At 62.2% G+C, this 57,671-nt stretch carries 41 protein-coding genes (2 of these 41 only partly in view); 10 read left to right on the forward strand and 31 right to left on the reverse strand.

The genetic code is table 11. The features are described 5' to 3' along the window. On the reverse strand, positions 1–269 hold the 5' end (the start) of the coding sequence (locus GTP23_RS03705) for an esterase/lipase family protein (RefSeq protein WP_161033908.1). Its footprint begins 1,462 nt before the window's first position; 269 of the gene's 1,731 nt are visible here — the first part of the coding sequence; it begins with the start codon at positions 267–269; the stop codon falls past the left edge of the window. 167 nt (positions 270–436) lie between these two features. Next, complete coding sequence (locus GTP23_RS03710) at positions 437–2,962, reverse strand: TonB-dependent receptor (protein WP_161033909.1); 2,526 nt, start codon at positions 2,960–2,962, stop codon at positions 437–439. Positions 2,963–3,125: 163 nt separating this feature from the next. Between GTP23_RS03710 and GTP23_RS03715 the strand changes: the two genes are divergently transcribed. Further along, on the forward strand, positions 3,126–4,436 hold the full coding sequence (locus GTP23_RS03715) for a sensor histidine kinase (protein ID WP_161033910.1): 1,311 nt from the start codon (positions 3,126–3,128) through the stop codon (positions 4,434–4,436). Further along, positions 4,433–5,071: a response regulator gene (locus GTP23_RS03720; RefSeq protein ID WP_161033911.1), complete on the forward strand. Its 639-nt coding sequence runs from the start codon at positions 4,433–4,435 to the stop codon at positions 5,069–5,071. Before GTP23_RS03715 ends, GTP23_RS03720 begins: the two co-directional genes overlap by 4 nt. On the opposite strand, the gene GTP23_RS03725 is transcribed toward GTP23_RS03720, so the two are convergent. The 4 genes from GTP23_RS03725 to GTP23_RS03740 form a co-directional block, all read right to left on the reverse strand. Next, positions 5,061–6,068: a hypothetical protein gene (locus GTP23_RS03725; protein ID WP_161033912.1), complete on the reverse strand. Its 1,008-nt coding sequence runs from the start codon at positions 6,066–6,068 to the stop codon at positions 5,061–5,063. The genes GTP23_RS03720 and GTP23_RS03725 overlap by 11 nt on opposite strands. Positions 6,069–6,229: 161 nt before the next feature. Further along, positions 6,230–7,135 (reverse strand): DNA-3-methyladenine glycosylase family protein, encoded by a 906-nt coding sequence (locus GTP23_RS03730; RefSeq protein ID WP_161033913.1) that lies wholly within the window; start codon positions 7,133–7,135, stop codon positions 6,230–6,232. After that, positions 7,132–8,022, reverse strand: a complete 891-nt coding sequence (locus GTP23_RS03735) for a DMT family transporter (RefSeq protein WP_161033914.1) — start codon at positions 8,020–8,022, stop codon at positions 7,132–7,134. Before GTP23_RS03735 ends, GTP23_RS03730 begins: the two co-directional genes overlap by 4 nt. A gap of 164 nt (positions 8,023–8,186) precedes the next feature. Beyond that, the gene (locus tag GTP23_RS03740; protein WP_161033915.1) at positions 8,187–9,209 is read right to left on the reverse strand and encodes an XdhC family protein; all 1,023 of its coding nucleotides are present in this window, start codon (positions 9,207–9,209) and stop codon (positions 8,187–8,189) included. Between the two features lie 43 nt (positions 9,210–9,252). Between GTP23_RS03740 and GTP23_RS22950 the strand changes: the two genes are divergently transcribed. After that, the gene (locus GTP23_RS22950; RefSeq protein ID WP_267874272.1) at positions 9,253–9,384 is read left to right on the forward strand and encodes a hypothetical protein; all 132 of its coding nucleotides are present in this window, start codon (positions 9,253–9,255) and stop codon (positions 9,382–9,384) included. Between the two features lie 11 nt (positions 9,385–9,395). Here GTP23_RS22950 and GTP23_RS03745 read toward each other — a convergent pair whose 3' ends face one another. From GTP23_RS03745 to GTP23_RS03815, 15 genes are all read right to left on the reverse strand, one after another. Further along, positions 9,396–9,791: a surface-adhesin E family protein gene (locus GTP23_RS03745; protein ID WP_161033916.1), complete on the reverse strand. Its 396-nt coding sequence runs from the start codon at positions 9,789–9,791 to the stop codon at positions 9,396–9,398. A gap of 18 nt (positions 9,792–9,809) precedes the next feature. After that, positions 9,810–10,910: a M48 family metalloprotease gene (locus tag GTP23_RS03750; RefSeq protein WP_161033917.1), complete on the reverse strand. Its 1,101-nt coding sequence runs from the start codon at positions 10,908–10,910 to the stop codon at positions 9,810–9,812. 11 nt (positions 10,911–10,921) lie between these two features. Beyond that, the gene (gene dut, locus GTP23_RS03755; protein WP_161033918.1) at positions 10,922–11,371 is read right to left on the reverse strand and encodes a dUTP diphosphatase; all 450 of its coding nucleotides are present in this window, start codon (positions 11,369–11,371) and stop codon (positions 10,922–10,924) included. Next, positions 11,372–12,595, reverse strand: a complete 1,224-nt coding sequence (gene coaBC / locus GTP23_RS03760) for a bifunctional phosphopantothenoylcysteine decarboxylase/phosphopantothenate--cysteine ligase CoaBC (protein WP_196308727.1) — start codon at positions 12,593–12,595, stop codon at positions 11,372–11,374. It lies immediately after the preceding gene. A 52-nt stretch (positions 12,596–12,647) separates the two neighbouring features. Further along, a complete protein-coding gene (gene lspA / locus GTP23_RS03765; RefSeq protein ID WP_161033919.1) occupies positions 12,648–13,151 on the reverse strand; it encodes a signal peptidase II in 504 nt (167 codons plus the stop codon). Between the two features lie 68 nt (positions 13,152–13,219). Continuing rightward, positions 13,220–16,087 carry an isoleucine--tRNA ligase gene (ileS, locus tag GTP23_RS03770; RefSeq protein WP_161033920.1) on the reverse strand — a complete coding sequence of 956 codons (2,868 nt, stop codon included), beginning with the start codon at positions 16,085–16,087 and terminating at the stop codon, positions 13,220–13,222. A gap of 64 nt (positions 16,088–16,151) precedes the next feature. Beyond that, complete coding sequence (locus GTP23_RS03775; RefSeq protein WP_161033921.1) at positions 16,152–17,123, reverse strand: bifunctional riboflavin kinase/FAD synthetase; 972 nt, start codon at positions 17,121–17,123, stop codon at positions 16,152–16,154. A 170-nt stretch (positions 17,124–17,293) separates the two neighbouring features. After that, positions 17,294–18,514: a tetratricopeptide repeat protein gene (locus GTP23_RS03780; RefSeq protein WP_229255906.1), complete on the reverse strand. Its 1,221-nt coding sequence runs from the start codon at positions 18,512–18,514 to the stop codon at positions 17,294–17,296. Positions 18,515–18,581: 67 nt separating this feature from the next. Beyond that, the gene (locus GTP23_RS03785) at positions 18,582–19,013 is read right to left on the reverse strand and encodes an ExbD/TolR family protein (protein ID WP_196308697.1); all 432 of its coding nucleotides are present in this window, start codon (positions 19,011–19,013) and stop codon (positions 18,582–18,584) included. 58 nt (positions 19,014–19,071) lie between these two features. After that, positions 19,072–19,500, reverse strand: coding sequence for an ExbD/TolR family protein (locus tag GTP23_RS03790; protein ID WP_155433220.1), 429 nt, complete (start codon positions 19,498–19,500; stop codon positions 19,072–19,074). Between the two features lie 6 nt (positions 19,501–19,506). Next, positions 19,507–20,406 carry a MotA/TolQ/ExbB proton channel family protein gene (locus tag GTP23_RS03795; protein ID WP_155433221.1) on the reverse strand — a complete coding sequence of 300 codons (900 nt, stop codon included), beginning with the start codon at positions 20,404–20,406 and terminating at the stop codon, positions 19,507–19,509. Positions 20,407–20,488: 82 nt separating this feature from the next. Next, entirely contained in the window at positions 20,489–21,148 is a 660-nt protein-coding gene (locus GTP23_RS03800) for an energy transducer TonB (protein WP_161033922.1), read from the reverse strand. A 502-nt stretch (positions 21,149–21,650) separates the two neighbouring features. Next, positions 21,651–23,189 (reverse strand): SpoVR family protein, encoded by a 1,539-nt coding sequence (locus tag GTP23_RS03805; RefSeq protein ID WP_161033923.1) that lies wholly within the window; start codon positions 23,187–23,189, stop codon positions 21,651–21,653. Next, positions 23,186–24,457, reverse strand: a complete 1,272-nt coding sequence (locus GTP23_RS03810) for a YeaH/YhbH family protein (RefSeq protein ID WP_161033924.1) — start codon at positions 24,455–24,457, stop codon at positions 23,186–23,188. Before GTP23_RS03810 ends, GTP23_RS03805 begins: the two co-directional genes overlap by 4 nt. A 55-nt stretch (positions 24,458–24,512) precedes the next feature. Further along, on the reverse strand, positions 24,513–26,435 hold the full coding sequence (locus GTP23_RS03815; RefSeq protein WP_155433225.1) for a PrkA family serine protein kinase: 1,923 nt from the start codon (positions 26,433–26,435) through the stop codon (positions 24,513–24,515). 410 nt (positions 26,436–26,845) lie between these two features. Here GTP23_RS03815 and GTP23_RS03820 point away from each other — a divergent pair, with 410 nt between their 5' ends. Together GTP23_RS03820 and GTP23_RS03825 are read left to right on the forward strand one after the other, a co-directional pair. Continuing rightward, on the forward strand, positions 26,846–27,853 hold the full coding sequence (locus GTP23_RS03820; RefSeq protein WP_161033925.1) for an adenosine deaminase: 1,008 nt from the start codon (positions 26,846–26,848) through the stop codon (positions 27,851–27,853). 6 nt (positions 27,854–27,859) lie between these two features. After that, positions 27,860–30,397 (forward strand): ABC transporter permease, encoded by a 2,538-nt coding sequence (locus tag GTP23_RS03825; protein ID WP_161033926.1) that lies wholly within the window; start codon positions 27,860–27,862, stop codon positions 30,395–30,397. A gap of 20 nt (positions 30,398–30,417) precedes the next feature. Here GTP23_RS03825 and GTP23_RS03830 read toward each other — a convergent pair whose 3' ends face one another. Beyond that, a complete protein-coding gene (locus tag GTP23_RS03830; protein ID WP_161033927.1) occupies positions 30,418–31,428 on the reverse strand; it encodes a response regulator in 1,011 nt (336 codons plus the stop codon). After that, positions 31,395–32,711 (reverse strand): ATP-binding protein, encoded by a 1,317-nt coding sequence (locus GTP23_RS03835; RefSeq protein WP_161033928.1) that lies wholly within the window; start codon positions 32,709–32,711, stop codon positions 31,395–31,397. The genes GTP23_RS03830 and GTP23_RS03835 overlap by 34 nt, the downstream gene beginning before the upstream one ends. A gap of 160 nt (positions 32,712–32,871) precedes the next feature. Here GTP23_RS03835 and cqsA point away from each other — a divergent pair, with 160 nt between their 5' ends. Genes cqsA through GTP23_RS03850 form a run of 3 tightly spaced genes read left to right on the forward strand, consistent with a single transcriptional unit; the run spans position 32,872 to position 35,866 of the window. Next, positions 32,872–34,116 carry an alpha-hydroxyketone-type quorum-sensing autoinducer synthase gene (gene cqsA, locus GTP23_RS03840; protein WP_161033929.1) on the forward strand — a complete coding sequence of 415 codons (1,245 nt, stop codon included), beginning with the start codon at positions 32,872–32,874 and terminating at the stop codon, positions 34,114–34,116. Positions 34,117–34,143: 27 nt separating this feature from the next. Continuing rightward, the gene (locus GTP23_RS03845; RefSeq protein ID WP_161033930.1) at positions 34,144–34,542 is read left to right on the forward strand and encodes a group II truncated hemoglobin; all 399 of its coding nucleotides are present in this window, start codon (positions 34,144–34,146) and stop codon (positions 34,540–34,542) included. 4 nt (positions 34,543–34,546) lie between these two features. After that, a complete protein-coding gene (locus GTP23_RS03850) occupies positions 34,547–35,866 on the forward strand; it encodes a DNA recombination protein RmuC (RefSeq protein ID WP_161033931.1) in 1,320 nt (439 codons plus the stop codon). A gap of 39 nt (positions 35,867–35,905) precedes the next feature. Here the strand turns inward: GTP23_RS03850 and moeA are convergent, their stop codons facing one another. The 8 genes from moeA to GTP23_RS03890 all read right to left on the reverse strand — a co-directional run bounded on the left by moeA (position 35,906) and on the right by GTP23_RS03890 (position 55,769). After that, entirely contained in the window at positions 35,906–37,867 is a 1,962-nt protein-coding gene (gene moeA / locus GTP23_RS03855; protein ID WP_161033932.1) for a molybdopterin molybdotransferase MoeA, read from the reverse strand. Between the two features lies 1 nt (position 37,868). Further along, positions 37,869–38,978: a GTP 3',8-cyclase MoaA gene (gene moaA / locus GTP23_RS03860; RefSeq protein ID WP_161033933.1), complete on the reverse strand. Its 1,110-nt coding sequence runs from the start codon at positions 38,976–38,978 to the stop codon at positions 37,869–37,871. A gap of 117 nt (positions 38,979–39,095) precedes the next feature. Beyond that, a complete protein-coding gene (locus tag GTP23_RS03865) occupies positions 39,096–41,198 on the reverse strand; it encodes a site-2 protease family protein (protein WP_202411908.1) in 2,103 nt (700 codons plus the stop codon). Positions 41,199–41,201: 3 nt separating this feature from the next. Beyond that, positions 41,202–42,584 carry an efflux RND transporter periplasmic adaptor subunit gene (locus GTP23_RS03870; protein ID WP_161033934.1) on the reverse strand — a complete coding sequence of 461 codons (1,383 nt, stop codon included), beginning with the start codon at positions 42,582–42,584 and terminating at the stop codon, positions 41,202–41,204. After that, a complete protein-coding gene (locus GTP23_RS03875; RefSeq protein ID WP_161033935.1) occupies positions 42,581–50,155 on the reverse strand; it encodes an Ig-like domain-containing protein in 7,575 nt (2,524 codons plus the stop codon). Before GTP23_RS03875 ends, GTP23_RS03870 begins: the two co-directional genes overlap by 4 nt. 71 nt (positions 50,156–50,226) lie before the next feature. Beyond that, positions 50,227–50,988, reverse strand: coding sequence for an efflux RND transporter periplasmic adaptor subunit (locus GTP23_RS03880; protein ID WP_161033936.1), 762 nt, complete (start codon positions 50,986–50,988; stop codon positions 50,227–50,229). Continuing rightward, on the reverse strand, positions 50,985–52,511 hold the full coding sequence (locus GTP23_RS03885) for a TolC family protein (RefSeq protein ID WP_161033937.1): 1,527 nt from the start codon (positions 52,509–52,511) through the stop codon (positions 50,985–50,987). Before GTP23_RS03885 ends, GTP23_RS03880 begins: the two co-directional genes overlap by 4 nt. A 240-nt stretch (positions 52,512–52,751) precedes the next feature. Beyond that, the gene (locus GTP23_RS03890; RefSeq protein ID WP_161033938.1) at positions 52,752–55,769 is read right to left on the reverse strand and encodes an Rne/Rng family ribonuclease; all 3,018 of its coding nucleotides are present in this window, start codon (positions 55,767–55,769) and stop codon (positions 52,752–52,754) included. A gap of 693 nt (positions 55,770–56,462) precedes the next feature. Between GTP23_RS03890 and GTP23_RS03895 the strand changes: the two genes are divergently transcribed. Further along, positions 56,463–57,461, forward strand: coding sequence for an RluA family pseudouridine synthase (locus GTP23_RS03895; protein WP_161033939.1), 999 nt, complete (start codon positions 56,463–56,465; stop codon positions 57,459–57,461). A 46-nt stretch (positions 57,462–57,507) separates the two neighbouring features. Beyond that, positions 57,508–57,671: the beginning of an HAD-IIIA family hydrolase gene (locus GTP23_RS03900; RefSeq protein WP_161033940.1), read on the forward strand. It continues 496 nt past the right edge of the window; 164 of the gene's 660 nt are visible here — the first part of the coding sequence; the start codon lies at positions 57,508–57,510; the stop codon falls past the right edge of the window.

The following is a 57,671-nucleotide window of genomic DNA, read 5'->3' on the forward strand; positions in this document are numbered from 1 at the left end:
CCTATCTTTATCGACTCGATATTGCTATCCGGTCGCCACGCGACATTGTTCGATTTGCCAAGTTGCTGCTGGCGTACCGCGCTCATGCGTAAGTTGGAGCCCATGATGCCCGGTAAAAAAATGATGGGTAGCACACGCCTCGGCGGAATATGGAATACCTGCGGCATCCGGTCCTGTATGGGCGTGGTATATCCCTGAGTCTTGTAGCCGCCTAGTTGCTCCGGATAGGTCGGAAGCGGATAGCCCTGCTGTCGAGTAAAGTCTGCCATTGCCGAGTCTCCCGTAAAAATGGGGGACTCCACTATGGCATCGGCTAAAGGGGCTGAGAAGGGAGGGAATGCCGACTAGATCAAACGATGGCGTAATTTTCTTCGGCCAGCCTAGCCGATACGCTCGACACGCTGTCACCTATTACGGCATTCTCCTTTGCTGTCACTCAGCGGCCGTAGGAATAGCGTACGCCCAGCACGATAGTACGCGGGGCGCCCGGACCGTAGAAAGTGGAATGCACCACGCTCTGGTTGTCTCCGCTGGCCGAGAACGGACGGGCGATGAAGTTGCCCGCTGCTGTCAGACCGGTGGCGTTGAGTTGCGCCGCCGTGGCATAGCGCCGGTCGAACAGGTTGCTGACATGGGCGAACCATTGCCATTGCGTGCTGGCCGCATAGCTGGCAGACAGATCGAACAAGGCATAGCCGGCCATGCGGCCGGAGCCCAGATAGTGCACGCCGTCCGGCTGGTGCTGGCCGTTTTCATTGCCACGCGCGTTAGCGCTCGATACGGCGCGCATGCCCGCTTCCAGCGTCCATGCTGCGCTGGCATGCCATTCGGCGCTGGCCTTGAAGTTGTGGCGCGCGATCAGCGGCAGCCGGTCGCCGCTGCGGATGGTGATGTTGCCGTCGGCATTTGCGCTGCTGTTGGCCGCGCCGCCCAGTACTTCGCTGCTGCGGAAGGTGGCGTCCAGATAGGTGTAGCCGGCCGACCAGTCCAGCTGCGTGCTCTTGCCGCTGAGTGCCAGTTCGAGGCCGCGCCGGCGCGTATTGCCGACGTTGCGGAAGTAGCCATAGCCGGCGCTATCGTCAGCTACGAACTGGATGTCGTCGCGGTTGCTGGCGCTGAACAGGCTGGCATTCCAGTCTATGCCGCGCGCGAGCGTGCCGCGCAAGCCCGCTTCCTGCGTGCGCGTAACCACCTGACGCAGCGGTGGATCACCGGCCATGGCGTTGGGCAGTTTGCACGGGTTGGCGGGATCAGCACATCCGAGTTCGATGGCCGTCGGGGTACGGCTGCTTTCGCTGACGCGGGCATAGAAGTGCGCCGCTGGCGCCATATCCCAGCTCACGCCCAGTGCCGGATTAAAGCGGCTGAAACGATGATCGCCATCGAGCGAACCGGCAGCGCCGCCGGGTGTGAGGTGGTCGCGGTTATGCACGCTGGTGCGGTTGTAGCGGCCCGACAGCGTCAGATGCAGCGTCGGGTAAAGGCTCAGCGTCTGGCTGGCGTACAGGCTGGCCGTGCGCGTACGTCCGGCCAGATCGACGCGGGCATCGACTGGTTTGCCGTCGTCGTCGATTTCGCTGCCATCGGCATAGAAATCGACCGGCGTGATGCTGCGGTCCGGATTCAGGTAGCCGAATTGCGAGGACTGGCGGAATTCCGTATGACTAGTGTCCAGTGCCATACCGGCCGTGAACTGCTGCGGCATGCCGGCCCAGTCGCCGGAGACGGTGGCCTGAGCGCTAAAGCCGGCGTTGTGCTGCTGGCTGGCGCTGCGGTTGAGCAGACCATTGCACTTCTCCGCCGGCTCATCCTTGCGCAGCACGTTGGCCACGCAGCGCCAGTAGGGGAAGGGCGTGTTGGCGGCAGTCGCGCCTTTGGCAGGGTAGCCGGTGTAACCGGCGGCAGCCAGCGCGGCCTGTTCGGCGGCATTTGGCTGGTACACGGACTGGTCGAGCGCATCGTCGTTCATGTCGCCGTTCAGGGTGTCGCTGTGCAGACGGCGGTAATAGGCATTGGCGGCCAACTGCAGTTGCTGGCTCACGCGATGGCTGGCCTGCAGGTTCAGTAGCAGCCCGTGGTTATGGGTCTGGTCGGGACGGGTGTAGACGCTGGCATAGTCGCGTTCCAGCAGACGCACTTCCTGCAGACCGTTGCCGGTCAGGCTGGACGACGATACGGCGCTGCTCAGCGAAATGTCGGTAGCGCGATCGGCCCAGCCCAGTTTGCCGAACCATTGGCCCAGCCGCGTAGGCGAAGCTACACGCCAGCCGTCTTCCTTGTAGCCGTTGGCGGCCGTGTACCAGTGCCAGCCTGCGTCATTGTGGCCGCCGTGCTCGTAGGCCAGTTCTTTGCGGCCGTAGCGGCCAGCCTGTAGCTGCAGTGTGCTGCCGGCATCGTGGCGGCCATCCTTGCTGCGCAGGGCCAGCGCACCACCGAGCGCATTCAGTCCGAACAGGGGATCGGAGCCTGGCAGCAGATCCAGCGTGGCGATGGCGTTGTGGGGAATCAGATCCCAGCTCACAACGTCACCGAAGGGCTGGTTCATGCGTACTCCGTCAAGATAGACGGCCAGTCCCTGCGGCGTACCGAGCAGGGGCGAGGCCGTATAGCCGCGGAAGCTGAGGTCAGGCTGGTAGGGATTGCCCTGCACTTCGTTGATGGTGACGCTGGCCAGTTTGCGATTCAGCGCGTCCGGCAGGTTGGCGCTGGCGGGGGCGGCCAGATCGCTGCGGTCCAGATGCTGCACGTGTGCGGCCACCTGATCGCGTGCCAGCGTGGCGCCGGCCAGCGGCGTCGTGCCTATCACTTCCACCGTCTGCATCACGGGGCCGGCATCGGCATCGGCGTTTGCTGCCCATGCGGGCAATGCCAGGCAGATGGCGCTGATGGCCAGCGCGAGCTGTTGCGGGCGAGGCGCGTGGATGGCGGTGGAATGGGCGTGAGCGCGTTGTGGGGCTGGCATGTAATGTCTCCTGAATTTTATGGCCTTGCTGGCTCTGGATGGGACGGATTATTCCCGTCGCAGGGGCGGGCCGGCTAGGGAAAAATTCCCGATCTGTGGTCTCGCCGCCTTGGCATGGAAGTTGCGAATTCAGCGTGTATAAAACACACAACGAGGGGACATCATGGATTTGCGCCGCCGTCTGGTTGGTTCGCTGAGCCTGTTACTTGCCGCGCTGCTGGCAGGGACGGCGCTGGTCCAGCTGTATTCGCTCAGGGCGGATGTGGCAGCGGAAGTGAGGGCATCCAGCCAGCTGGTTACCGTGCTGCTGGCCGCAGGCACGCTGGCGCCAGACGAGGCGCAGGCGCTGCAGCCATTACTGGCGCAAGCCGGCCTGCGTCACCTGAGCATACGCACGGAAGGGCAGGCGCCGCTGCAGCCTGCGCGCGATTCGCTGTCCGGCTGGCTGGGACTGGAAGCGCTGATACCGTCCCAGCCCGAGCAGCAGATCCGCATCGGCCAGCAGACGCTGTATATCGCCCCCTATCCGCATTCCGAAATCAGCGAACGGCTGGTGGACACTGTGCGACTTTGGAGCACTCTGTTGTTCTTTTCTGGTACAACTTTGCTGGTGGCGTGGTGGAGTGCCGACCGCGCCCTGCGCCCCGTGCGGGAGCTGGAGGCGAGCTTGCACCGGCTGGCGCGCGGCGAGCCAGACCCCGCTCTGCCGCAGTTTGACCTGCGCGAGTTCGGCCGGGTGGCGCGCGCCATCGACCATCTGGCCAGAGCGCTGGGCGCCGCCCGTGCGGCCCAGCAGGCCTTGGCACGCCAGCTGATCACGGTGCGCGAAGATGAAAAACGCACGCTGGCGCGCGAGCTGCACGATGAAATGGGCCAGACCCTGACGGCGCTGAATGTCACGGCAGCCCATCTGGAGCGGCACGGCGCCACCATGGCACCCGCTGAAGTGGGCGAGTGCGCGGTCGAACTGCGGCGCGAGCTGCGTACCTGCAGCGGACAATTGCGTGGCATGCTGAAGACACTGCGCCCCCATGGTTTGAGTGCACATGGCCTGCAGCAGGCGCTGGCCGATCTGCTGCAGGGCTGGCGCAGCAAGCAGACGGCGATTACTTTCGAACTGCTGTTGCCTGCCGCGATGCCGGCAGTGGATGAGCAGCTGGCGCTGGTGATCTATCGGGTGGTGCAGGAGGCGCTGACCAATGTGGTGCGGCATAGCGGCGCGGTGAGCTGCACGGTGCAGCTGCAGGCCACGGCAGCGGGGCTGCAACTCGATGTGATGGATGATGGCTGCGGTCTGCCCTCAGATCTGGCATGGCAGGGCGGCTTGCTGGGCATGCGCGAGCGCATCAGCATGGTGGATGGCCAGTTACAGGTATGGCATGGCCCGGCCGGTGGCCTGCATCTGCATGCGCTATTCCCTCTGCGGCATCAGTCCTGTGCCGGCGTGGCCGAGCTGGCGGGAGTGGCAGCATGATAGAGATCGTTCTGGTGGATGACCATGCCGTCGTGCGCAGTGGCTACCGGCGCTTGCTGTCGGCGGAAGCTGATTTCGAAGTCGTCGGCGAAGCGGCCAGCGTGGCCGAAGCCAATGCCCTGCTGCAGCGCTGCACGCCGCAGGTGGCGCTGGTCGATCTGAATCTGAAAGGCAGTAGCGGGCTGGAAGTCATCGCCGGCATGCTGGCACGCCAGCCTGCGCTGCGGGTGCTGGTGTTGTCCATGCACGATGATGCTGGCCATCTGGCGCAGGCGCTCAAGGCGGGGGCACATGGCTATCTGACTAAGTGCAGCGAGCCGGAAGAAGTCATCACAGCGATACGCGGCGTGATGGCGGGGCGGCGCATGCTGTCACGCGATATGCAGGCGCTGGCCCCGCTCGATAGCGAGGAAGGCGTACATGGTTTGAAGCCGCGCGAATTCGAATTGCTGCGCTTACTCGTGCATGGCGAGTCGGTGCAGGATATCGCCAGCCAGATGCACCTGAGCCCCAAGACTGTACTCAACTACCTGACGCTGATCCGGCAAAAACTCAATGCCGAAAACGACTTCAAGCTCATGCATCTGGCGGCCCGTTCAGGGCTGGTCGATTTCGGCATGCCCCTCATGGCGTGAGTGCAGGCGGCACCAGTCTGGCACGTAGCGCATCGACAAACGCGGCCGGCTGGTCCATGCTCAGGTAGATCGTGCGCACAGGACGTTTGCGGCCCATCAGATTGGGGAGCTGGGCAGCGGCGCTGAGCTGGATTTTTACATTGAGCTGGCCGCCCTGGCGGAATATCAGCACGCCGGCCTGATGTCTCACCTCATCACCACAGCGGCTGACCGCCTCTATCAGCGGATAGGGGATGTTGCGATCGCCTGCCAGTACGCCGTTACGGATAATCAGTGCCTTGGCGTCGAGAGAAATGGGGCGCCAGTGCGTGGCGCGGTACTCGGCGACGAGGGCTAGTAGCCCCCACAGATTCAGCAGATCCAGCGTCCAGAGCAGCCAGCCGGTGCCCAGCCATAAATGCAGGAACAGGTGCACGATGGGTGTCTCGAACAGGATCAGCATGATCCACGCCAGCTGATTGGATGCGTTGCCCTGATTCTGGTCGTAGCGGAAGTGCTGCTCGCCGCGGAAATGCAGGCGTTCCCCATGCCGCATCAGCATGCCGTAGTACCAGATGCGGGCTTCGAGCTCCATGGGTTTGTTGGTGAAAATCGTGGCGAAGGCCTCATCGGCGCTATTGCTATGCTTGAGCAATTGCCGGCACTGGTATATCAGTACGCCGACCAGCGCCAGTTCCAGCCCTATCTCCAGCGCGATCAGCAAGATGGTGTAGTGGCCGAAAGCCTGTTCCTGCGCCGGATTGAGCAAACGCCCCGCCAGCATGCCGAACGAAGCGATGGCCAGCCACGCTGTCAGCATCTTCTTGCGGCTGGGACGGAACAGGAAGTAGTACAGCAGCGGTAAGGTAAAGGTCACGTCAACCAGATAGGGCCATGCGGCGGGATCGGGGCCGTAGATGGGGGTGACCAGGGTGGTGCGGAAGTAGCAGTAGTAGAAGACCAGAACGGTGGCGATAGCCAGTATAAAAAATTGCTTTCTCGATCCCAAGTGCTGCATACAGATCACCTTTCCGGACGCGCGTAACGATAACGCCTAGCCTGTTTAGTCGACCATGCTGACAGCACAAAATTGTACGCCGATGCGGCTGATCTTTCAGAGCACGGCAAAGCGCAATGATCGGGCTAGTCTTTCCCTATGGGCGCGGGGGCGTCGTGCTTTCAGTCAGCACTACGCGGATGCAAGCTGGCCCACAGATGGGCCGCGGCCATGGTGCGGTGGGGGCTGTAGCGGGCCAGTATCTGTTCGGTGAGGGCCAGCTCCGGTTTGCTGTCTTCGCCCAGCAGGTGCTGCAATGCTGCGCGCACGGCCACGTCGCCATGCAGCGAGCAATCGGCATAGCCATAGCCGCGCAGCATGCCGTAGTTGACTGTCCATGGGCCTATGCCTTTGACGGCCAGCAGCGCTTCCGACACTTGTTCGATGCTGTTACTAGCGGAGAGTTCCAGTGTCAGGCTGCCGTCGGCCACCAGCCGCGCCAGCCGCAGCACGGTTTCCGCTTTGGCGCGGGAGAACTTGCGGCTGGTGAGTGCTTCCACTTCGAGCGCCGCCACGGCAGCGGCATCGGGATAGCACCACAGGCCACTGCTGTGCTGGCGGCCAGCCTGCTGGATCAGGGTGCGACGCAGCGCGATGGCAAACGAGAGATTGATCTGCTGGCCGATGATGGCCCAGGTTAGCGCCTCGAACAGCGTGGCGGATTGCACCACGCGCAGGCCGGGCTGGGCGCGTGTGAGCGCGCCGAACAGGGCATCGTCGGCGGCAAAGTCGCAGAATGGCTGGGGATCTAGCCGTAGCCCTAACACGCTGTGCAGCACATCATCGAGCTGCTTCTGCGCGGCGGCACTGGTACTACCATCAAGCTCCAGCTGATAGCGTGCGCTCTCTGGTGCATGGGCGGCGTCGAATTCGATGGAAAGCAGGGCAGCGCGGCCATCGAGCAGCAGGCCTTTGCGCAGGCTCTGTTCACCTACCTGCTCGGCCACACTCTCGCTGTCGCGCCGGTGGAAGGCCAGCACGTCCTGCAGGCGGTAATGGGGCGGCAGCTTGAGCGTACGGGGTTTCATGCGACCGGCTGTTTTTTCAGGAAGCCGAAGCTGGGACGGAAACCCGTGACCAGCGCCGTGCCGGTAATCACGATGGCCGCGCCGACCAAGGTGTACCAGCCCACATGCTCGCCGAGGAACAGTATGCCCCACAGGATGCCGAACAATGGGCTGAGGAAGGTTACCGTCAGCGCCGAGGACGGGCCGATGTCCTGAATCAGGCGGAAGTACAGCAGGTAGGCGATGCCGCTGCACAGTATGCCCAGTGCCAGCACGGCAGCCATGATGCCCATGGTGGGTTCACCGGGCACGGGGAAGAAGGGCAGGGCCGGTGCGACCAGCAGGGTGGACGCCCACATCGAACCATGCGCATTGGCGAATGGTTCGACGGCTTTGGCCTGCTTGGCGTAGTTGCTGGCTACACCGTAGTTAAACGCGGCAAACAGCACGGCAGCGATGGCAATGCCGGCGCCGGGTTTGCTGCTGACATGGTCGAAGCCCACCAGCAGGGCCACGCCACAGGCGCCCATGAGCAGGCCCAGCATGACTTTGGCGCTGACCATGTGGCGCGTCCATACGGCGGCGATCAGCGTACCCCACAGCGGCGTGGTGGCATTCAGCACGGCCAGCAGCGAAGCGGATAGCGTGCGGGCAGCGAAGCCGAACAGCAGGAAGGGCAGGGCGGAATTGAACAGGCCCAGTATCAGGTAATGCTTCCAGTTCTCACGCAGGTTCAGGGGCTTTTTCAGGATCAGCGCGATCACGGCAAGGAACAGCGAAGCGAATAGCACGCGGTACTCGATTAGCACGGCGGCGCCCAGCACCGGGGCAGCAATACGCATGAACAGGAAGGAACCGCCCCAGATGGCGGCAAGGAGTATCAGGCGTAGCAGGTTGGTGGTGCTCATGCGGTTTCCGGAATTGGGCTAGTGGGTGAGTGGGATGGCTGGTGCAGCCGGAATGGCGGCTGGCGGCGGGCAGCGCAGGGTGCACGCTAGCGATTGTCGCTGACGGTGGCGCCCGGCGCTAGCCGGTTCTTGCTTTTGAATTCGGCCTGATGCTGCGGGCTGCATCACGCTGCGCCCAGTTCAGTGGCGCAGGCGCTGCTGCCCGGTGCGGCCGGTGTGGCGGCATGCGGCACCAGCAGGCTGGCCGGCACGGCATTTTTTATGGCCGTCATCTCGGCCAGGATCGAGATGGCGATTTCGGCCGGGGTCTTGCTGCCGATGTAAAGACCGATGGGCCCATGCAGACGGGCCACCTGCTGCGCCGTCAGGTCGAACTGCAGCAGCCGCTCGCGCCGTTTGGTATTGTTCTGGCGCGAACCGATAGCGCCTACATAGAAAGCGTCCGAACGCAGTGCTTCCATCAGGGCCAGATCATCGAGTTTGGGGTCGTGCGTGAGCGCCACCACGGCGCTGCGGTGATCGAGTTGCAGGCTCACGACTACGTCGTCCGGCATGTCGTGCAGCAGAGGCACGTCGTCCAGCGTCCAGCCGGCGCGGTATTCTTCGCGCGGGTCGCAGACGACAACGTGGTAGTCCATGGCGCTGGCGATCTGGGCGAGGAAGCGGGAAAGCTGGCCAGCCCCGATGATGAGCAGGCGCCAGCGCGGACCGTGCACCGTGAGCAGCGCATGTTCGCTGACCTGCAGCTGGGTGCCGGCACCGGCCGGCGACAGTTCTACGGCGCCCGTGCGCAGATCGAGCCGGCGCTGCACCAGCTGGTGCTGTTCCAGCCGCTGCAGCAGCTCGTCCAGACGGCTGTGCACCGTTAGTGGTTCGATGGCCAGCTCTATGGTGCCACCGCAGGGTAGGCCGAAACGGTGGGCTTCGTCGGCCGTGATGCCGTAGCTGACCAGCCGCGGTATGGTGTCTGCAATGCCCTCCCGCTGCACGCGTGCAATCAGGTCATCCTCGATGCAGCCGCCGGATACTGAGCCGACCACCGTGCCATCTTCGCAGATGGCCAGCGTGGCACCCACGGGGCGGGGGCTGGAGCCCCAGGTCTTGATGACCGTGACCAGCTCGCAGCGCTGCCCTGCGGCGATCCAGCCGGCACTGGTTTTCAGAACTTCGAGGTCGATGCTGTCCATGGATGGACTATACTACGGCTCTCCCAAGCTTGCAGGATTAGCCATGACTACGCGTGACGAAAACGACGGTAAACCGAAATTCGGCCGTTTGCTGCTGGTGCTGATAGCGACTGTGCTGTCGCTGGGCGCGCTGACCTGGGTGATGAGTAACTACTTTCCGAATTTCCCTGGCTAGGGAGTGCCCGTTCAGGGCTCGCACACGGCGCCCAGTGCGTGGTCGAATGGGCTGTCGGGAATAATGTCTTCTGCTTCGAAGCGCTCGTACTTGTAATTGCCTACGGCTTCTCCCTTGCCCATCGCATCGGGGTAGTACACCTGCGCCAGCAGGATGGTGGTGCGCTGCTCGCAGTTATAGGTGTGCAGGGCCTTCACCGAGCGGTAGCTTTTGCCGTCTGGCGTCAATCGTGCCTTGCCATAGCTGCGCATGGTCCATACCTTGTGCGACTTGTCGCCCTTGATAATGCTGGCCTTGTCCAGATACACCACTGCGCCATCGCCCGTACCTAGCTTGTTCCAGTCCGAAGCTTGCGCGCTGGCGCAGAAAACAGCAGACAGGAAAAGAGCAAGGACAGTAGGCTTCATGGCGGGGAATCCGGCGGACTAGGGAAGCAGGGGCCGGCGGCTGGCCTGCTTGGCTTTGATTTCGGCGATGGTCTTGTCGATCACGTTGAGGCGATAGGCGGTCGACGGATGGTGTGCCGTATAGCTGTTCAGCACCGTGGGCGGGTACTGGGTGGCCAGCCGCTGCCAGAAAGCGTGGGCACGATCGAGGTTGTAGCCGGCACGCGCCACCATGTACAGGGCCAGATAGTCGGCCGCTGCGTCGAGCTCCTGCGGCATGGCTTTGACGCCGGCCGTGCCTATCAGCTGGCTGGTATCGGGCCGTACGGCCACCAGATTGTCGATGATGCTGCCTATCGTGAAGGCGGAGCGGGTGACGGCAGCGTGGCCCAGCACATTGTGGGCGATTTCCGTCGCCAGCACATAGGCAATGGCTTCGTCGCTCTGGGCAAAGTTGACCATGCCGCGCGTGAGCATCACGCGCTGGTCATCCGAATAGGCATTGATATTGTCGGCATTGCCGATATCGATGCGGAAGGCGCAGGCGCGGGTAACCGGCACTACCAGATTCTGGTTGCGGCCATCGCGGGCGATGATCAGATTGAGTGACTGGCTGCTACCCACCAGCGGCGCGAGGATGGCTGCAGCCTGGGTTTCAGCGCTCTGGCCGGACGGCAGGGTCTTGCCTTCGACCGCCATCAGACGGTCGCCCTTGCGCAGACCGGCGCGCGCCGCGCCACTGCCGGCCAGCACGCTGGCCACTTCCAGCTGGTCGCCGTAACCGAGCACGTTCTGGGCGGCGTCGACGAATTCGCCCGAATACGAATAGCGGTTCTTGGCCGTGAAGCCGAGCAGATTGCGCGCATGGTTGCGGCACAGGTCTGCATTGTTGATCAGGATGGGGGCGGCGATGCGGTACAGCTGTTCCTGCAGGTTGACCATCTGGGTCAGGGCCGTGCGGGCCGCGGCCGAACGTGCCGTCAGCACGGGCGCTTCTTCCTGCATGGACTGGGTGACAGCCGGTTCGGTGGGCACCGGCGCTGGCCGCGAGGGCAGCAGCGAGCAGCCGGAAAGCAGGGCAGCGAGCGTTAGCAGCGCGTAGCAACTACGGCTTTGTAACCATGCTGTGTGCTGCCCCATGCGGCTCTCCTTTAGTGTTTGCCGGTACTGCCAAAACCGCCTTCGCCACGTTCGCTGGCGCCGAATTCTTCCACCACTTCAAAACCTACCTGCAGCACCGGCACGATGACCAGTTGCGCCAGCCGTTCCATCGGGTTCAGCGTGAAGGCGTTCTGGCCGCGGTTCCAGGTCGATACCATCAGCTGGCCCTGATAGTCGGAATCGATCAAGCCTACCAGATTGCCCAGCACGATGCCGTTCTTGTGGCCCATGCCGCTGCGCGGCAGGATCACGGCAGCGTAGCCGGGATCGGCCAGATGGATCGCCAGACCGGTAGGAATCAGCACCGTCTGCCCCGGCTCGATGACCATCGGTGCATCGATGCAGGCGCGCAGGTCCAGACCAGCCGAACCCGGAGTTGCGTAGGCCGGCAGATTGTCTTGCATGCGCGGGTCTATGATTTTAACGGCGATTTTTTTCATTTAATGAGCGAACAGTGAATGCTGGGTGATACGTTTGGAAATTTCCGAGATCAGCTGGCGTGCCAGCGTCAGTTTGTCGGCGCGTGGCAGGATGGTGTGGCCGTTCTCGTCGAACAGGATGATGGTGTTGTCGTCCTGGCCGAAAGTGTGGTGGCCGATATTCCCCACCAGTAGAGGGATGCCTTTTTTCTCGCGTTTGTCGGCGCCGAACTGCACGAGGTTTTCCGATTCGGCAGCAAAGCCTACGCAGTAAGGATAGCCGGCCAGCGAGGTGCGCGCGGCCACCGTCGCCAGAATATCGGGGTTCTGCTCGAATTTCAGATCCGGCACGGAACCGTCCGGATTCTTCTTGAGTTTCTGCTCGCTGGAATTGGACACGCGCCAGTCGGCCACCGCCGCGACGGCGATGAAGATGTGCTGGTGGTCGACATTGGCCAGCACGGCGTCGTGCATCTGCAGCGCGCTCTGGACGTTGATGCGGGTGACACCGAACGGCGTCGGCAAGGCCGTCGGGCCGGACACCAGCACCACTTCGGCGCCCGCTTCGCGTGCGGCGCGGGCCACGGCATAGCCCATTTTGCCGGAGGACAGATTGGTAATGCCGCGCACGGGATCGATAGGCTCGAAGGTGGGGCCGGCCGTGATCAGGATGCGCTTACCGGCCAGTACTTTCGGCTGGAACGAGGCGATCAGTTCTTCCAGCAGATGGTCCGGCTCGAGCATGCGGCCCATGCCCACTTCGCCGCAGGCCTGTGCGCCCGAATCAGGGCCGAAGAAGACGATGCCGTCCTCGCGCAGTTGCGCCACGTTGCGCTGGGTGGCTGGGTTGCTCCACATTTCCACATTCATGGCCGGTGCTACCAGCAGTGGTACGTGCTGTGGCCGCGCCAGGCACATGGTGGACAGCAGATCGTCGCACACGCCATGGGCCAGTTTGACGATGAAATCAGCCGAGCACGGAGCGATCAGGATCGCATCGGCATTGCGGGTGACATCGATGTGCGCCATGTTGTTGCTGACGCGCGGGTCCCACTGGCTGGAGTACACGGGCTGGCCGGACAGTGCCTGCATAGTGACGGCCGTGATGAAGTGGGTGGCCGCATCGGTCATCACCACTTGCACGGAGGCGCCAGCCTTGGTCAGGGCGCGGCACAGCTCTGCGGCCTTGTAGCAGGCCACGCCGCCGGTCAGGCCGAGTACGATTTTTTTGCCACTCAAATCCATCATGATGCTGGTTCCTGATTGGGAAAGTTAGACCGTGTAGTGCCGGTGCCGCCTAGCGGTGCACGCGGCGCAGTTCGTCGAGGATGAACAGACCGGCGCCTATGCAGATCGCCGTATCGGCAATGTTAAATGCAGGGAAGTGGCCGAAAGCGTCCCAGTGGAAATCGAGGAAGTCCACCACGTGGCCATACAGCAGGCGGTCGATCACGTTGCCGATGGCGCCGCCGAGGATCAGCGACATCGCCCAGGCAAACATGCGCTGGCCGCCATGTTTTTTCAGCAGCAGCACGATGTAGCCGGCGGCACCTATGCCGATGGCCGTGAACAGGTAGCGCTGCCAGCCGCCGCTATCGTGCAGGAAGCTGAAGGCGGCGCCCTTGTTATACGCGAGTACCAGATTGAAGAAGCTGGTGATGACCTTTTCTTCGCCCTGCTGGAAAGTGCGGTTGATGGTGATTTTGCTGATCTGGTCGAGCAGGATCACGATGGCGGCAATGCCCAGCCATGGGGTCAGGCTGCCGGAGGATTTGCTAGGGAAGATTTTTTTGGTGGCCATAGATACTCAGGTTAGTTCGTTACGACAGTAGCGCCCATCCGCGCACAGCGGGATGGGCGAACCACATATTAAGCGAACTTGCGCTGTTCGCCCGCACCGAACAGATTGCTATGGCAGCGGCCGCACAGGGTAGGGTGGTCGGCGTGGCTGCCTACATCGGCGCGGTAGTGCCAGCAGCGCTCGCACTTCTCGGCGCTGGAAGCGGCTACTTCGACGGTTTCTTCCGCTTCCGTGCCCACTTGCAGCACCTTGGCAGCGGAGGTGATGAAGACGAACTTCAGATCGTCATCGAGGCTGGCCAGCAGCGCGTACTTGTCGCCGGCCGCCTTGATGGTCAGTTCGGCCTGCAGCGAGGAACCGATGGCGCCCGAAGCACGCAGGTCTTCCAGCTGCTTGGTTACATCGGTACGCACGGTGCGCAGGGCCGTGTACTTGGCCAGCAGGGCTTCGGCCTGCGGATCGGCCGGCAGCTGCCACCAGGTCTGGGTGAAGATGGTCTCGTCGCTGGCCTTGAAGGCGTCGGTGCTGGCGAAGATGGCCCAGGCTTCTTCCGCCGTGAACGACAGGGCCGGTGCCATGATGCGCAGCAGGCTCTGGGTGATGTGCCACAGCGCGGTCTGGGCCGAGCGGCGTGCCTTGGAAGTCACGGCGCTGGTGTACAGACGGTCCTTCAGCAGATCCAGATAGAAGCCGCCCAGATCTTCCGAGCAGAAGTTCTGCAGCTTGGAGTAGACCGGCTGGAATTCGTACTGCAGGTAGTGCTGGCCTACTTCGGCCTGCAGCGCTGCCATGTTGGCGATGGCGTAGCGGTCCACTTCCAGCATCTCTTCCAGTGCCACGCTGTCTTTGCTCGCGTCGAAGTCGGACAGATTGGCCAGCAGGAAGCGCAGCGTGTTACGGATGCGGCGATACGATTCCGTCACGCGCTTGAGGATCTCGTCCGAGATCGACAGTTCGCCCGTGTAGTCGGTACTGGCGACCCACAGGCGCAGCATGTCGGCACCCAGCTTGTTCCACACGTCCTGTGGTGCGATGGTGTTGCCGATCGACTTGGACATTTTCTTGCCTTCGCCATCGACCACGAAGCCGTGCGTGAGCAGCGCCTTGTAGGGCGGCGTGCCGTTCAGCATGGAGGAGGTCAGCAGCGAGGAGTGGAACCAGCCGCGGTGCTGGTCCGAACCTTCCAGATACAGGTCGGCCGGGAAGGCAGATTGTTCTTTGTGCGAACCGCGCAGCACGGTCTGGTGGGTCGAACCGGAGTCGAACCACACGTCCAGCGTGTCCTTGTTCTTTTCGTACTGGGCCGCTTCGTCGCCGATCAGATCTTTCAGGTCGAGCGCCTGCCAGGCCGCGATGCCGCCCTGTTCGATCAGCTTGGCCACCTGCTCCAGCAGCTCCGGCGTACGCGGATGCAGTTCACCCGTTTCCTTGTGCACCACGAAGGCCATAGGCACACCCCACTGGCGCTGGCGCGACAGGGTCCAGTCCGGACGGTTGGCGATCATGCCGTGCAGACGGGCCTTGCCCCAGTCAGGGAAAAATTCGGTCTGGTCGATACCGGCCAGCGCAGTCTGGCGCAGCGACGGGCCGCCATCTTTCGGCTGGGTGTCCATGCCGGCGAACCACTGCGAGGTGGCACGGTAGATGATAGGCGTCTTGTGACGCCAGCAGTGCATATAGCTGTGGTCGAACATCTTCACTTCGAACAGCGCGCCCGCTTCGCGCAACGCATTGCAGATCGGTTTGGACGCTTCCCAGATGGTCATGCCGCCGAACAGGGGCAGGCTGGCGGCGAATTTGCCGTCACCCAGCACCGGCGTGAGGATGTCGGCATCCTTCATGCCGTGTGCGCGGCAGGAGATAAAGTCGTCCAGACCGTAGGCCGGTGCCGAGTGCACCACACCGGTACCGCTTTCGGTGGTCACATATTCGGCCAGATACATAGGCGACAGGCGGTCGAAGAACGCGTCCGAAGCGTGCAGCGGGTGGCGGAAGCTGATGCCGCCCAGTGCCGCGCCGTGGCAGGTGGCGATGGTGGTGCCTTCCAGCTTGTAGCGCGCCAGGCAGCTTTCCACCAGATCCTGCGCCAGAATCAAGAGCAGTGGCTGGCCGTCACGCTCGGTCTGCACCAGCGAGTAGATCACTTCGGCGTTGACGTTGAGGGCCTGATTCGACGGGATGGTCCACGGGGTGGTGGTCCAGATCACGATGTAGCCGTTTTCGGTCGGCAGCTTGGGCAGACTGAAGGCGGTGGCCAGCTTGTCGAATTCGCTGAACTTGAAGCCTACGTCGATGGCCGGATCGCGTTTTTCCTGATATTCCACTTCCGCTTCGGCCAGTGCCGAACCGCAGTCGAAGCACCAGTTGACGGGTTTCAGGCCGCGGTAGACGTAGCCCTTCTCCAGCAGCTTGCCCAGCGCGCGCAGCTCGTCCGCTTCGTTCGAGTAGTTCATGGTCAGGTATGGGTTGTCCCACTCGCCGAGCACGCCCAGACGGATGAAGTCCTTGCGCTGGCGCTCGACCTGTTCCCTGGCGTAGGCGCGGGCTTTTTCCAGCACTTCGCCAGTCGGCAGATTTTTGCCGAACTGTTTTTCGATCTGGATTTCGATCGGCATGCCGTGGCAGTCCCAGCCCGGTACATATGGCGCATCGTAGCCGGCGAAGCTGCGCGCCTTGACTACCATGTCTTTCAGGATCTTGTTGACGGCGTGGCCGATGTGGATGTCGCCGTTAGCGTACGGAGGACCATCGTGCAGGATGAATTTAGGACGGCCGGCCGCCGCTTTGCGCACGCGCTCGTAGATTTTCTTTTCTTGCCACTGCTGTACCCAGCCCGGTTCGCGCTTGGCCATATCGCCGCGCATAGGGAAGGGCGTTTCAGTCATATTGACCGGGTATTTGCTTTCAGGTTTTTTGGCAGATTTGTTGTCGGACATGGTGATCTATTCAGTAATTTAATTCGGAGTTCTGTTTAGCCGGCGCGCGTAGCTGATCGCGCGCTCAAATTCGGTCGGTGGCGGTCATTGCACCATCGCGCTGGGCAAAATAGCTCCGCGCAATGGCTGCATCGTTGTTGATGGCCGCCGTCAGGGTAGGCAGGTCGGTGTATTTTTCTTCGTCGCGTATCTTGTGCAGGAATTCCACCCGCACCTGTTTGCCGTAGCAGTTGGCGGCAAAGTCGAACACATGCACTTCCAGCAGTACGCGGCCGCTATCGTCCACGGTAGGACGTACGCCCAGGCTGGCCACGGCTGCCAGCGGCTGCCCGGCCAGACCGTGTACCTGCACGATGAAGATGCCGCTCAGGGCAGGGCGGTGCGAGACGCGCAGATTCAGGGTAGGGAAGCCCAGCGTGCGGCCCAGTTTCTGGCCGTGGATCACATGGCCGGATATCGCATACGGGTGGCCCAGCAGGGCTTTGGCCTGCGCAAAGTCGCCTGCTGCCAGTGCCAGCCGCACGGCCGAGGAGGATACCCGCAGATCGCCCTGCATCACGGTCGGCAGGGTGTGCACTTCGAAGCCGTAGCGCTGGCCCGCTTCCATCAGCATGGCCACATTGCCGGCCCGCTTGGAACCGTAGCAGAAATCGTCGCCCACCATCAGCCATTTCACGTGCAGGCCTTCTACCAGCACCTGTTCGGTGAACTGCTGGGGCGTGAGGGCCGCAAACGGGGCGGAGAAATGTTCGACGATGACGCGGTCTATGCCGTTATCGGACAGTGATTGCAGCTTGTCGCGCAGATTGGCGATGCGCGCCGGCGCCTTGCTCGGGTCGCCCATTTTGCGGGCAAAGAACTCGCGCGGGTGGGGTTCGAAGGTCATCACGGCCGCTTCCAGCCCCAGCTGGCTGGCTGCTGCCCGTACGCGGCCGAGCAAAGCCTGATGGCCCAGATGGACACCATCGAAATTGCCGATCGTCAGGGCGCAGGGCGCACGCGCCGCCGCATTGGGGAGACCTCGAAATACCTTCATGGAATTTGGGGGAAACTGTCGCTAAAGGGGAGATTATACGGTCTGTTGGCCGTGGCTGACAGTTAACCGCACTCGGGCGGGCAAAAAGCAAGGGCTGGAAGGCAAAACTGGCAAAAAAAACGCCGCCGGCATGGAGCCGGCGGCGCTGGGAACGCTACAACCGTTAAAAATTACGAACGGTTCAGGTTCAGGGTCCAGTAACGGGCCAGATCGGCAGCGCCGTCTTTGCCTTTGACCGATTTCAGGGTGGTCAGCGCAGCCGCTTTCTTGCCGGCGATGGACTGAGCGATACCCAGATGCAGCTTGGCAGCTTCCGGATTGCGGGCGCTGTCGAGTTTCACAGCCTGTTCCATCAGCGCCAGACCTTTGTCAGCCTTGCCAGCGGTAACCAGCGCGAAGCCCATGTTGGACAGGGCGTCGGCATCTTTGGCTTTGACGGCTTCCGCTTCGGCAGCAGCCTGCTTGGCTTCGAACTCGGTCTGGGTCTTGGCAGCCAGATCTTTCAGACGCTGGTGACGGCTAGCATCGGAACCGGTACCCAGTGCGCCTTTTTTGTAGCCCTGATCGATGATCTTGACGGCTTCGGCAGCATTGCCAGCTTGCAGTGCCAGCTGCGACATTTCCATGAATTCGCTAGGCTTGGTCAGCAGGCCGTTGGCCAGACGCAGACGCAGCACGTCCAGCGACAGCGAGGAAGCAAAACCAGGCTTGCCGGAAACGCGGTTCAGCAGGTCGGCCCAGTAGCTCGACTTAGGATAGGCGCCAGCCAGTTTTTCCAGGGTCTGGACATAGCCTTCTTTATCGTTCTGTTTCAGCTGGATGTTGGCCAGCATTTGCAGCGATGCTTCCGAAGCGCCTTTGGTGCCTTGCAGTTCTTTGGCCGCTTCAGCATATTTGCCGCTGATGTAGTAGGTCTGGATCAGCAGTTCGTGCATCTGGGCATCGCCAGGATTGTCCTTCAGTGCACGCTGGATCCAGGTAATGGCTTTAGGGTAGTCCTTGGCGCGGTAGTAGATACCTGCCAGAGCCTGGGTGAATTTCGGTGCTTCGGCAGGCGCCAGCTTGCCGGAGTTGATGACCGTTTCGAAGGCCTTGGCGGCGGCGTCGTTATCGCCAGCGGCAGCTGCGGCCGAAGCGCGGGTGCGCTCGATCATGTAGATTTCATTCGGGGACTTGCCACCGACAGCGTCGGTTTCTTTCAGTTTAGCCAGCGCTTCCTTGTTCTTGCCGGCTGCGGCCAGTTTCTGTGCTTCTTGCAATGGTTTGCCGATTTCAGCGCGCACTGCTTCGGCAGCGTAAGCAACCGAGGAAAGACCGGCCAGAGGAGCTGCTGCAGTGAAGCCAATAGCGGCCATTACCAGGCCGAGATGAGCGAGACGAAACTTGGTCATGGATATTCTTTCATCAAAATGCGAAATAGGCAGGAATGGTCCTGCCTATTGTTGAACATATAACTGTTTATTGGAACTGTTCGTTACCGACCAGACCAATTTTGGTCACGCCCAGACGTTGAGCCGAAGCCATCACGCCTGCCACGACTTTATACGACACCAGCTTGTTCGGACGCAGATGCACTTCCGGCTGATCAGCTTGCGCTGCGACATCGGTCAGTTTCGCTTCCAGGGTGCCGCGGTCAGGAACGACAGCGTTATCCCACAGAATCGTACCGTCGAAGTCGACGTCAATCGTGATGACCACAGGTTCTTTTACAGGCGGTGGCGGGGTGCCGACCGGCATGTTCAAGTTGACCGAGTGGTTGGCTTTAGGAATCGTAATGATCATCATGATAATCAGCACCAGCATCACGTCGATGAGGGGCGTCATATTCATTTCCATCATTGGTTCCGGATCCGCGCCTGCGCTGGCGGGGGAGCCGACATTCATACTCATGGTGTTTCCTTTTTAGAAGGGCAGACCGGCGGACCGGTCTGCGATGCACTTTGAGGGATTAACCCTTATCAGGCGGTTCGGTGATGAAACCGACCTTCTGAATACCAGCGCGCTGGGTAGTGTAAATAACCTTGCCGATTGCTTCGTAACGAGTTTCCTGGTCGCCACGTACATGTACTTCCGGCTGAGGCAACTTAACTGCTTCCACCTTCAGAAGGTCGAACAGCTCATTCGCGTCGCGCATTTTCTTCTGATTCCAGTAGATGTCGCCATCTTTGCTTACCACGATGTTGACATCTTCCGGCTTGGTCTGAATAACCTGGTTGGTTTCTTCTGGCAGCTGGATCTTGATCAGCTTCAGAACAACCGGGCTCGTGATCAGGAAGATAATCAGCAGAACCAACATGATGTCCACGAGGGGCGTCGTGTTGATTTCTGACATGACTTGATCTTCGTCTCCGCTATCGGAGCCTACGGACATCGACATGATTAATTATCCAATCTTTTTAGCGCCAGCAGCACGGCCAGCTTCGCTGGTGGACATTGCGCCCGAGATCAGTACGGAGTGCACGTCAGCCGAGAACGAACGTACATCTTCCATTGCCGACTTGTTACGACGTACCAGCCAGTTGTAGCCCAGAACGGCAGGAACTGCAACGAACAGACCGAAAGCGGTCATGATCAGTGCTTCACCCACAGGACCTGCAACTTTGTCGATCGATGCGTTACCCGACATGCCGATAGCGATCAGTGCATTGTAAATACCCCAAACGGTACCGAACAGACCGATGAACGGTGCGGTCGAACCAACGGTTGCCAGGAAGGACAGGCCGTCTTGCAGACGCGATTGAACTTTGTCAACAGCGCGCTGGATGGACATGGTCACCCAGGTCGACAGGTCGATTTGTTCCAGCAGGGCGCCGTCGTGATGAGCGGTTGCTTTGGTGCCGGTTTCAGCGATGAAGCGGAATGGCGAGCCGTCGGTCAGGGTAGCCGAACCAGCAGCGATCGACGAAGCTTTCCAGAACTTAGCCGAAGTTTCTTTCGACTGTTTGAAGATCTTCATCTGGTCGATCAGTTTGGTGATGATGATGTACCACGAACCCATGGACATCAGCGACAGGATGATCAGGGTACCGCGCGATACGAAACCGCCGTTCCATACAGCTTCGAAGCCGTAAGGATTGTCCACTTCTTCTTTGCCGCCTTTAGCAGCTGGTGCTTCTGCTGCTGGAGCAGCTGCCGCATCCGCTGGAGCGGCTGCTGGTGCCGAAGCGGCTGCCGAGGCTGGCGCATCTTCAGCGAAAGCTGGTGCGCTTACCAGGGCGGTGGCTGCGGTCACGGAAAACAGCACTGCGGCCAGTACAGCGGACAAACGGGTATTCTTAAACATGCTTCCTCCAAATTGATAATAATAAGATCGCTGAACTATTTGACAACGAAATCATAAATGAGACTAAGACTACAGTCTCGGTTTAATCCAGCGACCAGACGTATTGCACTGGTTGCCACTGCTGTTCAGGCTTGCCATCAACCGTGGCTGGCTTGAATCGGCATTTACCCAAGGCGTTTTGTGCTGCCTTGTCCAAGTCGCGGAAGCCGGAAGACTTCGTGACTTTGGATTCCATCACCGAGCCGTCTACCCCGATCAGGAACGAAACGGTAGTAATACCGGTTTCCTCATTACGCAGCGAGCTCTTAGGATATTCAGGCTTGGCACAGGTGCTCATGTCAGCAACTGCTGGCGTGCGCACCGATTTTGCCGGTCCAGGGGCCGCCGCCGGAGCTGGCGGTTGTGGCTTCTGGAGTTCAGTCGTCGCAGGCTTGACGTTAGTAGCATTGCTAATAACGCTCTGGGCCGGTGGCGGCTGCTGCACATTCACCTCAACTGGCGGGATGAATGGCGGCGGTGGCGCTTTCATCTCTGGCGGAGGTGGTGGCGGTGGGAGTTCCTTTGGTGGAGGAGGCTTTACCTCCTCAATGATCTTGGTCTCCACTGGTGCGATCATTTTGCTTACCAGACGTTTGCCCAAGCCAGTCACGATGCCGTAAGCGACCAGGACGTGCAACAAAACGACAATGGTAATGCCCGTAAAGTTCTTCCCGGTGCTTTTCTCGTTGTGCGTGAAATTCATGCCTGCTTTCTCCAATACCAACTCTTTTTGTTGCTACTTAAACCCCAAAATGGCGACACAAAACAACAGCCGCATCCGGGACGTCGGCGAATTATACATACGAATTCTTGATTTTACATAGAATTTTCATCCCTTAAATCGCTTTAATTTCATAGGGTTTTCCTAGGTGTTAGCGCTCTCATCGCACCACTCTGATACAAATTGCAAGTCACCTTAGTGCATTTTGTGAGCGCAACGCACCACGACATTACTTAGTTTTCCCTTAAGGCGAAAAACGGAATTTTATGTGCGTAAAATTACTACGTCCAATCGATAATTCGGTTGTAAATCTTACTGCAATGAAATACTTGCGTCCGCCCTGCATGAAATCACTGCAAAAAAAGATTGACTTTTGCGGTGCAACATGCATTGGCGTATATAGCCAGCATTTCGCCCGCTTTATACCTTGCAAGAGTTGTGCCTGATTGCCATTACTGGTCACGAGGGCTGCTTAACTGCTGTGCTAATTGCCGCGTCCCCGTTTTTCCCGTTTGACTTCGAGCGTGTTCAGCACTTCGCCCTGTGCGTTGACGGTCTCCAGATGTACATCAAATCCCCATAGCCGTGCCACATGCTTGAGCACTTCGCCGGCCTGCTGGTTGAGGGGGCGGCGCTGGAACTGCGTATGCCGCAGGGTGAGGGCGCGGTCGTCACGCGTATTCACCGACCACACCTGTATATTAGGTTCGCGGTTGCCCAGGTTGTATTGCTCGGCCAGTTGCTGGCGTACATAGCGGTAGCCTGATTCATCGTGGATAGCCGAGATTGCCAGTTTTTCGTTCTGGTCGTCGTCCAGTACCGCGAAGAAATGGAATTCCCGGATCAGCCGGGGCGAAAGATACTGGGCGATAAAGCTTTCGTCTTTAAAATTGCGCATGGCGAAGTCCAGCGTCTTGCGCCAGTCGCTGCCGGCTATGTCGGGGAACCAGGCCCTGTCTTCGTCGGTGGGCTGTTCGCAGATGCGGCGGATATCGCTCATCATGGCGAAACCGAGGGCATAGGGATTGATGCCACTATAGTAGGGGCTGCTGACGGGCGGCTGGTACACCACATTGGTATGGCTCTTCAGGAACTCCATCATAAAACCGTCGCCCACGACGCCTTCGTCGTACAACTGGTTCAATATAGTGTAGTGCCAGAAGGTGGCCCAGCCTTCGTTCATCACCTGGGTCTGGCGCTGGGGATAGAAGTATTGCGAGATTTTGCGCACGATACGCACCATTTCGCGCTGCCAAGGCTCCAATAATGGTGCATATTTCTCGATAAAGTAGAGCAGGTTCTCTTCCGGCTCGGGCGGGAAGCGCACGGCCTCCTTGCTCACTTCCTCTTCTTCGCGGCGCGGCAAGGTGCGCCACAGTTCATTCACCTGCGACTGTATATAGGCTTCGCGTTCTTTCTGGCGCGCTCTTTCCTGCGCCAGCGATAAGCGGGCCGGGCGCTTGTAGCGGTCCACTCCATAGTTCTGGATGGCATGGCAGGAATCGAGCAGCAGTTCCACCGCGTCGATGCCGTGGCGTTGCTCGCACTCGGCTATATAGTTCTTGGCGAACACCATATAGTCGACGATGGCTTCCGCGTCGGTCCAGGTGCGGAATAGATAGTTGCCTTTAAAGAAAGAATTATGGCCGTAAGCCGCGTGGGCGATAACCAGCGCCTGCATGGTCAGGCTGTTCTCCTCCATTAAATAGGCGATGCAGGGATTGGAGTTAATGACGATTTCATAGGCCAGCCCCATCTGGCCCCGTTTATAGCTTTTTTCCGTGGCCAGAAAATGCTTGCCGAATGACCAATGGTTGTAGGACACCGGCATGCCCACCGAAGTGTAGGCATCCATCATCTGCTCGGCCGTGATGATTTCCAGCTGGTTGGGGTAGGTGTCCAGCCCGAAACTGGCGGCGACGCGGCGGATTTCTTCATGGGCCTGCTCGATCAGCTCGAAAGTCCATTCGGACTGGTCGGGCAGGGCGTTGGGATGGCGGCGCGGGGTGGGCGTGGCATTCATGATTTCGGCTGCTTCTTGAACAGTTCGCGGAACACCGGATAGATGTCGGCCGGCGTGACGATTTTCTGCATGGCGAAATGGGCGTGGTGGTCGGGCACCTGGGCATACTGTTCCCACAGGTTCTGCGGCGGACCATCGGTAATCTCGACATAGGTGTAGTACTGCACCTTGGGCATGATGGTGTTGACCAGCAGCTGGCGGCACAGGATGGAATCGTTATCCCAGTTATCGCCATCGGAAGCTTGCGCCACATAACTGTTCCAGGCGCCGCCGCCATAGCGTTCGTCGATGATCTGGTTGAGCAGGTTGAGCGCGGACGAGACCACGGTGCCGCCCGATTCGCGCGAATGGAAGAATTCGTTCTCGTCCACTTCCGCCGCCGCCGTGTGGTGGCGGATGAAGACCACGTCTATCTTGTCATACACGCGCTTGAGGAATAGATACAGCAGGATGAAGAAGCGCTTGGCCGTATCCTTGCGCGTTTCATCCATGGAGCCGGAAACATCCATGATGCAGAACATCACGGCCTGCGTCATGGGCTTGGGGACTTTGATGCGGTTGCTGTAGCGCAGGTCGAACGGGTCGATGAAGGGGATGGCGATCAGCCGCGTATGCAGATGGTGAATCAGCTTTTTCAGTTCCAGCACGCGCGCCGTATCGGCCGCCGCACCATCCTGCAGCAGTTGCAGCAGCTCCGTTTCCGCTTGCTGCAATTGTTTGCGCGCATGGCCACCGACGGCGATGCGCCGTCCCAGCGCCCCGCGCAAGGAACGCAGTACGTGGATATTCGACGGGGTGCCGGACATATTGTAGCCGGCGCGCTGGTTCTTGAACTCGGTGCTGCTGCTGAGCTGGGTTTTTACCATGTGCGGCAATTCCAGATCTTCGAAGAAGTAGTTCATGAATTCTTCGCGCGATAGCTCGAAGATGAAATCATCTTCCGAGGTCTGGTCGCTATTGCCGGCCTTGCCCCGTCCCGCGCCACCGCCGCCGCGGGGACGGTTGATCAGATCGCCTTTCTGGTATTCCTCGTTGCCGGGATTAACGGTTTCCCACACGCCACCATGGGCGTGACCAAATGAAGGCTCGCCCACATCCTTGACGGGGATGGAGACTTTTTCGCCGTTTTCCACGTCCGTGATGGAGCGCCCCTTGATGGCACGCCCCACCGCGTCCTTGATCTGGGCCTTGTAGCGCCGCAGGAAGCGCTCGCGATTGACCGCAGATTTATTCTTGCCCTGCAAACGCCGGTCGATGAGGTAAGTCAAATGACCTCCCGTTGCTCGTTACTAGGCTGCCCGCGCAGCGGCGTAAGCCGCGACACTAGGACGACTTGCGTACCCGCAGATACCATTCGCACAGCAGTCTGACCTGTTTGGCCGTATAGCCTTTTTCCACCATGCGGGCGACAAAGTCCGCATGCTTGTTGGCATCTTCGGCACTGGCTTTGGCATTGAAGGAAATCACCGGCAGCAGTTCTTCCGTATTCGAGAACATTTTTTTCTCGATCACACTGCGGAATTTTTCGTAGCTGGTCCAGGCCGGATTCTTGCCGCCGTTATTGGCCCGCGCACGCAAACCGAAGTTGACGATCTCGTTGCGGAAATCCTTGGGGTTGGAGATGCCGGCCGGTTTCTCGATCTTTTCCAGTTCGTTGTTGAGCGATTCGCGGTCGAAACTCTCGCCCGTATCGGGATCGCGGTATTCCTGATCCTGTATCCAGAAGTCGGCAAAGGTCACGTAGCGGTCGAAGATGTTCTGGCCATATTCGGAATAGCTTTCCAGATAGGCCGTCTGGATTTCCTTGCCGATGAATTCCACATAGCGCTGCGCCAGATGCTCTTTGATGTAGGAGAAGTAGCGCTGCTCCGTTTCGGGCGGGAACTGTTCCCGTTCGACTTGCTGTTCCAGCACATACAGCAGGTGCACGGGGTTGGCCGCCACTTCCGTATTATCGAAGTTGAAGACTTTAGACAGGATTTTGAAGGCGAAGCGGGTGGATAGCCCGCTCATGCCTTCGTCCACCCCGGCATAGTCGACGTACTCGTGCATGGACTTGGCTTTCGGGTCCGTGTCCTTGAGGTTTTCGCCATCGTAGACGAGCATTTTGCTGAAGATGCTGGAGTTTTCCGGATCTTTCAGGCGCGACAGAATGGCGAACTGGGCCATCATCTTCAGCGTGCCCGGTGCGCACGGCGCCTGCGCCAGCGAGGAGTGGGCGATCAGCTTGTCGTAGATCTTGATCTCGTCCGTCACGCGCAGGCAGTAAGGCACTTTGACGATGTAGATACGGTCCAGGAAAGCCTCGTTGTTGCGGTTGTTCTTGAAGGTCTTCCATTCCGACTCATTGGAGTGGGCCAGGATGATGCCTTCGAACGGAATCGCGCCAAAGCCTTCCGTGCCTTTGTAATTGCCTTCCTGCGTGGCTGTCAGCAAGGGGTGCAGCACCTTGATGGGCGCCTTGAACATTTCGACGAATTCCATCAGGCCCTGATTGGCCAGACACAGGCCGCCCGAATAGCTGTAGGCATCGGGATCATCCTGCGAATAGTCTTCCAGCTTGCGGATGTCGACCTTGCCCACCAGCGAAGAAATATCCTGATTGTTTTCATCGCCCGGTTCCGTCTTGGAAATCGCCACCTGTTTCAGTACGGAAGGGTAGCGCTTGACCACGCGGAACTGGTTGATGTCGCCATTGAATTCATGCAGGCGCTTGACAGCCCACGGGCTGGGGATGTTGCGCAGATAGCGTCGCGGTATGCCGTAATCTTCTTCAAGCAGCGTGCCATCTTCCTCTTCGTTGAACAGGCCCAGCGGCGATTCGTTGACGGGCGAACCTTTCAGGCAGTAGAACGGCACATGTTCCATCAGCGATTTGAGTTTTTCCGCAATCGATGATTTACCGCCGCCCACCGGCCCCAGCAGGTACAGGATCTGCTTGCGTTCTTCCAGTCCTTGCGCGGCATGGCGGAAATAGGACACCACCTGTTCTATCACTTCTTCCGTGCCGTAGAACTCGCGGAAAGCCGGATAGATCTTGATGACCTTGTTGGCAAAGATGCGCGACAGCCGCGTATCGTTGCGCGTGTCCACCAGCGTGGGCTCGCCGATGGCGGCCAGCATGCGCTCCGGCGCGCTCGCATAAGTCAGCTTATCTTTTTTGCAGAGCTCGAGATATTCCTTCATGGACATCTCTTCTTCTCTGGTGCGTTCGTAGCGTGCGGCGTAGTTGTCAAAAATGGTCATTTGTATGTCCTTTTTTAATGTGAACCTACTGGTCGCGTGAACCGGTTAATGGTGGCCGGTTCGGAACGATGCCTACCTTTTCTGATCTTCTTATTCTTCTGGCCCGCTTCTTTATGTATTACGGATTGCCCGTAACGATGAGCTGGCTTTATTGCCGGACGGCTTATATGTGTGGTGCGTAATGCTTCTTACGTTTGTGAAATTGATTATTGCGCTATTGGATACGGAAGTCAAAATAATTGTCGTGCTGTGGCGGGCCACTTCTTATGTCACAGTAGCACGCTTGCGCGTGGTCTGCTGATCGCAGCGCAAACGGAGCAGATGACCAGCAGGCACAGGGCTTTCTGACGCACAGCGCAGGCATGCGCTAAGATGTGCCCATTCAATTCTACGCAACAGGAAAACCGACCATGCTGAATCCCCAATTGCGCACGATCGTGCAGCAGATGCCCAAAGCCGAACTGCATATCCACATCGAAGGTTCGCTGGAACCGGAGCTGATCTTCGCGCTGGCGCAGCGCAACAATGTGAGCCTGGCCTACCCCAGTGTGGAAGCGCTGCGTGCCGCCTATGCCTTCACCGATCTGCAGTCCTTCCTCGATATCTATTACGCCGGTGCCAGCGTGCTGCTCAAGGAACAGGATTTCTACGACATGACGGCAGCCTATCTGCAGCGCGCTGCGGCGGACAACGTGCGCCACGCGGAAATCTTCTTCGACCCGCAAACTCACACGGCACGCGGCGTGCCCATGCAGACCGTGATAGCCGGCATCTACCGTGCCTGTCAGGATAGCCCCGTCTCAGCCACGCTGATCCTGAGTTTCCTGCGCCATCTGTCGGAGGAGGATGCGTTTGCCACGCTGGAAGCAGCGCTGCCGCACCGCGACAAATTTATCGGCATCGGGCTCGATTCTTCCGAGCGCGGCAACCCGCCGGAAAAATTCGCCCGCGTCTTTGCACGCTGCAAGGAACTGGGTTTCCATCTGGTAGCCCATGCCGGCGAAGAAGGCCCGCCAGCCTATATCAGCACGGCACTCGATACCTTGCAGGTGGAACGTATCGACCACGGCGTGCGCTGCACGGACGACGCTGCGCTGGTACAGCGGCTGGCGCGCGAGCAGGTTGCGCTCACCGTCTGCCCGCTATCGAACATCAAACTGTGCGTATTTGGCGACATGGGCCAGCACAATCTGCTGCAATTGCTCGATGCCGGCATCATGGCCACCGTTAATTCCGACGATCCGGCCTATTTCGGCGGCTATATGAATGCCAACTTCGAAGCGGCCTTCGCAGCCTTGCCGCTAGGCCTGCACCATGCGCAGCGGCTGGCGCGCAACAGCTTTGCGGCAGCCTTCCTGCCGGCCGCGCAGAAGCAGGCCTTGCTGGACGAAGTCGACGCCTATTTCGCTGCCCTGTAAGCCCCCATGTTTGCGCTCGCCCTGAAAATGACTTTGCGCGACTGGCGTGCCGGCCAGTTGCGTTTCCTGCTGATGGCGCTGACCGTGGCCGTGGCGGCACTCTCGGCCACCGGTTTCTTCATCGACCGGCTGCGTGCGGGACTGGACCGCGATGCGCGCCAGCTGATAGGCGCCGATGTGGTGATCAATGCCGATCTGCCCGTCAATCCCGCATGGCGCGCGGAAGCGCAGCGGCGTGGTCTGGTGCTGGCCGATGTGGTCAGCTTCGTCAGCATGGCGCAGGTGGGCGAGGGCGAGCAGTCGCGCTCCGTGCTGGCGGCGCTGAAGGCGGTCGGCGCCGGCTACCCATTGCGCGGCCATCTGCGCACCAGCACCGATCTGCTGGCCGCCCAGCAGGGGCAGGGCGAGACCACGCAGGATGTGCCGGCGGCCGGTACGGTGTGGCTGGATCCGGCCCTGCTGGGCAGCCTGTCCACCCGCGTGGGCGAGCAGCTCAAGCTGGGCGACCGCAGTTTCACCATCACCCGTTTGATCGCGGCCGAGCCGGACCGGGGCGCCAACTTCATGGCCTTTGCTCCGCGCGTATTGCTGGCACTGGACGACCTGCCCGCCACCAATCTGATCCAGCCCGGTTCGCGTGTGACCTACCGCCTGCTGGTGGCCGGCGCCGCTGGCCAAAAGGCCGGCACGCAGGCAGCAGGCCTGTTTGGCGAGTGGCTGGAGCAGCAGATCAGCGCCAACAATATCAAGGGCGTGCGGATAGAAACGCTGGCCAGCGGCCGCGGCGAAATGCGCGCCACGCTGGAACGGGCCGACCACTTCCTGTCGCTGGTGGGTTTGCTGTCAGCCTTGCTGGCGGCCGTGGCCGTGGCCATGGCGGCGCGCCGCTTCATGCAGCGCCACCTCGATGCCTGTGCCATGCTGCGCTGTCTGGGCCTGACCCAGAATCAGGTGACGGCCATGTATCTGATCGAATTTCTGCTGGTGGGGCTGGCCGGCAGCCTGGCCGGCGTGCTGATAGGTTATGGCGCCCACCATGTGCTGCTGCAGGCACTGGCCACGCTGGTCGGCAATGAATTACCGCCACCTTCGCTGTATCCGGCCCTGCAGGGACTGGGCACGGGCGTGCTGTTGCTGGCCGCGTTTGCCCTGCCGCCTATTCTGCAACTGCGCAAAGTGCCGCATAACCGCGTGATACGGCGCGAGCAGGAGCCGCCGCGGGTGGCGGCGCTGGCTACCTACGGGCTGGGTCTGGCCGGTTTCTGTGCCCTGCTGTTCTGGCAGGCCGGCGATGCCCAGCTGGCGCTGTACACGGCGCTGGGTTTTGCTGCTGCCTTCGGCCTGTTTGCACTGGTGGGCTGGCTGGGACTGGCCGCACTCAAGCCACTGCGCGGCCTGATCGATCACCAGAGCTGGCGCTTTGCCCTGACCTCGTTGCAGCGCCGCCCCAGCGCGACGCTGGTGCAGGTGGTGGCGCTGGCGCTGGGACTGATGGCGCTGCTGGTGCTGACGGTGGTGCGCGGCGATCTGATGACGGCCTGGCGCAAGGCCACGCCGGCCGATGCGCCCAACCGCTTCATCATCAATATTCAGCCCGAGCAGTCGGCTGATATTGCGCGCCGGCTGCAGGCAGCAGGCGTCAGCTATGCGCCCCAGTATCCTATGATCCGTGGCCGTCTGACGGCCGTGAACGGCGTGGCCGTGACGGCCGACACTTATACGGATGAACGGGCGCGCGGTCTGGCCGACCGCGAATTCAATCTGTCCACCATGGCGCAGATGCAGGCCGAGAACAAGATCGTGGCGGGGCAGTGGTTTGCCGACCGGCCCGGTGCGCCGGAAGCCTCGGTGGAAGAAGGCATTGCCAAGACGCTCAAGTGGCAGCTGGGCGACAAGCTGCGCTTCGATATCGCCGGCGCGCCGGTGGAAGCGACCATCACCAGCCTGCGCAAGCTGGAATGGGGCTCGATGCGGGTCAACTTCTTTGTGATTATCAATCCGGCGGCCATGACGGAAGTGTCGCAAAGCTGGCTCACGGCCTTCCATCTGCCGCTGGCGCAGGCCGGCCTGATGAATGCGCTGACGCGCGATTATCCGAATCTGACCATCGTCGATGTGGGCGCCATCCTGCAGCAGGTGCAGCAGGTGCTCGACCAGGTCATTACGGCGGTGGAGTTCCTGTTCATCTTCACGCTCGCTTCCGGCCTGCTGGTGCTGTATGCGGCGCTGATGGGATCGCAGGATGAACGCACACGCGAAGCGGCGCTGCTGCGCGCGCTGGGCGCCACCCGCGCCCAGCTAGCGCAGGCCCAGCTGATCGAGTTCCTGCTGGTGGGAGGGCTGTCCGGCCTGCTGGCGGCCACGGCGGCCGCCGTCATGGGCTGGGCGCTGGCTACCTACCAGTTCAAATTTGCCTGGAGCTTCACGCCTTCGGTCTGGCTGATAGGCTTGCTGGCCGGCGGCCTGTGCGCCATGGCCGGTGGCTGGCTGGGCCTGCGCAATGTGCTGCGCCAGCCGCCGCTGCAGACGCTGCGCGAAGCCTGAGTGCCTAAGCTGCCATCGCCTCAGACGCTGCTGCATTCGGGCGTACGGCGCAGGCTGAGAAAAGTGGCATAGGCATACGGCGGCTGCTGGAAGTAGTGCGCGGGCAGGTCGAACAGGGCCCAGTAATACGTCTGCCGGCCTTCACAGACTTGCGCCGCCGCGCAGTAGCGGTGCCACTGGTCGCCGATGTCGGGCCGGTACATGGTGTCGCCGTGCGGATCGTGGAAGAACGGCAGCACGCGCTTGGATAGCAGGGCTTCCAGCAAGGCGGGGGGGGCATCGCTGTCGCGCGCGATTTCAAACTGGGCAAACATGCCTTCGGCCGTTTCTATCATCAGCAAACGGGTTTTGCCATGCTGATCGATCAGCAGTATGCCGCTGGGATTGGGGAATACATAGTGTTCGACGATGCCGAGACGGACCCGCAGCGTGTCGATCAGGCGGGCCAGCACGGGATCGGTGAGGAAGTGGTAGTGGTGCAGCAGCACCAGATCGCGCAGGGTTTCTTCGCGGTCGTCGAAATAGGCGTGCTGCAGGGTGCGGATCTGCTGTTCCAGCTGGTCCAGCGCCTGCGGATCGCTCTTCTGGATGTAGCGGTCGATCAGGCCGCGGTTGAAGGCGTTGACGGCGATCTTCTCGTCGGCCGCTCCGGTGAACAGTATCTTCTTGCAGGGCAGGTGGGCTATTGCGGCGCAGAATTCCAGTCCGTTCATCTGCGGCATCGAGTAGTCCACCACCACCACGGAAGGGGTGGCAAAGCGCTGGGGCTGTTCGCAGATGCGGTAGATCCACTCCAGATCGATGGCCACATTGCACTGGTCGGCCGGCAGATTCTGCATGTCGAAATTCACCTGCAGCGGCACCCGCTCCGGCAACCGTTCGCGCCCCAGCCAGCGCTGGGCGGCATGTGCATCGTCAAAGGCCAGTGTGGGCAGGACGGGATCGAGCTGGAATGACAGGCTGCGCAAAAAGGAGCAGCTATCGTCGACCAGCACGGTCAGAGTGGGGTGGGCGTAGACGGGAAAATGCATGACTTACCTCGCGGGTGCTGACTGGGGGGAAATTCGAGTATGAAGATGGCGTAGGCCTGCTCGCGCGTGACGCAGCGGATGCGGCCATTCCAGGCGCGCAGTATGTCCTGGCAGAGCGCCAGACCGATGCCGCTGCCGTTGTGTGCCGGATAGGAGTAGAAGCGGCGGAAGATCAGCGGCAGGTGGTGGGACGCAATGCCGCAGCCGGTGTCGATGAACAGCAGTCGGGGCGGCTGGTGCTGGCCATCGATGATGATGCGCACCCGTCCTTTGCCGGCGCGCTGTATGGCTTTCAGGGCATTGCGGAGCAGATTGAGCAACACCACCACCGCCAGTTCGCTCTGGCCGGCGAACTGGAAATCGCGGCGCAGCTCGATGACGACGTGATGTTTCTGCGCGTCGCTGACAAACGGATAGCGCTGCAGCATGGCGTCCACCGTGGCGTGCATGGGCAGCATTTCGACTGCACGCAGATTCTGCCGCACGGCACCGGCACTGAGCAGGAACAGATCGATCATGTGGTTCATATGGCGCACTTCGAACTGTATGCGCGCCAGCGCATCGATGGCGCCCAGTTTTTCCTCGCCGTTGCGGCAGATGCCTGTGCTCACCATGCGCAGCAGCCCGCGCACATTGGCATTCACGCTGCTGAGCGGGGTGCGCAGTTCATGTGCCACGCTGGCCAGCCCTGCACCGAGGCCGGCCAGCTTTTCCTGTGCCAGCATGTGGCGGCTTACTTTGGCCACGGACAGCACGGCCATGGTGAACCAGTGGATGGGGAGCTGCTGCAGCGCGGCCTTGCTGAGCAGGGTGGCGCTTTCGCCCATGATGCTGGCGGCAAGGCAGGCCGCCAGTGTGCCGGCCAGATAGGCTTGCAGGGCCAGCGCCGTTTCGAAGTGGAACAGCAGCACCAGCGCAATCAGCAGCGATTCGCCCCAGACGCCGGAAGCGTGGTTCATCAGGAACATGAAGGTGAAGAAGAAGGGCAGCACATAGCTGAGGGTGAGCAGCAGATAGGCACGCAGCACGGGTGGCCGGTAGCGCCGTGCGAACAGGCCCAGCATGCAGAGCGCGATGCCGAGCGCCCGCAGCGGCAGCGATTCGTATTCCTGCGGGAAAAAATGGTGCCAGATCAGGTAGTAGAGCGGCATGCTGACCGTGCCTATGCCCGCCAGCAGCAGCACGCGCTTGGTGGCATGCCGCTCCTGTCCATGGTATTGCAGCAGGTTGTGCACGCACGCTTGCAGGCGGGACTTGCTGGAGGCGAAAAGGTTGAGGGGCATGAGGGGATTGATTTTTGTCAAAGCGCCATCATCGCCTGATTTTGTTGCGTGTTTGAATCTATCGGATCAGCCATTGATCAGCATCAAGTGTCCGATCTTTTTTTGGCCTCAAGGTAGTTATTGATTTCATTTCGTTAACAAACCTTGGGGAGTCTAGCTGATGAACAACGCCATCCTGTCCAGTAACGTAGCCGTAGCGGCAGAGCGCCGCCTGCCTGATTTTGTCGAACGCCGCATGGATCTGCACCACGTCACGCGGATCGAGCAATTGCTGGGCGGCGAGCATCCGCATGCCTGGCAGCCCACGCCGGCCGATGCCGTGTATCTGGCGGGGAATGACTATCTGTGTCTGGCCGATGAGCCCTCACTGCGCTACGCCCAGCTGGCGGCACTGGTGCAGACCCAGGGCGAGTTGCTGATGTCGGCCGTGTATCTGCAGCAGGGCAGTGCCCAGCACCGGCTCGAGCAGCGGCTGGCCCAGTGGCTCGGCACCGAGGACTGCATACTGACCCAGTCCGGCTGGGCCGCCAATGTGGGGCTGGTGCAGACGCTGGCCGAACCGGGCATACCGGTCTACCTCGACATGCAGGCTCACGCTTCCCTGTGGGAGGGCGTGCAGTCGGCGGGTGCCCAGCCGGTGCCGTTTCTGCACAATGATCTGGGCCATCTGGAAAGGCAGCTGGTCCGCCATGGCCGCGGCCTGATCGCAGTCGATGCGCTGTACAGCACCAATGGCAGCGTGGCACCGCTGGCCCAGCTGGTGGAGCTGGCCGAACGCAGCCACAGCATGCTGATCGTCGATGAATCGCATTCGCTGGGCACCCACGGGCCACAGGGTGCAGGGCTGGTGGCGGCGCTGGGGCTAAGCGAGCGCGTGCACTTCCGCACCGCATCGCTGGCCAAGGCGCTGGCCGGACGGGCGGGGCTGATCAGCTGTTCGCAGCGCTTCAAAGGCTATTTCCTGTCCGAGTCGCGCCCGGCCATTTTCAGTTCCTGCCTGCTGCGCCACGAGCTGGCGTGGTTCGACGCGGCGCTGGACTTCATCCGTCTGGCCGAGCAGCGCCGCGCCACCCTGCAGCAGCATGCCGGCCATGTACGTACGGCGCTGGCAGAGCTGGGCTTTAATGTCAGCGACGGCACGGAGCAGATCATTGCACTGGAAGCGGGGCCGGAGCCGCAGACGCTGGCCCTGCGCAAGGCGCTGGAGAAGCAGGGCGTGTATGGCGCCATGTTCTGCGCTCCGGCCACGGCCAAGAACCGTTCGCTGGTACGGCTCACGCTCAATTCCGGCCTGACTGCGGCGCAGCTGGAGCAGATCATTGCTGCCTGCGCTGCCGTGCGCGAAGAACTGGACTGGCAGAACTGGTCGTCGACGCGGCGCTTGCGCAAGCTGGCGCTGGTGTGAGTGTCAGGGCCGCTGTGGTGCGTTATCATGGCGGCTATGACTGAATCTCGAACTCTCTACGAAGTAATTGGCGGCGAAGCGCGCGTGCGCGAGATGGTGGATCGCTTTTATGATTTGATGGAACTGGAGCCGCAGTTTGCCCTGCTGCGCGCCACCCATGGCAGCTCGCTGGACAATGCGCGCGAGCGCCTGTTCATGTTCCTCAGCGGCTGGATGGGCGGGCCGGATCTGTACATCGAGGCGCATGGCCACCCGCGCCTGCGCATGCGCCACATGCCGTTTGCCATCGGCACCAAGGAACGCGACCAGTGGCTGCAGGCGATGGCGTGGGCGATGGAAGATGTGGGCATAGACGAAGCTTTGCGTCTGCGTCTGATGGAATCGTTCTATCAGACGGCAGACTGGATGCGCAACAAGCCGGATTGATGCCATGGGCCAGATAGAATTTTTCGTGCTGTTGCTGTTGCTGGCGGCCGTGCTGGTGTTGCAGGTGCTGGCGCTGTTGCGCGCGCGCTCCGCCCAGAATGGGGCACAGGAGGCAGGACTGGCGGAACGGATAGAACGGGTGGAACGCGAAGTACGCCTGCAGCTGCAGGCCACGGCGCAGGCTAGCCATGGCGCCACGGTGCAGCAGTTCGAAGGGCTGCGCCGCCAGCTGGAAGCACAGGGGCTGGTGGGCCGTGAAGAACAGAGCCGCAACCTGAAACTGTTCGCCGACAGCATGAACCAGACGCTGGCGCGGCTGACCGAATCGAATGCGGCACGCATGCAGGAAGTGCGCGCCACGCTGGAAGCCAAGATCCGTGATCTGCAGACGGATAACGGCGCGCGGCTGGAAGAGATGCGCAAGACGGTGGATGAAAAACTGCATGCCACACTGGAAGCGCGCCTGAGTGCATCGTTCCAGCAGGTGTCGGAACGGCTCGAGCGCGTGCATCAGGGGCTCGGTGAAATGCAGCAGCTGGCACTAGGCGTGGGCGATCTGAAACGGGTGCTGACCAATGTGAAAACCCGTGGTACCTGGGGCGAAGTGCAGCTGGAAATGCTGCTGGAGCAGGTGCTCACGCCGGACCAGTATGCCAAGAATGTGGAAACCATTGCCGGTAGCGGCGCGCGGGTGGAGTTCGCGCTCAAGCTGCCGGGCCAGAAGGATGGCGGCGTGCCCGTCTGGATGCCGATCGATGCCAAGTTCCCCAAGGAGCAGTACGAACGCCTGCTGGAAGCGGCCGAACAGGCCGATGCCGATGGCGTGGCGCTGGCCGGGCGCGAGCTGGAACGGGCCGTGCGCGGGGAAGCGAAAACCATTGCGGAAAAATATCTGGCACCACCGCATACCACCGACTTTGCCATCCTGTTCCTGCCGACCGAAGGGCTGTATGCGGAAGTGATGCGCCGTCCCGGACTGGCCGACGAACTGCAGCGCGTGCACCGTATCAGCATAGCCGGGCCTTCGACGCTGTCAGCTCTGCTCAACAGCCTGCAGATGGGCTTCCGCACGCTGGCGCTGGAGCGCCGTTCATCGGAAGTGTGGCAGGTGCTGGGGGCAGTGAAGACCGAGTTCGCCAAATTCGGCGATGTACTGGCGGCCACCAAGCTGACGCTGGAACGGGCCGCCAAGAATATCGAATCGGCCGAAACCCGTAGCCGCCAGATGGCGCGCAAGCTCAAGACCGTGGAAGCACTGCCTAGCGAAGCGGCGCAGCTGCTGCTGGGCGCGCAGCCGGAAGCGGGCCAGCACGACGCCGATTGATGGCGGCCGCGCCGGCGCTCGGACTAGGCGCACGGCGCGCTAGATCAGGCCTTCGAACAGCAGCACGTCGACCATTTCGCCAGCGGCTACATTGCCCTGCTCGTGGCCGAGCACCACCATGCAGTTGGCTTCCGTCATCGAGCGCAGGATGCCGGAGCCCTGGGCGCCCGTCAGCCGTACTTCGGGCTGGCCATCCGCGCCCCGGCTGATAATGCCGCGCTGGTACTCGGTGCGGCCGGGCCGTTTGCGCATCGCCGCTTGCGCTCTGGCCTGCAGCGTCAGCTGGGGTGCTTGCGCACCCATCATGGCCAGCAGGGCAGGGCGGGCAAACAGATAGAACGATACCGCCACGGCGACCGGATTGCCGGGCAGGCCTAGCAGCCATGCGCTATCGGCGCCGTCGCGGATCTGGCCGAACGCCAGCGGACGGCCGGGACGCATGGCCAGCTTCCAGAACGACAGCTGGCCCAGACTGGCCAGTATGTCGCGGGTATAGTCGGCCGCACCTTCCGATACACCGCCCGAAGTAATGATGGCATCGGCCTGCCGGCAGGTGCTGCGTAGTGCCGCATCCAGTGCCTGCGGATCGTCGCGCACGATGCCCAGGTCTATCACTTCGCAGCCCAGCCGCGTCAGCATGCCGAATACCGTGTAGCGGTTGCTGTCGTAGATACTGCCTTCGTCGAGCGGCTGCCCCGGTGCGCGCAGTTCGTCGCCGGTGGAGAAAAACGCCACGCGCAGCTTGCGCTGCACGCTCACTTCGGCCATGCCGAGCGAAGCGATCAGGCCCAGATCGGCGGGGCGCAGCAGTTTGCCTCTGGCCAGTGCCACGCTGCCCTGCTTCAGGTCTTCGCCAGCGAAGCGGCGATTGGCGCCTTGCTGGATCACGCCATGGGCGACGGTGACGCTGTCGTCGCTGATGGCGCTGGCCAGTTCCTGCGGCAGCACGCTGTCGCAGCCGGCCGGCATGGCGGCTCCCGTCATGATGCGGATGCATTCGCCGGCCTGCACTTGCAGCGCGCAGGGGCGGCCCGCGTAGGCGATGCCTATGACTTTGAAGCTGGCCTGCGCCTGCGCGGCGTCAGGCAGATCGGCGCCGCGCAGGGCGTAGCCATCCATGGCCGAATTGTCGTAGGCTGGCACGTTGATGGGCGAGATCACGTCCTGCGCCAGCACGCGGTCCAGCGCGCTGAAGAGGGGAACGGTATGGCTGGCGTCGAGCGGCGTAATCTGCTCGGCGATCAGGCGCTGCGCCTGTTCCACATGCAGCGCGCTGTCGTGCTGGCCGGCGCTGCGGGCTGCGCTGCTGCCTGCATACGCTGCAGCGCTGGCCATGGCGGCGGCAGAGGGAGCAGCTGCAGAGGGGGCAGCTGCGGAGGCGGGCGGCTGCTCGAGCGCCTGCAATTCATCCAGTGTGTTGACGTTGCTGAATGCGGCATCGTCGTCGAACAGGACTTCGGCCACGCGCAGCGATTTGTACCAGCTTTCCATGCGTCGTTCGCCACTGGCCAGATAGGCTTCCAGCTGCGGCAGTACACTGGTTCTGAGCAGCGCGAACACGGGATGCAGCTGGCGCTGCGGCGCGGCGGCATCAGCGTGCGTCTGCATGGTCACGGCCAGTGCGACGTCGGCGTTCTGCTCACTCAGCGCAGCATGCAGGCGCGCCGCCAGATCGGCTGGCAGTAAAGGCGAATCGCAAGGGACGGTGAGCAGCAGTTCGGTGGGGCAAAACTGCAGGCCGATCTGCAGCCCTGCCAGCGGACCCGCATAGCCATCGATGTAGTCCGGCAGCACGGGCGCATTGCCAGCCAGTTCCTGGTAGCGTGTCAGATTGCGGTTGGCATTGATGGCATAGCTGGCGACCTGCGGTGCCAGACGGGCGATCACGTGCTCCACCAGCGTGCTGCTGCGGAAAGGCTGCAGGCCTTTATCGACGCTGCCCATGCGGCTGCCGCGGCCACCGGCAAGTATCAGGCCGGTGATCTGGTTCTGGAAAGACAAACTAACCTCCGATGTAAGACATTTCAACTTTGCGCTGTTCGGCCTGCGGCAGCGCCGTCTGCGCCGTACGCAGTTCCGAATAGCGGTCCGCGCGCGCACGCCAGAGCTGGGCTAGCGCGCCGCTGATGGCGTTGTCGCTATGGCCGTCACGCAGCAGCGCACGCAGATCGTGCCCGCTGCTGGCAAACAGACAGGTATATAGCTGGCCTTCGGTCGACAGGCGTGCGCGCGTGCAGTCGCCGCAGAACGCCTGGGTGACGCTGGAAATCATGCCGATCTCGCCGCCGCCATCGGCGTAGCGCCAGCGCGTGGCGGTTTCGCCGCTGTAGTTGGCGTCCAGCGCCTGCAGCGGGAACTCGGCGTGGATGCGTTCTACCACTTGGGCCGATGGCAGCACTTCGTCCATCTTCCAGCCGTTCGAAGCGCCTACGTCCATGTATTCGATAAAGCGCAGAATGAAGGGCGAGTGGCGGAAATAGCGCGCCATGGGCAGGATTTCCTGATCGTTCATGCCGGCCTTCACCACCATATTCACCTTGACCGGCCCCAGTCCTACCTTGTGCGCCTGTTCCAGCCCTTGCAGCACATCGCGCACGTCGAAATCAACATCGTTCATGCGGCGGAAGGTCTGGTTGTCCAGCGCATCGAGCGAGACGGTGACGCGCTGCAGACCGGCGTCCTTGAGCGCCTGTGCCTTGCGTGCCAGTAGCGATGCGTTGGTGGTCAGCGTCAGGTCCAGTGGCTGGCCGCTGGCCGTTTTGAGCCGGGCCAGCATGGCGATGAGTTTTTCGATATCTTTGCGCAGTAGCGGCTCGCCCCCCGTCAGGCGGATTTTTTCGACGCCGTGGGCGACAAATATTCTGGCCAGCCGGGTGATTTCCTCGAACGAGAGCAGGGCTTTATGCGGCAGGTACTGGTAATCGCTGTTGAAAACCGCCTTGGGCATGCAATACACGCAGCGGAAATTGCAGCGGTCGGTCACGGAAATGCGCAGATCACGCAACGGCCGCGCCAGACGGTCGCTGAGCAGGCCGGTGGGCGTTTCAGGCGTTGCGGGAATGACCGGAGCGGCGCCGCGCTGCTCGGTCATCATGATGATTTTTTCTGCCATGAGAGTGGTGAAGTCTTGCTGTTTTTGAAACCTTGCGCGCACTCTGGCGCGCGCAGCTAGCTACGATACCACGAGCGGCAATTTGGCGTCCGTAGCGCTGGCGTGCCAGCCCCGCTGTCAGAAGCCCGCTTCGCGCCACGCCACCGACGCGGCCGTGCGCAGAAAGCGCAAAGCCGGGGCTTCCCACTGGCCCGCAATGGCAACCCGGCCGCGCCACTCGGGGCTGGCGGCGGGCAGTTCTGCATCGGCTTCCAGCTGCACGCGGTACACCGCATGCTCGGGATACAGCACGCCATTTTTTTCGCGTACCAGCACGTCGCCGCCGAACAGCGTAGCCAGTTCCGGTTCGCCCAGCGTGCGGCTGGCATCGCGGTCGATGCTGGCCACGGTCAGCCGCACGGCCGGACCGGCACCGCCGTCGGCCATGAACAGCGCGCGGTCGCCTTTGGCGATGCGGCGCACGGCTTCTTCATCCACATAGGTGATCACCTGCCAGCGCGCGGATTTGATCAGCGCTCCCAGATATTCCTGCGCCTTGAGCCAGGCGCCGGGGCGCAGGTCGGGGTCCACATCGACCAGCACGCCCGCATACGGTGCCTGCGGACGATAGCGTTGCAGATCGGCGCCGACGGTGGCGCTTTCGGCGCTGGCGTAGGCCAGTTGCTCATGCAGCAGCTGCCAGTCCTTGCGATTGGCGGCATCCAGGCCGGCTGCAGCCGATTGCCAGGCCAGGGTATCCTGGCGTGCGATGGTTTCATTGGCGCGCAGGGCCAGTTCCGGCGAGCCCAGGCGCAGCAGCAAGGTGCCGGCACTGACCTGCTGGCCGTTAGGCACGGGCAGAGCTTCCACCTGCGCATGCTCGGGCGCATACAGTGCCAGGCGTTGCTGCGGTTGCAGCATGCCGGCGCTGAGTACGCGGCTGGGCCAGGGCAGCACGAACAATGCTGCCACCAGCACGCCCAGCAGCGCACTGCGGCGTGCCCGGCGGCTGTGGCGCAGGGTGTTCCAGTGCGTGCCCCATACACGCAGCTCGCGCCACACGGGCAGGGCGAGGAACCAGCCTATCTCCACCGCAAACAGCAGTATGCCGACGGCCTTGATGAAGAAGTGGTAGACCAGGGCCGCAATCCCGAGGAAGACCACCAGCCGGTACAGCCACACAGCCCAGGCGAACAGGATCAGGCCGCGCTGCAGGCCGGGCTTGAACGGTTCCGGCACCGGCTCGCCCAGTGCAAACAGGCGTTCGCGCAAGTCCCAGCGCGCCAGCGCGAAGGCGCGGTTGTGCAGATTCGGCAGGCCGAGATAGTCGGATAGCAGGAAATAGCCGTCGAAGCGCATGAAGGGACTGGCATTGATCGCCAGCGTGGCCACCCAGGTGGTGGTCGATAGCAGAAAGGCCAGCTGTCTGGGCCCGCCTTCGGGCAGCCATACCCAGGCCAGCGTCGCCCAGGCGGCGATCATCAATTCGGTGACGATGCCGGCGCCGGCCACGGCCAGGCGCTGCTCGCGTTTCGTCAGCTTCCAGACTTCATTGGTGTCGGTGTAGGCTACTGGCCACATGACGAGGAAGGCCAGGCCCATGGTCGGCACGCGGCAGCCATAGCGTTTGGCCGTCAGGGCATGACCTAGTTCGTGGCAGACTTTGGCCACGGTGATGGCGCCGCCATACAGCAGCGCCCCTTGCCAGCTCAGGGTGTCCATCAGGGTGGCGCTGAAGCGCTCCCATTCGCGGTAGGCACCGACCAGCCCCAGCACGCCGGCGGCCACGGTGAGCCAGCGGAACAGCGGCGAGTAAAGCCAGCCCAGCTGCGGGGCCAGCCAGTCCAGCCAGCGGTCGGGCCGGAGCAGCGGAATGCGGAAGAACAGGTAGTTATGCAGCAGCCATTCATGCCAGCCGCCGCGCTGGCGCAGGCGCTGGGCGGCCAGTGCGCGTGCGCTGCCACGTGCTGCCTGCAGCAACTGCTGTTCGCGCAGGAAGGATAGCAGCCGTTCGAGGTCGCTCTGGTCCAGTTGTAAAGTGGTGTCGTGGTTGATCTGGCCGAGTATGGCCGCAGCGTCGGCCAGCTCCCAGCGGCTCAGCATTTCGAAGCTGGGCCAGTCGAGCTGGAAGAACTGGTTGCGTACTGGGTCGTGCAGCGTCCAGCTGGGCTGGCCGTCCGCCAGGCGCGGGCCGGGCAGCAGCGCAAGTTCCTGACGCAGCACGGGCAGGGCAGTCTGCATGGCTCAGAATGCGATGAACTGGCGCACGCTGGCCAGTGGGCGCCGCAGCACCCAGTAAATCAGCGGCGCGCGCTCGCCACCCAGTTTGGCCGTGCCTTTCAGTCCTATGCGCTGGCCGGCGCGCGCATCGAGCCGTGCGCGGACGCGGTAGGCATAGCTGCCGTCGGGCCGCGCCAGCGCACGGTGGCTCATGTAGCGCAGCGTGCCGCTCAGCGGGGTGAGTGGCGCCGCCGCCAGATACAACTGCAGGGGCGCGTGTTCGGCCAGCGGAATGGCATCGCCGACCGCCACCCAGGCTTCGATTTCCACATCGTCGGCGGCAGCGACCTGCATGATGCGCTCGCCCGTCTGGACCGGCCGGCCTATCCATTCGGACGGGTCATCGAACAGGACGATGCCGGCCTGCGGCGCCAGCACGCGCGAGCGCGTTGCCTGACCTTCGAGGAAGGCCGCCTGGGCCTGTTTCTCGGCCACCTTGCCCAGCGCGCCGGCCAGCTGGCTGCGTGCGCGTGCATCGTTGAGCATCAGCTGGGCATTCTGGCGGTATTCGGCCTGCGCTGTGGAAAGCGCTTCGCGCGCGACGTCGAGCCGGCTGCCGATAGGCGCCTGGTCAAACGAGAACAGCGGCTGGCCTGCCTGCACCAGCTGGTTGGGGCGCACGGCAAATTCGGCTATCACGCCATCCAGCGGGGCACGGATGGTGGCCGGGTTGGCCGCTACCAGTTCACCGGGCGCCAGTACTGTCATCCGTACCGGGAATAGCAGCACGCCCAGTATGGCCAGTGCAAGCGCAGTGCGCCGGCGCCAGCGGCGCTCGGCCGCGCCGCCATGCCACCAGTCGCGCAGACGTGCCGGCAGGCGTGCCAGCGACCAGCGCGGTGGCGGGTGGGCAGCACGCCAGGCGTGCTGCCAGATGTCGCTCCACTCGCCCAGCAGGGCCAGCTGGCTGGCCGTCCACGGCTGGTCGCCGGCGAGCAGCAGGCCGCCGTGCGCAGCGCTGGCGTCAACGGCGTCGCGCTGCAGGTGGCGCAGCGGCAGCCAGACAGCGTGGGCCGGCAGCCATTCATCCCAGCTGGCTTTAAGCGTAGGCGGCAGGGCGGCCGTGGCTATACACAGCGGCCCGGCCTCGGCGTGTACGCTAGCAAGGTGGCGGCACAGCGCATCAAGCCAGTGGGCGTAGGGCGCATTGGCTTCTACCGAGATGACGCCGGACAGCGTGTGCACCCCGGCGGCATGGAACCATAGCGCCGCCTGGCGGTAGGGCAGCAGGGCGTGGCTTTCGTTCACCACCAGAAAAGCCAGTTCGTCGGCACTGGCGGCAGCGCGTGCGCGCTGGGCCAGTTCCAGCAGCGCAATCAGCGGATGGTCGGGCGCGTCCTGCTTCATGCCGACAGTGCCGCCCGGCGTGCGAGACTGCTGCTGCGCGCGCTGCGCAACTGCTCGGCGAGGCTGCTGCGCCCGACCGGATCGGCGGCTTCCGGCTGGTGCAAGCTGGTACGTATGCCCTGCTTGCCGATGACCACTTTGAACACTTGCGATACTTCGCGCCCCTGGCTGTCACGCGCCGTGACGCGGAAGCTGAGTGTGCCTTCAAAGCCGGGCGGCGGCGTGCCTTCGAAGCGTGCCGTCTTGCTGTCGAATTTCAGCCAGCCCGGTAGCGGTGTGTCGTTGAACTGCTTTGCGCTGAACTGCACATCGGCGGCGCTACCCGTATAACTGAAGGCGTCGCGCGGAATCTGTAAAGACAGGCGCTCACCGGCACGGATGGCAACATCGGCGATGGGGGCTGAAATTTGCGGCGGCCGGTCCAGCGACAGTGCCGACCCGGTACTGCTGGCTAAACCGAACTCCGGGCTATGGCTGGTACTGCTCTGGAAGCCACTGCCTGCCGCCAAGGTATCGAGCGGGGACAGGGATGGCGTATCTGTCCAGCTGACGCTGTCGAGGCTGCCAGACCTGATCAGGGAGGTGAGCGCAGACTGGCCGGCACCCGTGACACGGCCAGCATTGCTGCCGCTGGCGCCAATGTCGCTGCCGACTGGACCGGCGCCTGCGGGCGCACCCGCAGTGGTGTTGCCGCTTGCGGCGCCAGTGCCGCTGCCGTTGCTATTGCCGCCATTAGGGACAATGACGGGCACTGGTACCGGTACCGGCACCGGGGTTTCCGGTTGCGTCGGCTTTTCCGGTTGTGTCGGAGTGTCCGGTTGCGTTGGCGTGACGAGCGGAGTCACCAGCAGTGCGCTGCCCTGGTTGCCGGCACTATCGCGCACCAGCAGCCGGACGCTGGTGCTGCTGTTCAGCGTCCAGGCCTGACCACTGGTGGCCACCGGCGACCAGCTGCGGCCATCGTCGTATGATGCCAGCAGGGTTTCGCCGCTGGCCAGTGCCGCGCTGAGTGTGCCGGTGAGCAGGCCGGCCGCAGTCTGCGCGCTGAGCACGGGCGTGGCCTGTGGTGCACTACTGTCCAGCACATAGTTCTGGCGCAGCGGGGTACTACTGCTGCCGGCAGCCGTAACGCGGGCGGCCAGCGTGTTGCTGCCGCTGAGTGTCAGGCTGGCACTCCAGCTGCTGCCGGCGGCACTGGCCTTATGCCAGCTAGTGCCGCCATCGGCCGAGACTTCCACAGTCTGGCCGGCCAGCAGGGGCGCCGACAGTGTGCCGGTGATGGTTTGTGCCGCCACGCTGGTGATGAAATCAGTGCTGCTGCTACCACTGTCGGACGAGAGGGCGAACGTTAGGACTTGCGGTAACGCTGCCATGCGCAGCTGGGCGCTGCCGCTGCTGCGGTTGCCCGCCACATCGGTGACGCTGGCGACCACCTCGTAGTTGCTACCTGCGGCCAGCAGCAGCGTGCCGCTGCTCGGTGTGGCGCTGGCGAGGTCGAGGCTCCAGCTGCCGCCACTGGCGCTGACGCTGTACTGTGCGCCGCCCACGCTCACGCTCAGAGAGTCGCCGTCGGCCAGCGTGGCGCTGCCGCTCAGCACGGGAAGCGGTGTGGTGCTGGTCTGAGCGTTGGCGCGCGGCCCGACCGGCGCCGTGGTATCCAGCATATAGCTCTGGCTATAGGCGTCGCTGCTGCCGCCGTCGCTGCGCACGCAAACCATCAGCGTATTGCTGCCCGCTAGCGTGACACTGGCGGACCAGCTGCTGCCACTGGCGCTGGCCCCGCTCCAGCTGGCTCCGCCGTCAAGCGAGATTTCGACCCGCTCACCGGCTTGCAGCGCGGCGGACAGACTACCGCTGACAGTCTGCGTGGCGACGTTGGTGATGAAGTCGCTGGCGCTGCTGCCGCTGTCCTGCGACAGCGTGGCGCTGGTGACGGTGGTGGTGGGAGGTAGCAGCGGCGGGGCCGGATAGCCCAGCACCAGCGCATCGCTGCCTGTCGTGCTGCGGCTATTTCCGGCACGGTCGGTGACGGTAGCAACGACGTTGTAGGCTGTGTCCATCGTCAGTGCCAGCGTGCCGCTGGCCGGGACGGCACTGGCCAGATCCAGCGTCCAGCTGCCGGCGCTCGCCGTGACGGTATAGCTGGCGCCGCCAACGCTGATGCTCAGGCTGTCGCCGGCCTCGAGCGTGGCGCTGCCGCCCAGAGTGGGCTTGAGGATGGTGGAGTGCAGTGGCGTGATGGTGGCAGCGGCCGGCAGGGTGGCGTCGTAGACGTAGGCTTGCTGGTAGTTGCCTGTGCTGTTGCCGGCCGTGTCGCTGACCTTGACGCGTAGCGTATTACTGGCACTGATGCTTACCCCGCTGATCGACCAGCTGTTCTGGCCTGTGCTGGCGCTGGCTGCTACCCAGCTGGCACCATTATCGAGCGAGACCAGGACCTGTTCATCTGCCGCCAGATTGGCCGATAGCGTGCCGCTGACGGTTTGCGCGGCGATATTGGTGATGAAATCGCTGTTGCTGCTGCCGCTATCCGCCGAGAAGCTGGCGCTGGCGATGGTGGTAGTCGGCGCCGTGGTGTCCAGCACATAGGCAGCGCTGGTGGCGCTGCCGACATTGCCGGCCGCGTCGGTGACGCGCAGTTTCAGCGTGTTGCTGCCGCTGAGGGTGACACCGCTCCAGCTCAGCATCGTGCCGCTGACGCTGGCTGTGATGTCGCTCCAGCTGACGCCATTGTCGAGCGAAGCTTCCAGCAGGTCGCCGCTGTCGAGTGGCGCGCTCAGCGTAGCGCTGATGGTCTGGGCCGCTGACTGGGTGATGCGGTCACTGCTGCTGACGCCGCTATCGTTGGACAGGCGGATGTTGCTGAAGCTGGTCGTTGGCGCGCCGCTATCGAGCACATAGGCAAAGCTGGCGGCATTGCCGCTGTTGCCGGCGGCATCGAGTACGCGCACGCCTATGCTGCCGCTGCCGTTCAGCGTCAACGACGTCGGCAGGGACCAGTTGCTGCCGCTGGCATTGACGGTATTCCAGCTGGCGCCGCTATCGAGCGTCACCTGCACGCTTTCGCCAGCCGCCAGACTGGCCGTAAGCGTGCCATTCACACTGCTTTGCAGGGCCACACTGGTGATCCGGTCAGTGGCGGAGCTGCCGCTGTCGGCGCTGAACAGCACGCTGGCACCGGTGGTGGCCGGCCCGGTGGGCAGATAGCGGTAGGCTTGCTGATAGGTGGCGGCATTGTTGCCTGCCGTATCGCTGACGCGCACTTGCAGCGTACTGCTGGCGCTCAGCGTGACACCACTCAGCGACCAGGTGTTCTGGCCACTGCTGGCGCTGGCAGCGGCCCAGCTGATGCCATCATCGAGCGAGACATAAACCTGTTCACCGGCCACCAGATTGGCCGACAGCGTGCCGCTGATGGTTTGCGCGGCGACATTGGTGATGAAATCGCTATTGCTGCTGCCGCTATCCGCCGAGAAGGCGGCGCTGGCGATGGCGGTAGTGGGTGCCGTAGTGTCCAGCACATAGGCGGCGCTGGTAGCGCTGCCGGTGTTGCCGGCAGCGTCGGTGACGCGCAGTTTCAGCGTGTTGCTGCCGCCCAGGGTGACGCCGTTCCAGCTCAGCGTACTAGCGCTGACCTTGCTTGTGATGTCGCTCCAGGTGGCGCCATTATCGAGCGAGCCATACACGAGGTCGCCGCTGTCGAGCGGCGCGCTCAGAGTGGCGGTGATGGTCTGCGCCGCGCTCCGGGTGATGCGGTCGCTATTGCTGGCGCCCGTGTCGTTGGAGAAGCTGATGTTGCTGAAGCTGGTCGTCGGTGCGCTGTTGTCCAGCACATAGGCAAAGCTGCTGACGCTACCGATATTGCCGGCAGCATCGACTACGCGCACCCGTATGCTGCCGTTGCCGTTCACGATAACCGGGGCTGCCAGCGACCAGCTGGTGCCGCTGGCCGTGGCGATACTCCATGAGGCGCCATTGTCGGCCGAAACCTGCACGCTCTCGCCGTCGGCGAGGCTGGCTGTGAGCGTGCCGCTGACGCTCTGGCTGGCGACATTGGTGATCCGGTCAGTGGCGGAGCTGCCGCTGTCGGCACTGAATACCACGCTGGCGCCAGTGGCGGCCGGCGCTGTGGTATCGATGACGAGTGCCTTGTTGGCCGCGAGCGAGCCGGCTGTGCCGGGGGCCATCAGCGTCAGTGCCGCGTTCAGGTGGATGCCGCCGGCGTCCTTGATGGTGGCGCCGTTCAACGCGAGGGCGCTGGTGCTGCTGTAGTCGAGATCGGTGCTATTGTCGTTTGCACCTACCGTGTAGCTGAAGCTCAGTGTGCTGCTGCCCGAACCGCCCACATAGCGGGCCAGGCCGCCGCTGGATAAGGCCAGGGTGGGCGTGCCGCCACTGGTGTCGACGTCGACAGCGCTACTGAAATCGAGCGTGATGGTGATGCTGCGGCCGGCGCCATAAGCACCATCGGCGCTGCTGGCGCTGACGCTGGTGACGCTGGGCAGGCTGCCGTCTATCAGCACCGCTGCCGTACTGCCTATGCCGTTCATGGACAAGGTGGCGTCGTTGCCGGCCGTGTCACGCAGTGTGCCGCCATTGCTTTGCAGGCTGCCGAGCGTGATGCCATTGCTGTCGCTATCTCCGTTGAGTACGGTGTAACTGAACACCAGCGCATGGCTACCTGAGCCGCTCACATAGCTGGCATAGCGCACTTGTGCGCCGACGGCCAGACTGATGCGTGGTGTACCGCCGCTGGTATCGACGAATACGCTTTCGTCGAAATTGACGGTGAAGTTCAGGCTGCTGCCGTTGTAGTAGGTGGCGTCGGCCGGCACCGCGACCGAGGCGACCGTGGCCGCGCTGCTGTCGATCTCGATGCTGAGCGCACTGGAAGCCTGCGAGCGATTGCCGGCGGCGTCTGTGGCTTTGACGGTTAGCGTGCGCGTGCCGGCAGCCAGCGTGCCGGAGCTGTAGCGCCAGTTGCCGCTGCCGTCGGCCACGGTCGAGCCGAGCAGGCTGGCGCCGTCGTACACCTCGACGGTGGCGCCGGCTTCGGTGCTGCCCGTCAGGGTGGGCGTGGTGATGTTGGTGATGTGATCGCTGCTGGAGCTGCCGCTATCGCTGGCGCTGTCCAGCACGGGCGCGCCGGGCTGGACGGGGGCACTGGTGTCCAGCGTATAGGCTCGGGTGCTGGCTGTACTGTAGTTGCCGGCCGCATCGGCCACGCGCAATTGCAGGGTGTTGTTGCCGTGGTTAAGGGTGACGCCGGTCCAGTTCAGAGTGGTGCCGCTGACCATGGCGGTAAGATTGGTCCAGGTATTGCCGCCGTCTAGCGAGCCGTAGACGATATCGCTACCGGCCGGCGCGCTGCTGAGGGTGGCGCTGATGATCTGGGCAGCGGTCCTGGTGATCAGGTCGTTGTTGCTGCTACCACTGTCGGCTGACAGCGTTACGCTGTTGAAGCTGATGGCGGGTGCGCTGGTGTCATAGGTGTAGGCCTGGGCGTAGATGGTACTGTCGTTGCCGGCATAGTCGCTGACCTTGACCTTGAGTGTATTGCTGGCGCTAAGCGTCACACCGGCGAGGCTCCAGGTATTCTGGCCGGCACTGGTGCTGGCGACGGCCCAGGTGGCGCCATTGTTGATGGACACATACACTCGCTCGTCCGCGGCCAGGTTGGCACTCAGTGTGCCGCTGATAGTCTGGCTCGCCATATTGGTGACGAAGTCGCTGCCCGAACTGCCACTGTCGTCGGAAAAGCTGGCCGTGGCGACGGTGGTGCCGGGGGCGCTCCGGTCCAGCGTGATGGTGGGCAGGCTCAATGGGGCGCTGGTATTGCCGGCGAGGTCGGTCGCTTTCAGCTGCAGAATGTTGGCGCCGTCACTCAGGGTGAGGCCGCTCCAGAACAGCTGGCTGCCGCCGACCTTGTTTGTAATGTCGACCCAGTTGCTGCCATCGCTAGAACCATACAGGGTGGTGCCGTTTTCCAGTGCCTGCCCCAGATTGACGGTGACCGTCTGCGACGCTCCGTTGGTCAGCAGGTCCGAATGACTGGCGCCGGAATCGTTGGACAGGGCAGTGCTGCCGACATTGAGCGCAGGGGCGCTGGTATCGAGCGTATAGTTGAAAGTGGAAGCAACGCTACTCAGCTGGAGGGTGGTATTGGTCACTCGCGCCAGTAGCGTGTTGCTGCCGTTGAGCAGGCTGGTGCTATAACTCCAGGTGGTATAAGTGTCCAGATTGGCCCTGTTCCAGCTGCTGCCATTATCTACCGATACCTCGACAATGTCGTTAATGCCTAGCGCGGTAGTGATGCCGCCCCTGATGGTCTGGCTGGCCACATTGGTGATGCCATCGCTATTGTTGCTGCCACTGTCGGCCGAGATGGTCAGAGAGTTGACATAGCTGACAGGCGGTGCCGGCTTGAGGTCGGTGAGGACGATAAACTGCAGCGAGGCGTCTTCATCGGTGCTGATGGTGACTTCCCTCAGGTCGGACAGAGAGCTCAGCAAGGAGGGATAGAATGGCAGATCCAGCATGGCATTGTTGGCGCGCAGCGTCAGGCCGGCGAAGGGGCTGCCGTCGGCTTTAATGCCCGTAAAGGTATATTCTTGATTGACATTGGGGAAATACCGTCCGGACGTGAACGATTTGAGATCGAAACTATAGTTTTCCAGGGCACGGATGGTCAGTTTGACCGTGCCGTCGTGTTGTGTAGCGTAGAGACCTCGGCTCTGGTCGATATATATTTCCTGGGCGTTAAAGGTGATGTTCACCGTGGTCGCGCCGACCTGCACGGATTTGTACACGGCATAGCCATCGGCGGTGGTGTGAGACTCGTCCACCGCGCTGAAAAAAGAGAAGCTGTAGTCGGTTGCCAGTACGCCATCGTAGCTGGCCAGTTCCAGTGCGCGGCTATCGATGTTGCCGCGATGTGCTTCCAGCGTCCAGTTGCCGCCCAGGCGGGTGGAGCCGGTCAGGTCGGTAGAGGCGGCGACATCGGCGCCGGTGGCCCGGGCCAGACCATCAAGCAGGGCAGGGCGGTCGCCGATGTTGCAGCCATAGAGCATCAGGTCGCCGCCGGCCTTCAGTGCCTGCCCCAGTTGCGCCAGTTCGGATGCTACCGCGCCCGTCGTCAGTGTGGTCTCGTTCAGGCTGGTGGTGCCCAGGTGCAGTGCGCCCGACTCGCCATGTGACAGGATGTGGATGGCATCATAGCCGCCGTTGGCAACGGCCCACTGCGCGATCTGCGCCAGGCCATCTTTGCTGCCGTCAAACTCGACGATGCCGACACCGGCACGCACACCGGCTTCCATGGTCCGGTAGTTGGCCACCGAGGTATCGACCAGCACGACTTCCTTCTTGCCGCCATCTTTGGCTGGCTCGGCAGCGCGCAGCGTGACGGCGGCCGGTACGGCGACCGCGCTATCCTGGACCTGGGCCGCGTGTGCTGCCTCGGCCATGGTCGTCACGGCAGCACCGTCGAACATGAAGCGCTGCTCCAGTGACAGCAGGTGCGAGGTCCGACGCAGTGCACGACGGCGCGGGGTAGGGGCGGTTGGCTGGTTCATATCAGACTCCTGGGACGGAAGGGGGCAGCACTGGCGAGTGGCACGCTGCGGCATGGGCATTCGCTGTCAAGTTACTTCTGGGGCGGCGTCATCAGAACCTTGCCGCTCATGCCGGCGATCAGCTCGCTGTAGCGGCCATCGACCACTGCCGTCAGCTTGACTGACTGGCTGACGGGATCGACGCGTGCACCGATGCGCTGGACTTTGGCCGGATAGGTCTTGCCGGTTTCATCGATGCTGACCTGGAAGGCAGTGCCGCTGCGCAGCCAGCTCAGCCAGCGTGACGGCACGATAAATTCGAGTTCCAGTGCGCTGTCATCAATGATTTCTACCAGCGCCTGACCGGGCTGGACATATTGCTGTTCGCGCGCCTTCTGTTCGGCCACGCGGCCGGCAAATGGTGCCGTGATCTGGCATTTACCCAGCAGCGTGCGGTTGGCGCTTACTTCGGCCTGTGCCTTGAGCGTTTCCGCCTTGGACATGTCGAGCTCGACCTGGCCCACGGAATTGAGCTGGGCCAGCTTCTGGTTGCCCTTCCAGTTGGTATCGGCCGCCATCAGCGCGGCCTCGGCCTTGGCGAGCTGGGCCTGTTGCAGCGCGCAGTCGAACTGCACCAGCAATTGTCCCTGCTTAAAGGCGGCACCTTCGGCCACGGGCAGGCGGTTGATCTTGGCGCCGATCTCGGCCGCCAGCGTGGTATAGCGGCGCGGCGCCAGCTGGGCGCGGATTTCGCGGCTTTCCAGTGCGGCGCCGGCTGGTGCCAGGGTGACAGCGCTGGTCTGCCAGGTCACGCTTGCCAGCAGGATGCCCAGGCCAGTGCATACCCGCTTCATGGGCGGCCCTCGATGGCCGGCAATTGGCCCTGATTCCAGCGGTTGAGCGACTGGCTGACGGCTGCCGTCAGCTGGTCCAGCGGCATGCCGGATGCAGCGGTAATTGCCGCTTCCATGCCCAGCGTTGCCTGCAGACGCGAAGCTGCGGCCTGGGCGTTGGAGATCGCCTGATAGCGGCGCAGCTGGGACAGCACGGCGGCGCTCTGCTGCGAGACGCGGTCTAGTGCCGACTGTTTCTGCGCCTCGGCCTGATTACTGATGTGCTGCGCCAGACGGGTGTCGACGGCTGCGATGGCATCGGCACGGGTGTACTGGCGTGCGGCGTTGGCATACTGCAGGCGGGCCACGTGCAGCTGGCTCAGTACGGCCATCTGGGTAGCCATGCGGCGCTGTTCGGCCAGCGCTACGCCGGCTTCGGCCAGCCGCATCTGCGCCGGAGCAGACAGCAGGCCGAGCAGGTTGAAGGAAATCTGTGCGCCAGCTTCGTTCCAGTTCTGGTGGATCAGATAATCGTCATTGCTGTGCTTGACGCCATAGTTGAACGACAGGCCAGGGAAGATTTTCAGCAGCGCGCGGCGGGTTTCCTGCTGGGCGATGCGGGCGTTGTACATGCCTTCGCGCAGGTCCGGGTTGCGCAGCAGTGCATATTCTTCCAGCCGTTCGACCGGCTGCTGCAGCCAGGCGGTGCCGACTTCGGCGGCGGGCTCCTGCACGCTGTAGTCCGTCGTCAGTGGCAGGCTGGTCAGCGTGGCCAGTTCAATTTTGCTGGTCGACAGCTCCTGCTCTATGGCTTCGAGCAGGCGCAGGTTCTCCAGCAGCTGGCGCTGGTAGCGCAGCGGTTCCAGCGGTGAACGGATGCGGTCGTCTTCGGCCTTGCGCGCATCGGCGAGGGCGGTCTCCGAGTCGCTGATGGTCTGGCGCAGCTGAGGCAGCAGTTTTTGTGCGGCGACGACGCGCCAGTAGGCCGAGCGTACGTCCTGCACCAGATTGTTGAGGGCTTTGCGATGGCGTTCGGCGGCGATCAGTACGCGGTCGGCATTCTGGCGTGCGGCGTAATAGCTCTGGCCGAAGTCCAGCAGGCTCCAGGAAATCCCCACTTCGCTGGTGACTGACTGACGGCTGGACGAAATATAGGGGTGGGCCAGCGATGGGGTGCCAGTGACGGAATCCGTGCTACGGGTGATCAGATCGTTGTTGCGGTCGCGGTAGCCGGCTGAAGCGATTACCTTGGGGAGTAGGTCGAACTGGCCGAGATCCAGCGTGCCCTGGGCTACGGCTTCTTCCATGGCGCGCAGACGGCGGTCGGCGTTGTACTTGATGGCGCGGGCAATGGCGCCATCCAGCGTCAACACGCCCGTTAGCGGCTCGACGTCACGGGCGAGATGGGCTTTGTCCCGTTCCAGTGTGCTGCGTACTTCGGGCAGTGTGAGCTGGGATTGTTCTACCTTGAGCGTGGAGCAACCTGTGAGCAGAAACAGACCCAGGGACAGGGGAGCAAGAACGGAAAGTTGGCTGGAACGCATCAAGACATCTCTTGGTAGTTAAGAATGATTGATAAAATGTTCATCTTATTCTTAACTAAAGGAAACGGGTATCCGCAATTTGGACTGTTTTTTGGGGGCTTTGCAGCTAGTTTGAGCCAGCGCAAGCGGCAGGCGCGGTAGGCGGGTTGCTGCGGCGCCGCGGAAGGAAGCGATTTGCGCGGAAATAAAAAAAGGGAAGCCAGTGGCTTCCCTTTTTTGGTGGCGAGACTGCCGGCCAGATTAGCGGCGGGTATCGACCTGGATCAGCGGCTCATCCGACTGCGGGGGCAGTGGTTTGCGCTCGCGTGGCTTGCGTACTGGCGCCACGATGGCAGCCGCCGCTTCCTGTGCAGCACGCAGCTTGGCAGGATCAGTGGCCGCCAGCGTCAGACCGGCGGAGCTCAGCAGTGAATTCAGATCCGTGGCCGGAGCAGCTGCAGGCGCAGGTGCAGCGACTGGTGCCGGTGCCACGACGACTGCTTCGGCAGGCACTGGCGCAGCAGCGACTTCAGGGCTGGCAACTGCCGGTGCGGCTTCTACCACTGGTTCAGCAGCAACCGCTGCGGCAACTTCCACTACCGGCGCAGCGGCAACCTCGGCCACTGGCGCAGCGACTGGTGCAGCAGCGACTTCAGCGACGACAGGTGCAGCTTCTGCCACAGCTACCGCTTCGACTGCCGGAGCAGCAACTTCAGCGGCAACTGGCGCAGCCTCGGCAGCCGGGCTAGGCGCCGGCGCTGGCGCTGGCGCTGCAACAGGCGCTTCTGCAACTGCTACAGGTGCAGGGGCAGCGGCTTCCACGGCGGCAGCAGCAACCGGTGCAGCTACTTCAGCGGCGACTGGTGCGGCGGCAACGGCTTCCACTGCGGCTTCCACTACAGCTGGCGCGGCGGCAGCGGCTTCGCTGACAGCAGCTACAGGTGCTTCGGCCGTATCAGCCGGTGCCACGGTGAACTTCAGCGTACCCTGTTCGCCCTGTTCGCCAGCAAGGGCTTCCTGACCTTCGGCGCCATCGCGCTCGCGGCGGTTACGGTTGCGGCCACCACGACGGCGGCGGCGGCGTGGCTCTTCGCCATCGGCAGCCTCGTTTTCTTCACCTTCCGGACCATTCTGCGGTGCAGCTTTCAGGATGGTGGTGGCGGCGTCCGTGGCCGGACCGTTCAGCGCGGCGGCTGGATTGAGTACCAGTTCTTCCGCTTTGGCTTCCTGGCTGGCTTTCTCGCCACGAGGTTCACGCGGTGGGCGTGGAGCGCGCTCGCGTGGTGCTGCTGCTTCGCCGTTCTGGCCTTCACGGGGTTCGCGTGGTTCGCGCGGTGGACGTGGTGGACGGGCTGGGCGGCCATTGCTTTCGCCTTTGCCTTCTTCGCTGCCCGGACGGGCGGCACCGGCTTCGCGTTCCTCACGCTCGCCGCGGCCAGCTTTGCCGCTACGGTTACGGCCACGTGCGCCACGACCGTTGCGCTCGCCACGGTCACCGGCAGGGGTTTTCACCACGATGGTCGGCTGCTGTGGCAGAGCGGCAGGTGCCGGCTCTGGGCTCAGGAAGCTGAACAGACGGGCGAAGAAGCCTTTCTTCGGTGCGGTCGGAGCCGGTGCTGGCACAGGCTTGATGACGGTTTCGCTGGCTTTATTGCGTTCCACCATAGGCGCCGGCTGATCCGGCGTAATGGTTTTGACGACGGCTTCCTGACGCGGCTTGGCTTCTTCCTTCTGGCGCTTGCTGTAGGCCATGTCGGTTTCTGCCTGCTCGGCCAGGTTGTAGCTGGCCTGATGGTCTTCCAGGCGCGGATCGTCGTGCTTGATGCGTTCCAGCTTGTAGTGCGGGGTTTCCAGATGCTTGTTCGGCACCAGAATGATGGTGATGCGATGACGCGTTTCGATCTTCAGCACTTCGCCGCGTTTTTCGTTGAGCAGGAAGGCGGCAACGTCCACCGGCACTTGCACGTGGATGGTGGCCGAGTTTTCCTTCATCGCTTCTTCCTGAATAATCCGCAGCACTTGCAGGGCGGACGATTCGGTATCGCGGATGTGGCCGGTGCCGGAGCAGCGCGGGCAGGTCACATGCGAACCTTCGGACAGGGAAGGGCGCAGACGCTGGCGCGACAGTTCCATCAGGCCGAAGCGGGAAATCTTGCCCATCTGTACGCGGGCACGGTCGTGGTGCAGCGCATCTTTCAGACGCTGTTCCACTTCACGCTGGTTCTTGGCCACTTCCATGTCGATGAAGTCGATCACGATCAGGCCGCCCAGGTCACGCAGACGCAGCTGACGGGCAACCTCTTCGGCCGCTTCGCAGTTGGTGTTGAAGGCCGTGGTTTCGATGTCCGAACCGCGGGTGGCGCGGGCCGAGTTGACGTCGACAGAAACCAGCGCTTCGGTGTGGTCGATCACGATGGCGCCGCCCGATGGCAGCGGTACGGTACGCGAGTAGGCCGTTTCGATCTGGTGTTCGATCTGGAAACGCGAGAACAGCGGTACGTCGTCGCTGTAGCGTTTTACACGGTGCACCATGTCGGGCATCACGTGGCTCATGAACTGGTGCGCCTGCTCGTAGATCTCGTCGGTATCGATCAGGATCTCGCCGATATCAGGCTGGAAGTAATCGCGAATCGCGCGGATCACCAGCGACGATTCCTGATAGATCAGGAATGCGCCCGGAGCCGACTTGCCGGCGCCTTCGATCGCGCGCCAGAGTTGCATCAGGTAGTTCAAGTCCCACTGCAGTTCATCGACATTGCGGCCGATGCCGGCGGTGCGGGCGATCACGGACATGCCTGGTGGCAGGTCCAGCTTGTCCATGGTTTCGCGCAGTTCCTGACGCTCTTCACCTTCGACACGGCGCGAAACGCCACCACCGCGCGGGTTGTTCGGCATCAGCACCAGATAGCGGCCCGCCAGCGAAACGAAGGAGGTCAGGGCAGCGCCTTTGTTGCCGCGCTCTTCCTTCTCCACCTGCACCATGATTTCCTGGCCTTCGCGCAGCGCTTCCTTGATGGTCGCGTTGCGTACGTCTATGCCTTCACGGAAATAAGTGCGTGCAACTTCTTTGAATGGCAGGAAACCGTGGCGATCTTCACCGTAGCTGACGAAGCAGGCTTCGAGCGACGGTTCGATGCGGGTGATCACGCCTTTGTAGATATTCGACTTGCGCTGTTCGCGGCCCGCCGTTTCGATGTCGATATCGATCAGTTTCTGACCGTCGACGATGGCTACGCGCAGCTCCTCTTGCTGCGTAGCATTAAACAACATGCGTTTCATTTTTATAAACTCCGCGACCCTAAGGTCATCTCTGTGCCAGCTAGCCGCAGGGCGGCCAGATGACGTGGTACAGGGATATACGCGAGAACGGGAGTGATGGCGGTGGGTATGCCCATCCTGTGCGTAGTCGCAGCGCACCCCTCGGGGAGCACTACGCGGCCGCAACTGGGCGCATGAAGCCGATCGTCATGCCGCTGTGTTCGCATCACCAGCAACTCATCCATGCGGCCCCGACGGACGGCAGAGAATCGCGGGCGGTGAACAGCCTCGGTTGGGCCAGATCCTGGCCGGGCTCGCATACTGCACGCCACAGACTGCTAAGGTCGCTGATGGCAACCCTGCGTCGTACGTGCAGCAAAGACCGGGGTCTGGCAAAGACGGCAAGCGTTATCTACTTCATCAACCGGACAGCTGGACCCTTGATCCATCTGCCCGGACTTTATCCTTACAAAGCTATCACTTTAATTCTACGTCCCTGCCTGTCTCCGATTACAACTGCGGTGCAACCCTGAGCCCGGCAAGGGCGGTGCGTATACATTTTTTTCCTCTGAATTTGCAATTAGGCGAGGCCAGTGGAGACGCCCCTGTGTAAAATGTGCTTTTATTCTTACACTTTCCGCAGTGTGAACTGCAGCGAAACGATTATATATTCAAAATGAAGGACTTAGAGAGATTTCTGGGAAGACAGAGCAAATGAGGCAACAAAAAGATGTTTCCCCGCCTTCAACACCACAAGAGCGCCCGCAAAATTCGCTGCAAGCACAGTTTGTGACCATCACGGAAGAAGAAGCGGGCCAGCGTATTGACAATTATTTATTGCGCGTCTGCAAGGGCGTGCCGAAAAGCCACGTCTACCGCATCCTGCGTTCGGGCGAAGTACGGGTCAATAAGGGCCGGATCGACCAGCTTTACCGGCTGGTGGCGGGGGATATGGTGCGGATACCGCCTATCCGCATCGCCGAGAAGGCTGAAAACAGCCATGTGCCGGCGGCCGAATTCAGCGTCATTTTCGAAGATGCCCACCTGCTGGTGATCGATAAACCGGCCGGCGTGGCCGTGCACGGCGGCTCCGGCGTATCGTTCGGCGTGATCGAGCAGTTGCGCGCAGCCCGTCCGGAAGCCAAGTTTCTGGAACTGGTGCACCGGCTGGACCGCGATACGTCCGGTTTATTGTTGTTAGCAAAGAAACGTTCGGCCCTGACCAGCCTGCATGAGCAGATGCGCGACGGCCATACGGACAAGCGTTATCTGACCATGGTGGCCGGCGACTGGAAGAATGCCCGCCAGCACGTCAAACTGGCGCTGCATAAATATAGTACGGCCGACGGCGAACGGCGTGTGGCCGTGCAGGCCGACGGTCAGCCTTCGCACACGGTATTTACCTTGCTGAAGAAGTTCAAGGACTATGCCCTGCTGGAAGCGGAACTGAAAACGGGGCGTACCCACCAGATCCGTGTGCACACCTCGGCCTCCGGCTTTCCTATATTAGGTGACGATAAATACGGTGATTTCGCCCTGAACAAGGCCTTGCAGAAGGCCACCGACGAGCGTGGCGCGCTGAAACGCATGTTTCTGCACGCCTACCAGATTACGTTTACCCATCCGGAGTCGGGCAAAATCATGACCCTGAAAGCGCCTTTAGCGCCCGAATGTGAGCGATTCTTGTTAAGCTTAGGGAAACCAGTTAACTAATCGTAAATATCTTGAGGAGTCGCCCCTAGGGGGGCGGCCGGATTACATGGCAAGAAAGCAATTTGATTTAATCGTCTTCGATTGGGATGGAACCCTGATGGATTCCACCTCAACTATCGTGAAATGCATACAGGCGGCCGCGCGCGACCTGTCCTTGCCGATTCCGCGCGACGACGTGGCGGCCCACGTGATCGGTCTCGGCCTGCATGA

Source organism: Duganella fentianensis, assembly GCF_009857835.1.
Lineage (GTDB): Bacteria > Pseudomonadota > Gammaproteobacteria > Burkholderiales > Burkholderiaceae_D > Rugamonas > Rugamonas fentianensis.

Bases quoted from the DNA above. Each gene is read 5' to 3' on its own strand.
- GTP23_RS03725 (WP_161033912.1), bottom strand. From the start codon at position 6,068: ATGCAGCACTTGGGATCGAGAAAGCAATTTTTTATACTGGCTATCGCC.
- GTP23_RS03780 (WP_229255906.1), bottom strand. From the start codon at position 18,514: ATGACCAAGTTTCGTCTCGCTCATCTCGGCCTGGTAATGGCCGCTATT.
- GTP23_RS03880 (WP_161033936.1), bottom strand. From the start codon at position 50,988: ATGAAGCGGGTATGCACTGGCCTGGGCATCCTGCTGGCAAGCGTGACC.
- lspA (WP_161033919.1), bottom strand. From the start codon at position 13,151: ATGGCCACCAAAAAAATCTTCCCTAGCAAATCCTCCGGCAGCCTGACC.
- GTP23_RS03870 (WP_161033934.1), bottom strand. From the start codon at position 42,584: ATGAAGCAGGACGCGCCCGACCATCCGCTGATTGCGCTGCTGGAACTG.
- GTP23_RS03895 (WP_161033939.1), top strand. From the start codon at position 56,463: ATGAGGCAACAAAAAGATGTTTCCCCGCCTTCAACACCACAAGAGCGC.
- GTP23_RS03715 (WP_161033910.1), top strand. From the start codon at position 3,126: ATGGATTTGCGCCGCCGTCTGGTTGGTTCGCTGAGCCTGTTACTTGCC.
- GTP23_RS03885 (WP_161033937.1), bottom strand. From the start codon at position 52,511: ATGCGTTCCAGCCAACTTTCCGTTCTTGCTCCCCTGTCCCTGGGTCTG.
- GTP23_RS03815 (WP_155433225.1), bottom strand. From the start codon at position 26,435: ATGACCATTTTTGACAACTACGCCGCACGCTACGAACGCACCAGAGAA.
- GTP23_RS03845 (WP_161033930.1), top strand. From the start codon at position 34,144: ATGGCGGCTATGACTGAATCTCGAACTCTCTACGAAGTAATTGGCGGC.
- GTP23_RS03830 (WP_161033927.1), bottom strand. From the start codon at position 31,428: ATGCATTTTCCCGTCTACGCCCACCCCACTCTGACCGTGCTGGTCGAC.
- GTP23_RS03735 (WP_161033914.1), bottom strand. From the start codon at position 8,022: ATGAGCACCACCAACCTGCTACGCCTGATACTCCTTGCCGCCATCTGG.
- dut (WP_161033918.1), bottom strand. From the start codon at position 11,371: ATGAAAAAAATCGCCGTTAAAATCATAGACCCGCGCATGCAAGACAAT.
- GTP23_RS03890 (WP_161033938.1), bottom strand. From the start codon at position 55,769: ATGAAACGCATGTTGTTTAATGCTACGCAGCAAGAGGAGCTGCGCGTA.
- cqsA (WP_161033929.1), top strand. From the start codon at position 32,872: ATGAACAACGCCATCCTGTCCAGTAACGTAGCCGTAGCGGCAGAGCGC.
- GTP23_RS03785 (WP_196308697.1), bottom strand. From the start codon at position 19,013: ATGAGTATGAATGTCGGCTCCCCCGCCAGCGCAGGCGCGGATCCGGAA.
- GTP23_RS03795 (WP_155433221.1), bottom strand. From the start codon at position 20,406: ATGTTTAAGAATACCCGTTTGTCCGCTGTACTGGCCGCAGTGCTGTTT.
- GTP23_RS03825 (WP_161033926.1), top strand. From the start codon at position 27,860: ATGTTTGCGCTCGCCCTGAAAATGACTTTGCGCGACTGGCGTGCCGGC.
- GTP23_RS03740 (WP_161033915.1), bottom strand. From the start codon at position 9,209: ATGGACAGCATCGACCTCGAAGTTCTGAAAACCAGTGCCGGCTGGATC.
- GTP23_RS03820 (WP_161033925.1), top strand. From the start codon at position 26,846: ATGCTGAATCCCCAATTGCGCACGATCGTGCAGCAGATGCCCAAAGCC.
- GTP23_RS03790 (WP_155433220.1), bottom strand. From the start codon at position 19,500: ATGTCGATGTCCGTAGGCTCCGATAGCGGAGACGAAGATCAAGTCATG.
- ileS (WP_161033920.1), bottom strand. From the start codon at position 16,087: ATGTCCGACAACAAATCTGCCAAAAAACCTGAAAGCAAATACCCGGTC.
- GTP23_RS03720 (WP_161033911.1), top strand. From the start codon at position 4,433: ATGATAGAGATCGTTCTGGTGGATGACCATGCCGTCGTGCGCAGTGGC.
- coaBC (WP_196308727.1), bottom strand. From the start codon at position 12,595: ATGGATTTGAGTGGCAAAAAAATCGTACTCGGCCTGACCGGCGGCGTG.
- GTP23_RS22950 (WP_267874272.1), top strand. From the start codon at position 9,253: ATGACTACGCGTGACGAAAACGACGGTAAACCGAAATTCGGCCGTTTG.
- GTP23_RS03775 (WP_161033921.1), bottom strand. From the start codon at position 17,123: ATGAAGGTATTTCGAGGTCTCCCCAATGCGGCGGCGCGTGCGCCCTGC.
- GTP23_RS03750 (WP_161033917.1), bottom strand. From the start codon at position 10,910: ATGGGGCAGCACACAGCATGGTTACAAAGCCGTAGTTGCTACGCGCTG.
- GTP23_RS03710 (WP_161033909.1), bottom strand. From the start codon at position 2,962: ATGCCAGCCCCACAACGCGCTCACGCCCATTCCACCGCCATCCACGCG.
- GTP23_RS03865 (WP_202411908.1), bottom strand. From the start codon at position 41,198: ATGCAGACTGCCCTGCCCGTGCTGCGTCAGGAACTTGCGCTGCTGCCC.
- GTP23_RS03850 (WP_161033931.1), top strand. From the start codon at position 34,547: ATGGGCCAGATAGAATTTTTCGTGCTGTTGCTGTTGCTGGCGGCCGTG.
- GTP23_RS03800 (WP_161033922.1), bottom strand. From the start codon at position 21,148: ATGAATTTCACGCACAACGAGAAAAGCACCGGGAAGAACTTTACGGGC.
- GTP23_RS03745 (WP_161033916.1), bottom strand. From the start codon at position 9,791: ATGAAGCCTACTGTCCTTGCTCTTTTCCTGTCTGCTGTTTTCTGCGCC.
- GTP23_RS03835 (WP_161033928.1), bottom strand. From the start codon at position 32,711: ATGCCCCTCAACCTTTTCGCCTCCAGCAAGTCCCGCCTGCAAGCGTGC.
- moaA (WP_161033933.1), bottom strand. From the start codon at position 38,978: ATGGCAGAAAAAATCATCATGATGACCGAGCAGCGCGGCGCCGCTCCG.
- GTP23_RS03805 (WP_161033923.1), bottom strand. From the start codon at position 23,189: ATGAATGCCACGCCCACCCCGCGCCGCCATCCCAACGCCCTGCCCGAC.
- GTP23_RS03875 (WP_161033935.1), bottom strand. From the start codon at position 50,155: ATGAACCAGCCAACCGCCCCTACCCCGCGCCGTCGTGCACTGCGTCGG.
- GTP23_RS03730 (WP_161033913.1), bottom strand. From the start codon at position 7,135: ATGAAACCCCGTACGCTCAAGCTGCCGCCCCATTACCGCCTGCAGGAC.